Source organism: Streptomyces sp. NPDC000229 (assembly GCF_040300825.1).
Taxonomy (GTDB): Bacteria; Actinomycetota; Actinomycetes; order Streptomycetales; family Streptomycetaceae; genus Streptomyces.
Window position 1 is genome coordinate 1 of record NZ_JBEPEL010000039.1, and the last position, 56661, is coordinate 56661.

Genomic DNA, 56661 nt, shown 5'->3' on the forward strand with positions numbered 1-56661 from the left:
TTCGGCTGGAAGTGAATGTCCGCGATGACCGGGATCTGCGACTTCTTCGCGATGGTGGCCAGCGCGTCCGCGTCGTCCTGCGTCGGACACGCCACCCGCACGATCTGGCAGCCGGACGCGGTCAGCTCGGCGATCTGCTGGAGCGTGGCACCGATGTCCGACGTCCTCGTGGTGGTCATCGACTGCACCGACACGGGCGCGTCACCACCGACGGCCACCGAGCCGACCTGGATCTTGCGGCTGACGCGGCGGTCGGCCAGCTTGGTCGGAACGGACGGGATACCGAGAGAAATCGCGGTCATCTGCTGTGCAACCCCAAGGTGTGGATCGAGGTCCCGAGATCGGCGGGCTCCAGCTTCGAGATTACAGCCCTCCCATGACGCGGCCGGACACCGCGGGGTGTCCGGCCACTGTCGTTCACGCGTACGTACGCCGTGTGTCTACGAGATTTTCACCGGGTTGACGATGTCCGCGACGAGCACGAGCAGGGTGAAGCAGATGAAGATTCCCGCCACCACATAGGCGACCGGCATCAGCTTGGCCACGTCGAACGGTCCCGGGTCGGGGCGCCGGAAGACCTTCGCCACGTTCCGGCGTACGGACTCCCACAGCGCGCCCGCGATGTGCCCGCCGTCGAGGGGCAGCAGGGGCAGCATGTTGAACAGGAAGAGGGAGAGGTTGAAGCCGGCCAGGAGGGTCAGGAACGTCGCGATGATGTTCTGGGTGGGGATGTCGAGGTTCATCACCTCGCCGCTGATCCGGGCGGCACCGACGACGCCCACCGGGGAGTCCGCCTTGCGTTCGCCGTCGCTGAAGGCCGCGTTCCACAGGTCGGGGACCTTGGACGGGAGGGCGACGATGGACTCCACGCCGTTCTCGATCATGTCGCCCATGCGGTTCACGGACTGGCCGAAACTGAGCGGCAGGATCTCCGTCTTGGCGGCGAAGCCCAGGTAGCCGGCCGGTACGTACTTGCCCTCGACGACCTCGCCGTCCTCGTCCTTCTGGACGACTTCGTTCTTGATCAGCGTGGGGTGGAGGGTCAGTTCCTTGCCGTCGCGGACGACCGTGAGGTCGGCGGGACCGATGGTGTCGCGGATGCGCTCGGAGAGCGTCGCCCAGTCGTCGACGGGCCTGCCGTCGAAGGCGACGATCTTGTCGCCCGTCCTGAGCCCGGCGGCGTGGGCGGGAGACACCGGGTCGCCCTTGGCGCACGTGTCGCGCTTGTCGCTCTGCTCGATGACGCACTTCTGTACGCCGGCGACCTCGGTCGTCTGGGTCGCGAACCCGAACGTCATCGCGACGCCGAGGAAGATCGCGACGGCCAGGATCAGGTTCATGAACGGGCCGGCGAACATCACGATGACGCGTTTCCACGGCTTGCGCGTGTAGAACAGCCGCGTCTCGTCGCCCGGCTGGAGCTCCTCGTACGCCGCCGAGCGGGCGTCCTCGATCATGCCGCGGAACGGGGACGTGGAGCGGGCCTCTATGCGGCCGTCGTCGCCGGGCGGGAACATGCCGATCATGCGGATGTAGCCGCCGGCCGGGATGGCCTTGATGCCGTACTCCGTCTCGCCCTTCTTCCGCGACCAGATGGTGGGGCCGAAGCCGACCATGTACTGGGGCACGCGGATGCCGAAGAGCTTGGCCGTGGACAGGTGGCCGAGTTCGTGCCAGGCGATGGAGAAGAGCAGGCCGACAGCGAAGAGCCCGATGCCGAGGATCGTCAACAAGATGGTCATGCGCGAGCCTCCGCGGTTGCCTTCGCCGTCAGTTCCCGGGCCCGGGCGCGGGCCCAGGTCTCCGCCTCCAGGACGTCCGGCATGGTGAGGGAGGTTCCCTGGGCGGGCGTGCCGTGTTCGGTCACGACCGCCGTGACGGTGTCCATGATGCCGTTGAAGGGCAGCCGCCCGGCGAGGAACGCCTCGACGCACTCCTCGTTCGCGGCATTGAACACGGCCGGGGCCGTGCCGCCCAGCTCGCCGACGTGCCGGGCGAGGCCGACGGACGGGAAGGCCTCGGTGTCGAGCGGGAAGAACTCCCAGGTGGACGCCGTGGACCAGTCGAAGGCCGGGGCCGCGTCCGGGACGCGCTCGGGCCAGCCGATGCCGATGGCGATCGGCCCGCGCATGTCGGGCGGGGTGGCCTGGGCGAGGGTGGACCCGTCGGTGAACTCAACCATCGAGTGAACATACGACTGCGGGTGGACGACCACCTCAATGCGGTCGAAGGGAATGTCGTAGAGCAGGTGCGCCTCGATGACTTCCAGGCCCTTGTTGACGAGCGTCGCGCTGTTGACCGTGATCACCGGGCCCATGGCCCAGGTGGGGTGCGCCAGGGCGTCCTCGCGGGTGACGTGGGCCAGTTCCTCCCTCGTACGTCCGCGGAAGGGGCCGCCGGAAGCGGTGACGACCAGTTTGCGGACGTCGGCGCGGGTGCCGGCGGCCAGCGCCTGGAAGAGCGCGGCGTGCTCGGAGTCGACCGGGATGATCTGGCCCGGCTTGGCGACGGCCCTCACCAGCGGGCCGCCGACGATCAGCGACTCCTTGTTGGCGAGGGCGAGGGTGCGGCCCGCTTCGAGGGCGGCGAGGGTCGGCGCGAGGCCGATGGAGCCGGTGATGCCGTTGAGCACGGTGTGGCAGTCGGAGGCCGCGACCTGGGTGGCGGCGTCCGGTCCGGCGAGGATCTCGGGCAGCGGCTCGGTCCCGTACTGCTCCTCCAGTGCCTCCCGCAGCGCGGGCACCGCCTCCTCGCGCGCCACGGCCACCGTGCGCACCCGCAGCCGGCGCGCCTGCTCGGCCAGGAGCCCGGCCCGGCCGCCGGCGGCGGACAGGGCGGTGACGCGGAAGCGGTCGGGGTTGCGCAGCACCAGGTCGATGGCCTGGGTGCCGATGGACCCGGTGGAGCCGAGGACGACGATGTCCCGGCGGCCTTCGGACGGATCGAAGGCGATGTGCGGGTCTGCGAGGGGGGCTGGGCTGTCGCTCATGCCCCCATTCTTGCCGCATCCGTGCCGTGCCCGGACCCGGCATCCCCTAAGCCGGGGATGTGAACTTCTCCCAATGGGCGTGGAAGTCCGGGAAGGTCTTGCGTACGCAGCCGGGGTCGTCGAAGGAGATCCCGGGGGTGCAGAGGCCGGTGACGGCGAACGACATCACGATGCGGTGGTCGCCGTGCGTGGTGATCTCGGCGGGGCGCGGGGTGCCGGGGTGGATCTCGATCCAGTCGGGCCCGGTGGTGACCGTGATGCCGAGGCGCCGGAGGTTCTCGGCGCACGCCTCCAGCCGGTCGCACTCCTTGACCCGGGTGTTGGCGACGTCCTCGATGCGGACCGGGCCGTCCGCGTACGGCGCCAGGGCGGCGAGGGTGGGCATGGTGTCGGAGATGTCCCGCATGTTGACGGTGAGGCCGCTGAGGCGACCGGTGCCACGCACGGTGGTGCTGTCGGCGGTGATCCGGACGTCGGCTCCCATGCGGCGCAGGACGTCGACGAAGCCGAGGTCGCCCTGGAGAGCACCGGTGCCGAGGCCCTCGACGGTGACCGCACGGCCGGTGAGCGCGGCGGCGGCGAAGAAGTAGCTGGAGGTGGAGGCGTCGGGCTCGACGGCGTACGTGGTGGCGCGGTAGCCGGTCGGGGGGACGGTGAAGACGTTGCCCTCGCGGACGGGCTCGGCACCGAAGGAGCGCATCATCGCCAGGGTGATCTCGACGTACGGCTCCGAGACCAGGTCCGTGACGGTGATCGTGAGGCCCTCGGCGGTGAGCGGGCCGAGCATCAGCAGGGCGGTGAGGTACTGGGACGACTGGCCGGCGTCCAGGGTGAGTGCGCCGCCCTTGATGCCGGAGGCGGCGATCCGCAGCGGGTGGTGGCCCTCGGCCGCCTCGTGGCGCAGGTCGACGCCCAGGGCGCGCAGCGCTTCGGTGAGCGGGCCGAGCGGGCGGCGGCGCATCTGCTCGGAGGCGTCGAACCGGAAGTCGCCGTGCCCGGCGGCGGCGAGCGCGGGCAGGAACCGGGCGGTGGTGGCGCCGTCACGGCAGTAGACGTCGGCGGCGGGGGCGGCGGGTCCGGCGGGGCGGCCCTGGACGCGCCACGCGCCGGGCTCGCGCTCGACCTCGTACCCGAGGGCGACGAGGCCCTCGGCGAACCCTTCGGTGTCGTCGGAGACGAGCGGGCGGACGAGCGTGGTGGTGCCGTCGGCCGCGGCGGCGAGGAAGAGGGCGCGGGCGGTGACGGACTTGGAGCCGGGGATGTCGATGACGGTCACGGCGCCCATCCTGCCGTTCGGGGCGGGACGGGCGCCGTGCGTCTCAGGTACTGGTCAGCGGATGGGGCGGTGGACGTTCTCGCGGGTGGAGGGGCCGGGGGTGGCGTCGGCGATCCAGGGGGCGTCGCCGCTGGGGTCGAGGACGCCCTCCTCCAGCCAGGTGTACGTGCCGGACAGGACGCCCTTGACGACCTTGCGGTCGAGGTCGTCGGTGTTGGTCCAGAGCCGGCCGAACAGCTCCTCGACGCGGATGCGGGACTGACGGCAGAAGGCGTCGGCGAGCTGGTACGCCTCGCGGCCGTGGTCGCCGGTGGAGCGCAGCAGCTCCGCCCGTACACAGGCGGCGCTCATCGCGAAGAGTTCGGCGCCGATGTCGACGATCCGGCCGAGGAAGCCCTGCTTGGTCTCCATACGGCCCTGCCAGCGGGACATGGCGTAGAAGGTGGAGCGAGCGAGCTTGCGGGAGGTGCGCTCGACGTAGCGGAGGTGGGTGGACAGGTCGGTGTGGCCGGCGGGGTGGAAGTCCCCGTACGCGCGAGGCAACTGGCCGGGGCCGGCTACGAGTTTGGGCAGCCAGCGGGCGTAGAAGACACCGGCCTGGGCGCCTGCCTTCGCCTTGTCCCCGAGTGTCTTGTCGGGGTCGATGATGTCGCCGGCGACGGCGAGGTGGGCGTCGACGGCCTCGCGGGCGATCAGCAGGTGCATGATCTCGGTGGAGCCCTCGAAGATGCGGTTGATGCGCAGGTCGCGCAGGAGCTGTTCGGCGGGGACGGCCCGCTCGCCGCGGGCGGCGAGGGACTCGGCGGTCTCGTAGCCGCGGCCGCCGCGGATCTGGACGAGCTCGTCGGCGATGAGCCAGGCCATTTCGGAGCCGTAGAGCTTGGCGAGGGCGGCTTCGATACGGATGTCGTTGCGGTCCTCGTCGGCCATCTGGCTGGAGAGGTCGACGACGGCTTCGAGGGCGAAGGTGGTGGCGGCGATGAAGGAGATCTTCGCGCCGACGGCCTCGTGGTGGGCGACCGGCTTGCCCCACTGTTCGCGTACGGAGGACCATTCGCGGGCGATCTTCAGGCACCATTTACCCGCGCCCACGCACATGGCGGGCAGGGACAGCCGCCCGGTGTTGAGGGTGGTGAGCGCGATCTTCAGCCCGGCGCCCTCGGGGCCGATGCGGTTCGCTGCGGGGACGCGGACCTGGTGGAAGCGGGTGACGCCGTTCTCCAGGCCGCGCAGGCCCATGAAGGCGTTGCGGTTCTCGACGGTGACGCCGTCCGAGCCGGCCTCGACGATGAAGGCGGTGATGCCGCCCTTGTGGCCCTCGGACTTCGGTACGCGGGCCATGACGACCATCAGGTCGGCGACGACGCCGTTGGTGGTCCACAGCTTGACGCCGTCGATGACGTACTCGTCGCCGTCGGGTACGGCGGTGGTCGCCAGGCGGGCGGGGTCGGAGCCGACGTCGGGCTCGGTCAGGAGGAACGCGGAGATGTCGGTACGGGCCAGACGCGGGAGGTAGGTCTCCTTCTGCTCGGGCGTGCCGAACTGTTTGAGCGGCTGCGGTAGGCCGATCGACTGGTGGGCGGAGAGCAGGGCGCCGACGGCGGGGCTGACGGAGCCGACCAAGGCCAGGGCCTTGTTGTAGTACACCTGGGTGAGGCCGAGGCCGCCGTACTTGGTGTCGATCTTCATCCCGAGGGCGCCGATCTCCTTGAGGCCGTCGATCACGGCGTCGGGGATGCGGGCCTCGCGCTCGATCAGGGCGCCGTCGATCTTCGTCTCGCAGAAGTCGCGCAGTTTGGCGAGGAACTCCTCGCCCCGCTGGGCCTGTTCGGTGGCGGGCATGGGGTGCGGGTGGATCAGGTCGAGCCGGAAGCGGCCCAGGAACAGCTCCTTGGCGAAACTGGGCTTGCGCCAGTCCTGTTCGCGGGCGGCCTCGGCGACCTGGCGGGCTTCGCGCTCGGAGACTTTGGGCTTGTGGTGGGGGCCGGACATGGTGGGCTCACCTCGCCGCGTTCGGGGGCGGCCGGCCGGTGGTCCTACCGACCGGTGCTACCCGACCGTATTACCCGATTACGGCGCGTACGAAAAGGCGGCCGGAGCCCCCGCACAGTGCGTTTCTTAAACCGCCCCTGACCTGCGACTCTTCCCTGACCAGCGGATTCGCCCGGCGAATCCTCCCGCAAATCCCCTCATCCGCCCGCATCCAACCGCGTGATCCCATGGGATCACGGGGTGGGATCACGGTCCCGGGAGCGGCTGAGAACCCGCACCCGGGCGGTGAGCGACCCGACCCGACCACAGTGGTCCTCGGGCATGGGGATGATGCGGGAGCCCACCGCCGTGTAGTCCAGGCCAGTAGCGGCCAGGTCGCGGAGATGGTCGCCGGTCTGGCCGACGTCCTTCTGGTCGCCCAGCACCCGGGTGGGTCCGAGAATCTGCACGATGTGGCCTGGGTCGTCCGGCTCGAACCCGTCCTCGATCAGCCAGGCGGCGATGTCGACCAGATCCCGGTTCTCGTGCGGCAGCGTGCGGTGCGGTACGCGCCGGTCCAGCCAGCCCAGGACATCCACGGCGAAGACCCCATGCCTTCCGCCGTCCACTCCGGAGCGAGGATCGGCCCTTCCCACACTGGACGCGTGTGCCGCCACGACCGCACCCGTCCCAGGGACGCGCAGCAATCCCCGTCAGGCTGGACGAGGACTCGGGCGGTCGACGTGTCGTCCAGGACCGCGTCCACTCCACCTCCAGCAGCTGCTCCACGCGTGATACGAGCGCCCCGTCCCGGTCATAGATCGCCGCCGCGTGCCGCCCACAGCCGATAGCCGATAGCCACCGTGCCTCCGGGTCGTCAGTATTCGCGGCCAGACAGGGCCACGGAGATCGTCGCGTCAGGGGCCGGCGTGAGGGCTGCCCCCGCCACATCCCTCCCCCGTCTCTCCCTGGGAGCTGCATGAACCAGTCGACCACGTTTCTGGAAGCCGGTCGCCAGGGCGGAGCTGAGCTGCGTGAACAGCCCGGAGAAGAACTCGGCGATGGTCGACCCGAGCGTAGACAGCGCCGAGACGATCATGCCGGGAAGTCCGACGATGAAGTTCACCGCCGTTGTCAGGCCGTTCACCAGCCCGGTGAACACGGTGACCACGTCCTGGATGATCGGAACGACCACGTTGATCACGGTCCAGGAAGCGAACCCCGGCGGCGACTTGCACGAGCCAGCCGACGATCTGCGCGGCGAGAACCGCGACGGGCGCGAGAGCAACGATCAGCTCGGCGAGGGGCGGCAGGAGTGGCAGGAGGGCCTGAACGACGGCGGACAAGGCCACGGCGAGCTGCGGCAGGAACCGGCAGCACGGCCTCCGTCAGGGCGGCGGCCACTGGGACGATGGCGGTCATGGCCTGCCCCAGTACACCGGCCAGCGAGGCAAGCAGCGGCGCCAGGGCGGCGAAGATGCCGGCCAGCCCCTGGCCGATCCCGGCCGCGAGTGGCGCTACAGCGGTGACGAGCTGCGTGAACGCGGCGGCGATGGGCGGCAGCACCGGCAGCAGGGCGTCGGCCAGGGCGGACACGATCGGGGCGAACAAGGCCGCCAGGTTTTGCAGGACAGGTGCCAGTCCGGTCACGATGGTCGCTATTACCTGACCTGCAAGGGGCAGTAGAGGCGCCAAGGCGGTGACCACGGAAGCGACCGCGGCGCCGACCGGCCCCAGGGCGGGACCGATGGCGGCGAAGGCGCCCGACAGGGCCTCAGCCACTGTGGTCAGGCTGGGTGCGATCGCAGCCAGGGCGGGACCGACCGAGTTGATCAGTCCGACGATGGCCGGGCCGAAGGCCGTGAAGACGGGCGCGACTGCTGGAGCGATGGCGCCGAGCTGGGTGACCAGGGCGGCCAGGATTGGCCCGAGCTGGGCCGCGACGGTCGCCAGGGCGCGGAGATGCCGGAGATCGCCTCCTGGCCACTCGCCGAGTTCACAAACTCGGCGAAACTCCGAGTGATCGCCTAAAGGTTGGCGAGGAACCCCCCGCCAGAGACGTTCGCCGCGTTGAAGACGCCGGACAGGATACGTCCGACGTGCCGAGGATGTCGCCGAGCTGCGCGAACGTGTTCAGCGCCCTGGTCCACCCACACCAGCGCCCGACCGGACTGCGCGGCCTCCTGCAAGAAGGTGCCAGGCCGCTGGCCCAAGTTCGAGATACCGCCAGCCAGTTCCGCGCCGAACCGCTTCGCGACTACCCCCGCCAACTGCAAGAGGCCAGCCGTGAGCTTGTTGGTGGTCTCCCCCAGGCCCGAGACCACCGACTTGGTGGCCGTGAGGACCGACGTGATGTTGCTGACGCCCTGGGCGCCGCGGATGTACCCCCAGAGCGGAGTTGAAGTCCTGCCCCCACTGGGCAGCGATACCTGACAGGCCCTCGCTCAGCGGCCCGTTCAGAGCGTTGGCCGTCTCGATGATCTGCCCTTCAAGCTGGCTGAAGAAGGCGTCCTGCACCGTATTGCGCAGCAGCTCGAATGCGGGCTGGAGCGCCCGGACCTCCCGCGCGGCGGCCTCCGCCGCTGGCGACGGGGCGGCCACAGCCATCGACTCGTGTGACGCGAATGACGTCGGCGTTTGCGATCAAGGGGCAGGGCATCGGTGGGCCTCCAACAGTCCGGCGTGTTGGTCGGCCGGCCCACAACCAGCGGCGACGTCACCAGCTCGCCGCGCGGGTTCTTACCGCTCCGCCGTACGGCTGCATCCCGGATGCGAGAGGCCGAGAGGGAGCCCAGGCTGGCTCAGGACCCATGCGGGCTGACACCCACTCAACCGGAGGAGGGCTGGCTATTGACCCGGGAGACGGTTCTCCTCATTGGGAACATTCTGGGATTCGCGGGCACGGCCTTGGGCGCGGTGCTCCTCTTTTTCAATGGGAGGCGCACTGTCGACAGGCAGATTGCTGCGAACGAACGCGCACTCGACAGGCAGGTTGCTGCGAACGAACGCGCACTCGACAAGCAGATCGCTGCGAGCGAACGCGCACTTCAGAGGCAAGTCGAAGCGGAGACCGAACACCTCAAAATGCGGACCGAAGCAGAGAGACACAAAGAGGTCCTGGTCCCGTCGATTGCACGTAACGCTGCCTGGCAGATGCACAAGCGGGGCGTGTACAGCGATCTGCTGGAAGCGGCGCAGAGGATGTCTGACGGCCCGACGGACGACGCACGAAGAAGGTGGGCAAAGGAACGAGCGAGGGCCCTAATCGTCGCTGATGAGGGCCTGCGTACTTACCTCCTGCGGTCCCCCGATCCGGAGCCGGGTGGGCTCAGGAGACTTGTGACCCGCCTGCACAACGACGTGCACCCCCCGGCGAAGGGGGCCCCGGAGGACGAGCAGGCGGAGGACCAGGAGGAGACCGGCGCTCAGTCCGCCAGCGACGGTGGCGGCCAGGCTCAGCCGTCGGCGTCGGCGTCGGAGCCGGACGACGTCCAGTAGAGCCCCGGTCCCGGCGCATTCCGGGGGCCACTCACGGCGGTCACCATGGCCTTCACCCAAAACTTCAGCTCCCGGCAGGACTGGTCCGCGAGGAAGGCGCTGCGAGCGCGCGCCGCATCCACCATCCGGACCCGGGCGGGGCCGTCGCGGTACAGGGCTCGGATCGCGGCTGACCAGGCCCGCACGTCGCCGCGGTCCACGAAGGTGCCGGCGGGCCCCAGGGATTTGCGGAGCCGGCGGTGGGGTGGGCGATGACGGGGATGCCGGAGGCCAGGGCCTCCATAGCTGCCATGCCGTACGACTCGTAGATGCTGGGCGCGGTCAGGATCCGCGTCATCCCCCACACATCCCGCCGCATGTCGGAGGTCTGGGGGATGACCCGGATGTTCCCGCGTACTGGGCAGGTCACCTGCTGGCCGTGTGCGCCCGTTACCCCGAGGAACGGCAAGCCCCCGAGCATGGCGGCTGCCCCGCGCCAGGTGTCGACGCCCTTGTCGCGGCTGAGGTTCACGAGCGTGACGTGGGTGCCGGGCCTCGGCACACGGTGCTCCTCTGGGATCGCTGGAGGGTGGACCACCAGCGCGTCGGCCTGGTCGAGCCGCGGGTAGCGCGCCGCCAGCGACTTCATCACCCACTCGGCCTCGTAGACCGCGGAGAGGGCCCCATCGAGGGCGCCATCGTGACCGCTGTCCGGCGGCCAGTACCTTCTGGAAGAGCACCTGCCGCAACCGGATCTCGTGCGCCACCATCGAGTTCCTCAAGTACCAGCTCACGAGCTCCGGGAAGTGGCGCTGGGTGAGGATGCCAGCCTCCAGGCAGACGCCGACCGCGTCGCACCTCACCTCGGTCGGCGCCGGGCAGGGAATCTGGAAGCACGGCTTGGTGGCACCGCTGATGTCGTCGGCCTCGGTGTGGACCCACGTCATCGCGCCGACGTCCAGGGAGGGCGTGCGGTAGTAGCGCAGCGCGCCGCGGGCGAGTTGGATCTCCGGTGCGTCCCACAGCATGTCCGGACACGCCACGTCGCCCAGGTCGTACACCGTCTCGGACGGCGCGCACCAGCCGCCTGAAGCGACCAGGTCGCCCTTGGGCAGTCACCGTTGGCTCGCCGCCGTGATGGCGACGGCCGTGCCCTCCGGCGCCGAGCTGGAGTCGGTGACGATGAGCTCCTGCGGGTACGGGTGCCGGTAGGAGATGACCTGCCCCACCCCTCCCCCGCCGTCTTGAACGCGTTGGCGCGGGAGATGATGCCCGCGGTGATGCCGTCGAAGTCCAAGGTCTGGCCCGGGGTGTAGCCGGGGACGTCGACCGCCGCGGTGATGGTCGTACCCGGGGCCAGCGGCTCGGGGAGGACTCGAGGCTGCCGACGGCGGACGCTGGACAGGTCAAGCGCCGGTCGCTGAACCACGGAGGCGCTAGCCGTCGCCTTCGGGGCCGGATCGGGCTGAGGCTCCGCCTCCGCAGCAGCGGTCTCCTCGACAGGTTCGGAGTCACCGCCGCGCACCTGGGCGGCGAGGGCGTCGATCCCGGCGGCGGCCTGTTCGGCGGCCTCGCGGCGGGCGGCCTGCTCGGTACGGATCGAGTCCACGACGGTCGCGAGGGACCGAAGGGACTCAAGATCCTTGGTGGTGACGGTCGTCGACCGGGACTTGGCGTCGAACGCCTCGAGGGCGCCCGCCAGCGCCTCAGCGAGTTCGTCATCGGTGAGGGGCCTTGATGTCCTCGGGAATCTCGAAGTCAGCCATAGCGGGGCACTCCTGTGATCGGTCTCCGAGTGTCCAGGCCCATAACCATCAGACGCTGTCGACCAACATAGCCAGACGTCAGGGCCATGGCCGGAAGAGCGGCTCCCGCCCCGCAGCATCGGCGGTAGTAGATGAGGGTGAAACAACACCCTGGTGCCCTGCTCCCGACGCTGGCCATCGTGGGTCTGCCGACCCCGCCCCAGCTGGAACTCGTACCCGCTGAGGCGGAAGACGCTGGCGGCATGGACCTTGTGCCGCTGTTCTGACCGATGCCCGCTGCAGATGTCTATCTCCGGGGCTCGAAGCCATGGCCGGAGCTGCCCCTGTGGTACGGACGCGAGCTGACTCCACATGGCCAGATGCGATCACCGGCTCCGGGAGGTACCTATGGAGAAGCACCCGCAGCCGATCCCGGGAGCGAGCAGCCATGGGAAGAGGGCAGCAGTTCGTTGACTGGTGGCGCGGGTATCGGTGGCGTCGCCGGTGGACCGGGTTCCAGCGGTGGCGGCGCGGAGGCAACTGGACGACCTGGGGTAAAACGGTGGGCGCCACGATTGCTATCGGCACCCTAATCTTCACCGGCTGCTCAACCTATTATCAGGCACAAGTCGCGAGGGACCAGCTTGAACAGTCACGCAAAGCGGCTGAGCGTGATGAGAAGGACCACGCGTCGCGGATTACCTACTGGACGGAACCGGGTCCTGATCGACTCACCATGATCCACATTCTCAACACATCCCCCGACCCGGTCGCGTTTATGGAGTTTACCGTATCGATCTACTTGGGCGGCGGACTTCGAGACCTCGGCAAGCCGTGGGGTGTTTTTTCGTTGTCGTGGAGCAATATCGCTCCTTGTAGTGAGCTGGTGTTTTCATCGGCAGATATCCGAGTACCGCCTGACTCAGACGTTCCGACTAATTTTTGGGGCAAGCCTCTCAAGGAGATTAACAACCTGTTTTGGAAGCTCAACGACCTTGGCTTCCTCGACCGCAACGGCGAATGGTGGGCGCGTTCCAACTCCAAGTACAGCCTGCGCAAGGGCGATCCGGACCCGCCGGGCCCCTGGCGCGGGTTCCTCGATGTGTCGGCTCCGCCGCAGATCAACAGAGCACCTGCATGTGGCGGCATCGAGCAATAAACGTCATCGCATCAGGCGAGTCGGCGGTAGCAGAGGAGGGGATCCGCCCGGCCTTTGCTACCCAGGCCAGGTGGCCCCGTGCGGTCACCATCTTCATCCCAAGTGCGCAGGTAACCTCGCGGGCACCCACCGCGACGGGCGCACCCTTCACATTGTTCACGACCCGCATGTGCGCGGGGCTCGGGCCGCTGGCGGCCACCACTCTTCCTCGTCGTCTTCGGCCGGGGCGGGCTCGGGCTGGGTGTCCAGCACGATGCGGGTCGGTCGTAGGCGGGCATGGCCACGAGGGTCGCGCCGCGCAGCCGAGCCCGGGTGACGCGCATCAGTAGGTCGCCGAACGACTCGCGGTGCACGACGGTGCCTCGTCGTCGGGGTCGTCGGCGGCCGCGGTGAGCGTGCCGGTACGGCCGAGGGCGGCGCGGACGGCTGCGGCCGTCACGGCGCCGTCCTTGCCGGTGATGAGCTGCACGGCCGTCCCGGTGCGTGAGAGCGCCGCACCGGACGCGGTCCACGCGGTGGTCTCGGTGGCGGTCAGTGACCACGAGCCGTCGTCGAGGCGCAACAGCGACGCGGCGGGCAGGAAGGCGAGCAGTACAACCTCGTCGTCCTCGGCGGGGCGGCGGTTCACGAACTCCACGCTGACGTCATCCAGGTCGACACTGACGCCGAGAGGTGCGCCCTCTTCCAGCAGCATGAGGGCGTCGGCGCCGGCGGGCCGACCCGGGTAGAACACGCCGGTGCCGGTGATCCAGTCACCTTCGCGCCTGATCGTCTGGATGGCGCCCGCGAGTCGGCACCCTGGTGGCCCATCAGCATCTCATCGGCGTGCTGGAGGGGCCCGGGCCGGGGTCGCTCCAGTACAGCGCCCCGGTCCGGAACATCCTGCCGTCGCCGGTCTCGGTGTTCTCGAACGCCAGGGCCGTGTCGCCGGGCGTGGACCAGGCGCGCGGGACCAGCGGGCCGGTGGTCCGCTCGTTCTCGTCCATGGGTGCCTCCGCTTCCTGGCGAGTGGGATGTCGGCGACGTCGTTGGCGAACGCGACCCGCACCCGGTCGAACCTGATCGGCTCCAGGCGCTGGTTCGTCGCGGTCAGCAGGGACGGGCTGCGGGTGTAGGCGGCGCACACGTGCGGCTGCCACGGCGAGTGCTGCGTTGGCAGGTCAGCACCGAGATAAAGGAAGGCGGCCGGAGCCCCCGCACAGTGGGCTCCGGCCGCCGGTCTGGGCCGTACGAGTGACGCGCTGTTACAGGGCCAGGCCCGTGAGGACCAGCACGCGCTCGTAGGTGTAGTCGTCCATCGCGTACCGGACGCCCTCGCGGCCGACGCCGGACTGCTTGGCGCCGCCGTACGGCATCTGGTCGGCGCGGTAGGACGGGACGTCGCCGATGATCACGCCGCCGACCTCGAGGGCGCGGTGGGCGCGGAAGGCGGTCTGGAGGTCGTGGGTGAACACGCCCGCCTGAAGGCCGAACTTGGAGTCGTTGACCTTGGCGAACGCCTCGGCCTCGCCGTCGACCTTGTGGAGGGTGAGGACCGGGCCGAAGACCTCCTCGCAGGCGAGGGTGGTGTCGGCGGGCAGGTTCTCCAGCACGGTCGGGGCGTAGGTGGCACCGTCGCGCTTGCCGCCCGTGAGCAGCTTCGCGCCGGCCGCCACGGCCTCGTCGACCCAGGACTCGACGCGCTTGGCGGCGTCCTCGCTGACCAGCGGGCCGACGTCGGTGGTGTCGTCGGACGGGTCGCCGGTGCCCTGCGCCTCGACGGCGGCGGTGACCTTGGCGACCAGGCGGTCGTAGACGGAGGCGTCGGCGATCACGCGCTGCACGGAGATGCAGGACTGGCCGCCCTGGTAGTTGGAGAAGGTGGCGATGCGGGTCGCCGCCCAGTCCAGGTCCTCCTCCGAGGACCAGTCGCCGAGGACGACGGCGGCGGCGTTGCCGCCCAGCTCCAGGGTGCAGTGCTTGTGCGGCACGGACTCCTGGATGGCGTAGCCGACCTTGTCGGAGCCGGTGAAGGAGATGACCGGCAGGCGCTCGTCCTTGACCAGGGCGGGCATGCGGTCGTTGGTGACCGGGAGGATCGACCAGGAGCCGGCCGGGAGGTCGGTCTCGGCGAGCAGCTCGCCCAGGATGAGGCCGGAGAGCGGGGTGGCCGGGGCGGGCTTGAGGATGATGGGGGCGCCGACGGCGATGGCCGGGGCGACCTTGTGGGCGCACAGGTTGAGCGGGAAGTTGAACGGCGCGATGCCGAGGACGACGCCCTTGGGGAAGCGGCGGGTCAGGCCGAGGCGGCCGGTGCCGCCGGCGTCGGTGTCGAGGCGCTGGGCCTCGCCGCCGTTGAAGCGGCGGGCCTCCTCGGCGGCGAAGCGGAAGACGGAGACGGCACGGCCGACCTCGCCACGGGCCCACTTGATGGGCTTGCCGTTCTCGGCGGAGATCAGCTGGGCGATCTCCTCGGTGCGCTCGGCGAGCCGCTTCGACACGTGGTCGAGGGCGGCGGCGCGGACGTGGGCCGGGGTGGCGGCGAACTCGTCGACGACCGCGTGGGCGGCGGCCACGGCCTCTTCGACCTGGGCCTCGGTGGGCACGGACACCTGACCGACGGTGCGGCCGTCCCAGGGGGAGGTGACGTCGAAGGTGGTCTCGCCGGTGGCCTGGCGGCCGGCGAGCCAGAAGGCGGTGGCAGTCATGAGTGGATCCGGCCCTTTCGAAGCTGTGCGGGGTGGGGGGTTCCTCTGCTCACACGGTAGGGCCGGGAAGGCACGCGGTCGCTTGTCCGGGATGGAGTAGTGCCCGGCCTCAGTTGCGCCGTTCCGTACTGACGATGAGCCACACTCCGGCCACGACGACGGCGCCGCCCAGGGCGATCGGCCAGGTCAGGGCCTCGTCGAGGATCAGCGCGCCGAGGGCGACGGCGACGACGGGGTTGACGTAGGCGTAGGTCGCGACGAGGGAGAGCGGCGCGGCCTGGAGGAGCCAGGCGTACGCGGTGAAGCCGATCAGCGAGCCGAAGAGGACGAGGTAGGCGAAGGCGGTCCAGGAGCGGGTGGAGAAGGCGGCGACGTCCAGGCCGCGCTGTTCACCGCGGACGAGTCCGATGAGCAGGCAGCCGAGGCCGCCGGCGATCATCTCGTAGGCGCTCGCCGTGAAGGGGTTGGCGGGCATCGGTATGCGGGAGGCGGAGAACGACCCGGTCGACCACAGGAGGGACGCGACGATCACGGTGAGCACGCCGCCGATCCGGACGTCGCCGCTGAGGCCGGGGAGGGTGAGCACGGCGAGCCCGGCGAGGCCGAGCAGGACTCCGGTGTACGCGCCGGGGCCGGGCCGCTCGCCGAAGGCGGTGCGCAGCAGGACGACCCATGCCGGGACGACCGCGATGAGCAGGGCGGTGAGCCCGGAGGGGATGGAGGTCTCGGCGAGGACGACGAGCCCGTTGCCGCCGAGGAGCAGGAGCAGCCCGACGACGGCGGCGGAGGCGAGCTGCGGGCGGCTCACCTTCAGGACGCCGATCCCCTTCCGCCAGGCCAGCAGGGCGGCGAGGAGGACGCCGGCGACGACGAATCTGACGCCGGCGGAGAGGAAGGGCGGCATGGTCTCGACGACGACACGGATGCCGAGGTAGGTCGAGCCCCACACCACGTACACGATCGCCAGCGCGGCCCATACGGCGCCGGTGATACGGCGGGCGGGTCGTCCTCCGGGGCGGCCGGCGGGGGTGGAGGTCGCGGGGGCCGAGTCTGCGGCGCGGCTTGTCATGCTCCGGAGACTATGGATCTTCCGGGTGGAACATCAAGAAATTTGCCCGGATCCGGGCAGCACGGGAGTGATTGCCGACGGTTTTCGACATGGCACCCGCAGCGGCGGGGGTGCCGCCGTCGTACGGCACCCACCGCGGGCCCGCGGCCCGGGAAGGTCGCGCCTCCGCCACCCGTGGCGCACAGGGCGGCAAGCGTGGACAGGTCACCGGTCAGGACGACGGGGCGCCGCCCGTGGCCTTCAGGGCCAGCCAGAGCTCCATCCGGACGTCCGGGTCGTCCAGTGAGCGGCCCAGGATCTCCTCGACGCGGCGCATCCGGTACCGCAGGGTGTGGCGGTGGACGCCCAGATCCGCGGCCGCCGCGTCCCACTGTCCGTGGCGGGAGAGCCAGGCGCGCAGGGAGGCGACCAGGTCGCCGCGGCCGGTCGCGTCGTGCTCGTACAGGGCGCGGAGCATGCCGTCGGCGAAGGCGCGTACGGCGTCGTCGGCGAGGAGCGGCAGGACGGAGCCGGCCGCCAGCTCCTCGTGCTCGACCAGGGCCCGGCCGCGCCGGCGGGCCACCGACAGGGCCTGCTCGGCCTGCTTGTACGCGGCGGCGGCCGCGATGGGGCCGGTCGGGGCCGACAGACCGATGACGACCCCGGCCTCCTCGGCCTCCTTCTCGGCGTACGCCTCACAGGCAGCGGTCACCGCGCCGTTGTCTCCGGCCAGCACCACCAGCCGCTCGTCACCCTCCGGCACCGTCAGCACGGCCTCGCCGGTACGCGCCGCCGCCGCCTCCAGGGACTCGGCGAGCACGGGCAGCGGCGCCTCCGCGGCCGGATCCCGCTCCGCGGTCGCCGGCTCCGCGATCAGCAGCCGGAACGGGGCGTCGAGCAGCCCGCCGTACAGGTCGCCCGCCACCGCCCTGGCGTGGTCCGGCTGCCCGGACAGCATCATGCGCAGCACCGCCGCGCCGAGCCGCTGCTCGGCCGCCTGGAGCGAGCGCGACCGCTCGGTGGTGAGCGTCAGCAGGGCGATGGCCGAGTGGACGGCGTAACGTTCCGCCGTGCCGAGCGGCGCGCCCGTGCCGACCGCCAGCGCACCGCGCACCCGCCGCCCGCTGCCCAGCGACTGGAGCTCCACCCGGTCGTCGGTGCCGCCGACCACCGCGCTCGCGGGCGCCGACCGCTCCCGGAGCCGCTGCACGTCGGGGGTGAGCCGGGCGGCCCTGCGCGCCGCCCACTCGGGAGCGGCGGCCAGCACGGCGCCGGACGCGTCGTACAGGGCCGCCCAGCCGTCGACGTGGGTGGCCAGCCGTGCCACGACGGCGGCAGGGCCCTCGGCGAGGGCCGCACGGGTCATCTCCCGCTGGGCCTCGAACCCGGCCGTCACCGCCCGGTACTGGTCCGCCGCGATCGCGGCGGACACCGCCTTGGAGATGGCGAGGAACGGAGTGCGGCGCGGCACCTCCAGCAGCGGCAGGTCCTCGTCGCGGGCGGCGTCCACGAGCGCCTGCGGGATCTCGTCGTAGTTGACGCCGACGGCGAAGCCGAGTCCCACGACCCCGGCCTCGGACAGCCGCTTGACGTAGCGGCGCATGGCCTCGGGGTTCTCGGCGTCCAGCTTCATGGCGGTGACCATGAGCAGCTCGCCGCCCTCCATGTACGGGACGGGGTCGGCGAGCTCGCTGACGTGCGCCCAGCGGACGGGCATGTCGAGGCGGTCCTCCCCGGCGCGGACGGTGAGCTTCAGCGCCGAGTGCTGGACGAGCGAGGCGAGCGTGAGCGGCATGGCGATGACCGTCGGACTTTCGGGAGGGGAGCACGGAGGGTTTTTCGCCGTCCCGTATGAACGACTCTCTTCAATTCTGCCAGGTTGTCATGTCACATCAGGTCCGCAGGTCGACCAGAAGCGGAGGGACATGTTCCCCTCGGACGCCCGTCAGGGACAGTACGGCATGCCCGGGCGGCACGGCGTGGGCGAGGTCGGAGGCGGACCAGCGCTGCCGCTCGACCTCCCGTACCGTCACCGCCTCGGTGGTCGCCGCCTTGCCGGTGACCAGGCGGCGGAGGAAGTGCAGCGCCTTGGTCAGCGGCTCGTCGGAGACGATCTGCCGGTTGGTCACGTCCCTGGTCTGCACCCACTCGGTGCCCCATGTCTCGGCGAACCGCCCGCCGTCCCAGGACGCGATGCCGGCGAACGCCATCCTGCACCCCACCGCGCCGAGCAGCGGTCCGCGCAGCGCCTCCGGCACGTCCTCCAGGGTGCGCAGCGCCAGGACGACACCTGCGTGAGCCGAGCGCAGCCGCTGGATGGCCCGTACGGAGTCGGCGGTGACCGTGTACGTGGCGTCGTCCAGGACCAGACAGGCGAACAGGGACCGGTCCGCCCGGCCCAGCGCCGCCTCGGTGAACTGGGCCAGCAGCAGCCGCGCCACGATCCGGGACGCCTCGGCGTGCCCGCGCTCGGGCAGGTCGACGCGGACGCGCAGCGGGTGCTCGATGGCGCGCAGCGAGAAACGTCGCCCTTCGGTGTCGGTACGGAAGAACCGGGCGAACGCGGGCCGGTCGAGGAAGGCGACCCGCTCCGCCAGCAGCACCCCGACGTCGTCGCCCCGCTCGGCCTGCCGCTGCCGGGCGTCCAGCTCCCGCAGCTGCGCCGGGTCGCCCGCCACGGCCGCGCGCAGCTCGGCCAGCGCCTCGGGCGCCCCGCCGAGCAGCTCGCGCAGCTCCGGTACGGCGGGGAAGTGGCCGTGCGCGGCCCGGTAGGGGCCGATGAGCTGGGCCAGCGCGGTGGCGGCGCGGCGGCTGTCGGGGACGAGGTCGCCGACGAGGGCCTCGGCGAGCATCCGGGCGGCCTCGTCGGGGTCGTCGGCGCCGCCGTACAGGTCGAGGTCGTGCGTGGAGTCGGGGCGGCCCACGGAAACGACCACGTCGAAGGCCTGGTCGGGGGCGAGGGCGGTGCCGTGGGCGGTGACGGCGACGACGGCGGCGCGGTTGGCGAGGGCCTGGAGGCACAGGGACTCCACGACCGGGCGGACCAGCCGGACCGTCTTGCCCGACCCGGCCGGCCCGACGGCCAGCAGCGAGGTGCCGAGCACGGCGGGCTCCAGGGCGACCCCGGTGGTCCGCCGGGCGTACGGGTTGCGGGGGTGGTCGGCGGCGGTGCCGATCCGGACCTGGGAGGTGGCGAGGTCGTGCGCGGCGGTGCGGACGGGCAGGTCGCGCACGCCCGAGGGGTGCGCGCACGCGGCGGGCCCGTGGGCGCGCACGGCGTCGGCGAACGCGGCGAGCCGGTCGGGGTGGGTCCGTACGCCCTGCCAGGCGCGCCGGATGCGGGCGTAGTCCACATCGCGCAGCGCCCCGGACCGGGTGGCCTCGGCGAGCTTCCGGGCGGCCTCGGCCAGCCCGGCGTCCCGCAGGTCGGGCCAGTCGACGGGGTCCTCCTGCGGCTCGGCCCGTGCGGGCGTCGGGCCGGCCCGCCGGCGCGAGAACACCGGCCAGGTGCCGATCCTTCCGACCACCGCGACGACGGCGACCGCCAGGCAGACGTAGTAGAGGTTCGAGGTCCACTCCAGCCACCAGACGGTGCGCGGCATCTCCCGCCACACGCTCGGGAGCAGGATGAACAGTGGCCACAGCGGTACGCCGTACCGCTGCCAGATCTCACCCCAGCCGCCGACGCGGCCCATGCCGACCGCGAGCAGGCCCAGGCAGAGGCCGTAGTAGGTGTACGAGGCGAAGACCTGTGCCACGCCCCCCCGCCAGGAGGCGGGCGTGAACACGTCGAGCGGCCAGACCCAGTAGGAGCCCAGGTACCCGTTCCACAGCAGCGACCACAGGAGCCAGCCGCTGAGCAGGGCGATCAGCGCGCCGGCGAACAGCCGCCGCGCGGGCACCGTCTCCGGCTCCTCCTCCGGGCGCGGCCGGTGCCCGAACCGCCACACCCCCGGCTCGGCCGCCGGCCGGGGCGTCCGCAGCCACTGCACGGTGCCGCCCCCCGCCGGCGCCGGAGCATGCCGCGGCGGGGGCGGTACGGGTGGCTTCCCGACGTGGCTGCGCCGTGCCTCGTACGTACCGTCGGTGTCCATGAACCCCTGCCCCCTGACCAGCCGGGTCGCCGCCTGCCTGTGCACCCGTCAATCTAGTGCGTGGGCCACGCCGTTGCGCCGTCGCGACCCGTCCCGGGCAGCCGCGCCAGACGGGAGCAGGCGTACTGTTTGTAGCGAAAGTTGCCTACCTCGCGTTTCGAGCGAGGGGTCCGCCATGACTACTTCCCCCCAGTGGGAGCCGCGCCCCCAAGGTGAGCCGCACAGCGCGGACGCCGCCCGCAAGAGGCGTCGGCCCCGGGTCTTCCTTTGGATCTTCCTGACCGTGCAGGTGCTGTTCCTGATCTGGATCATCACTGGCGCGGCCAGTAGTGACGACGACTCCTGTGAAGGACTGACCGGTGACGCGCTGAGGCTCTGCCAGGACGCAGGAGACGTCGGAACGGCGATCGGGGTCGGCCTGATCATCGCCCTTTGGGCAGCCGTGGACATCATCCTCGGCATCAGCTACGGCGTGTACCGACTGAGCCGCAGGCCGCGATCGTAGGGGTCGGCCGCCCTCAGCTGCCCCGCGCCGCAACGGTTCACAGCAGTGCGTGGGGATCGGATGCATGCCATCGGCGGCTGGAGGGCGCACGGGTGGCCCTGCGCTGCTGGAGTGCTCTATGTCCGTCCCGGACAAGGAGACACCGCCGAACACTCCCGAACGGAGCATGCCGACCCCCCTCCCCCACGCCTAGCCTGCGGAAGAAAGAGAAGTAGCGTCCGAAAGACCCCACCCCAGGAGCCCCGCATGACCGATATCCCGCAGGAGCGCCGCGTCGTCACCGCCATTCCCGGCCCGAAGTCGCAGGAGCTTCAGGCCCGTCGTCTGTCCGCGGTCGCGGGTGGCGTGGGCTCCGTGCTGCCGGTCTTCACGACCCGCGCCGGTGGCGGCATCATCGAGGACGTCGACGGCAACCGCCTGATCGACTTCGGTTCCGGTATCGCCGTGACGTCCGTGGGCGCCTCCGCCGAGGCCGTCGTGCGCCGGGCGAGCGCCCAGCTGGAGCAGTTCACGCACACCTGTTTCATGGTCACGCCGTACGAGGGCTACGTCGAGGTCTGTGAGGCGCTCGCCGAGCTGACGCCGGGCGACCACGCCAAGAAGTCCGCGCTGTTCAACAGCGGTGCCGAGGCCGTCGAGAACGCGGTCAAGATCGCCCGCTCGTACACCAAGCGCCAGGCCGTCGTCGTCTTCGACCACGGCTACCACGGCCGTACGAACCTCACGATGGCGCTGACCGCCAAGAACATGCCGTACAAGCACGGCTTCGGCCCGTTCGCGCCCGAGGTCTACCGCGTGCCGGTGGCGTACGGCTACCGCTGGCCGACCGGCGCCGAGAACTGCGGCCCCGAGGCCGCCGCGCAGGCGATCGACCAGATCACCAAGCAGATCGGCGCCGAGAACGTCGCCGCGATCATCATCGAGCCGGTGCTGGGCGAGGGCGGCTTCATCGAGCCGGCCAAGGGCTTCCTGCCGGCGATCGTGAAGTTCGCCAACGACAACGGCATCGTCTTCGTCGCGGACGAGATCCAGTCCGGCTTCTGCCGCACCGGCCAGTGGTTCGCGTGCGAGGACGAGGGTGTCGTCCCGGACCTGATCACCACCGCCAAGGGCATCGCGGGCGGTCTGCCGCTCGCCGCCGTCACCGGCCGCGCCGAGATCATGGACTCCGTGCACGGCGGCGGCCTCGGCGGCACCTACGGCGGCAACCCGGTGGCCTGCGCCGGTGCGCTCGGCGCCATCGAGACGATGAAGGAGCTCGACCTCAACGGCAAGGCCAAGCGCATCGAGGAGGTCATGAAGGGCCGCCTCGCCGCCATGCAGGAGAAGTACGAGATCATCGGCGACATCCGTGGCCGCGGCGCCATGGTCGCGATCGAGCTGGTGAAGGACCCGGCGACCAAGGAGCCGAACCCGGAGGCCGCCGGCGCGCTCGCCAAGGCCTGCCACGCCGAGGGCCTGCTGGTCCTGACCTGTGGCACCTACGGCAACGTGCTGCGCTTCCTGCCGCCGCTGGTCATCGGCGAGGACCTGCTGAACGAGGGCCTCGACATCATCGAGAACGCGTTCGCGGGCGTGTGACGCACAGCGACCGGTTGTGAAGAAGCCGTGGGGGGCCGATGGCGGGATGGGGATCCGGCTGTCGGCCCCCCATTCTCTGCCGTACGGTTTCTGCAGATGAGAGAAACACCCCGTCCGCAGGGAACTGCGGGCGGCTCCGGGACGGAGCCTCCCCAGCCTCGTCCTGGTCGTGCCCTCGCGCACACCACCGGAGCCTCTGGCTCCGGATCTCCTCACCGATCGGACGGTCGCCCGCCCCACACCCCCCGGGGCGCGCGGCACACCGGTCCAGGCGGCCGCCCCGGAACCACCCCCCCTGTTCCGGGGCGGCCGGCTCTTCTCTCCCTCCTCGCCGCTGCCCTCTTCGCGGTCATCACCTGGCAGGTCGTCGCCCACGGCCCCCTCGCCCGTCTGGACGGGCGCGCGAGCCGCTCCCTGGCGGGCCGGGGCCCCGAACCGCTGACCGAACTCCTCGCCGACCTGGGCAACATGCAGGTCGCCCTCCCGGTCCTGGCCGTCGCCATGGCCTACGCGGTGTGGCGCGGCCGCCGCGCCCAGGCGCTGTACGCGGGGCTCGCCATGGCACTGGTACCGGCCCTGGTCGTACCACTGAAACTGCTCGTGGACCGGGTCGGCCCACTCACCTCCGAGACCGGCTACTACCCGTCCGGGCACACGGCGACCGCCCTGGTGGCGTACTGCGGTGCGGCTCTGCTGGTCCACCGGCGCCTGCTGCCCGTCGCCATCCTGCTGACGGTGGCGACGGGCGTCGGGCTGGTGCTGCGCGGCTACCACTGGCCGCTGGACGTGGTGGCCAGTGTGTGCCTGTGCCTGTGCGCGGCGCCGCTGCCGATGGTGCGCCGCTCCGGATAGGGCGCGGTTCCGGATGGGGCGCGTACGCGCTGGTGCACAGTACGCGATACGAACCTTCTGCATGAATTGTCCAGGTTTGGGCACTTCGTCGCGTACTGCCATCGAAAGGAGCCACCATGGTTATCCGGAAACTTCACCAGATGGGTGTGCGCAGCGAGCACGCGTATGTGGCGGCCTTTGCCTCCATCGGCCTCTCCGTCGCCACCTGGATGGCATCCCTCAGCATGGAACCCGGGACCGGACTGGCACGCGCCGACCGGTGGGGAATCTTCGTCGGGGAATGGGCCCCCACCTTCTTCGGCCTCGGGCTCGCCCTCTCCCACTACGAGCAGCACGACGGCACCCTCATCCTCGACACCCGCGAGGTCCGGAGGGAAGCCGCCTAGGCACGGCGGAAGCCCATCAGCGGTCCTCATGGGGCCGCCACCGCGCCAGGTACGCCGCCGCCTCGTGCATCGCCAGTTCCAGCAGCGCCGGGTCGTTCAGGGTGCCCCGCCCGTCCGGGAGCACCAGCCAGCGGGCCGCACCCGTCACCCGGCCCGGGTACGGAACGACGATCCAGGTGCCGCGGCCGGCGGCCCGCATACCGGTGCCGACCCAGCGCGCGGCGGTGCCCACGGGGACGAAGAAGCCCAGGCGCGCGTCGCCGAAGTCGGCGAGCACCGGGCCGGGGCGGTCGACGAGCCGGCACAGGACGTCGAGTGTGGCGTGGCCGAGCCCGGCCGGGGTGATCAGCACGTCCCAGCGCCGGCCGGCCGGCAGGAGCGCGACCCCGAGGGGGTTGCGCTCCCACTCCCACCGGCAGGCGTCGGGGTCCGGCGCCACCTCCGCCAGCCACTCCACCGCGGCCTTGGCCCCCGAACCAGTCATCGCCGCCTGCCTCCATGTCCGTGTCTGTGACTGCCCCGGCGGGCAGTGCGTTCACACGGGGAGAGAGGGGTCCGCGAGGATCATTACGCGGCTGGGACGCCGACATGGTGGTGAACCGGCTCGGCGGGGGCGCACACCCGGCGCAACCGGATGACGATCAGCTGTCGAAGCCGAGACCGAGCCGGTCCATCGCCTTCAGCCACAGGTTCCGCCGGCCCCCGTTGGCGTCGGCCCGCGCCAGCGACCACTTGGTGAGCCCGATGCCCGCCCAGGCGATCGGCTCCGGCGGGAACGGCAGTGGCTTGGTGCGCACCATCTCCAGCTCCGTACGCTCCGTCCGCTCACCCGACAGCAGGTCGAGCATCACGTCCGCCCCGAACCGCGTAGCGCCCACACCGAGCCCCGTGAAGCCCGCCGCGTACGCCACCCGCCCCCCGTGTGCCGTGCCGAAGAACGCCGAGAAGCGGGAGCAGGTGTCGATGGCGCCGCCCCAGGCGTGGCTGAACCGCACACCCTCCAGTTGCGGGAAGCAGCGGAAGAAGTGCTCGGCGAGCTTCAGGTACGTCTCGGGCCGGTGGTCGTGCTCGGGGCTGACCCGTCCGCCGAACGGATAGACGGCGTCGTAACCGCCCCACAGGATCCGGTTGTCGGCGGAGAGCCGGAAGTAGTGGAACTGGTTGGCGCTGTCCCCGAGGCCCTGGCGGTTCTTCCAGCCGATGGACGCCAGTTGGTCGTCCGTCAGCGGCTCGGTCATCAGGGCGTAGTCGTAGACGGGGACGGTGTAGGCGCGCACGCGCTTGACGAGTGACGGGAAGACGTTGGTGCCGAGCGCGACCTGCCGGGCGAAAACCCGCCCGTAGGGCGTGCGTACGGCCATCCCGGCGCCCGCGCGGGCGAGTTCCAGGCCGCGGGTGTTCTCGTAGACGCGTACGCCGAGGTCGGCACAGGCCCGCTTGAGGCCCCACGCGAGCTTGGCGGGGTGCAGCATGGCGACGCCTCGCCGGTCCCACAGCCCGCCCAGGAAGGTGGGCGAGTCGACCTGGCCGCGCACGCCGTCCCGGTCGAGGAGCTCCAGGTCGCCGGCGAGGCCGAGGCGGTCGGCCTCCTCGTACATGGCGGTCAGCTCCGCCAGCTGGTGGGGCTCGGTGGCGACGTCGATCTCGCCGGTGCGTTCGAAGTCGCAGTCGATGCCGTACGTGGAGACCGCCGCCTCGATCGCGTCGAGGTTCCGGATGCCCAGCTCTTCGAGGGTGTCCAGCTCGTCGGGCCAGCGGGCGAGGCCATTGCCGAAGCCATGGGTGAGGGAGGCGGCGCAGAAGCCGCCGTTGCGGCCGGAGGCGGCCCAGCCCGCCTCCCGGCCCTCGATGAGGACGACGTCCCGCGCGGGGTCCCGCTCCTTGGCGAGGAGCGCGGTCCACAGGCCGCTGTAGCCGCCGCCGACGACGAGCAGGTCGCAGTGCTCGGTGCCGGTGAGGGCGGGCAGCGCGGCGGGCTTGCCCGGGTCTTCCAGCCAGAAGGGGACGGGCTGGGCGTCCGAGAGTGATTGTGCAGCAGTACGCATGGCAGCTGGGGCCATGGTTTCCAACTCCTTCAGGGACTCACGAGAGGGTTGTGCGCTTGCGCCGGCCGGCCGCGAGCTGACCGGCGACGACCACCAGGACCGCGATGACGAACATCGCCGTGCCGATGACGTTGATCTGTACGGGCGTGCCGCGCTGCGCCGAGCCCCACACGAACATGGGGAAGGTCACGGTGGAGCCCGCGTTGAAGTTGGTGATGATGAAGTCGTCGAACGACAGGGCGAAGGCGAGCAGTGCGCCGGCCGCGATGCCGGGGGCGGCGATGGGCAGGGTGACCCGCAGGAAGGTCTGCACGGGACCCGCGTACAGGTCGCGGGCGGCCTCCTCCAGGCGCGGGTCCATGGACATCACGCGCGCCTTGACCGCCACCACGACGAAGCTCAGGCAGAACATGATGTGCGCGATGAGGACCGTCCAGAACCCCAGCTCGGCGCCCATGTTGAGGAACAGGGTGAGCAGGGAGGCGGCCATGACGACCTCGGGCATGGACATCGGCAGGAAGATCAGCGAGTTGATCGCGCCGCGGGCCCGGAAACGGTAGCGGACGAGCGCGAACGCGATCATGGTGCCGAGCAGGGTGGCGCCCAGCGTCGCCCAGGCGGCGATCTGGAGCGACAGCGCGAGCGAGCCGCACAGGTCGGCGACGCCGCACGGGTCGCGCCAGGCGTCGGTGGAGAACTCCCGCCAGGAGTAGTTGAAGCGCCCCGCCGGCTTGTTGAACGAGAACACCATCACGACGATGTTCGGCAGGATCATGTACGCGAGGGTCAGCAGACCCGCGATGACGACGAGGTTCTTGCGGAGCCAGCGCATCAGACCAGGTCCTCCGTTCCGGCCCGGCGGATGTAGACGGTGACCATGACCAGCACGATGGCCATCAGGATGAAGGACAGCGCGGCGGCCGTCGGATAGTCCAGCACCCGCAGGAACTGCGACTGGATGACGTTGCCGACCATCTTGGTGTCGGTCGAGCCGAGCAGCTCGGCGTTGACGTAGTCGCCGCTCGCCGGGATGAAGGTGAGCAGCGTGCCCGACACGACGCCCGGCATGGACAGCGGGAACGTCACCTTGCGGAAGGTGGTGGCGGGCGACGCGTACAGGTCCTTCGCCGCCTCGTGCAGCCGGCCGTCGATCCGCTCCAGGGACGTGTAGAGCGGCAGGATCATGAAGGGCAGGAAGTTGTACGTGAGGCCGCAGACCACCGCCATGGGCGTGGCCAGGACCCGGTCTCCCTGGGTCCAGCCCAGCCAGTTGGTGACGTCCAGGACGTGCAGCGCGTCCAGGGCGCCGACGACGGCGCCGCCGTCCGCGAGGATCGTCTTCCACGCCAGCGTACGGATGAGGAAGCTGGTGAAGAACGGCGCGATGACGAGGACCAGGAGGAGATGGCGCCAGCGGCCCGCCTTGAAGGCGATGAGGTACGCGAGCGGGTAGCCGAGCAGCAGGCACAGGAAGGTCGCGGTGCCGGCGTACATCAGGGACCGGACGAACTGCGGCCAGTACTCGGTGAAGGCCTCCCAGTAGGTCGGGAAGTGCCAGGTGACCTGGAAGCCCTGCTCCAGGGAGCCGGTCTGTACGGAGGTGGAGGCCTGGTAGACCATCGGCAGCGCGAAGAAGACGAGCAGCCAGAGGATGCCGGGCAGGAGCAGCCAGTACGGGACGAGCCGCGTGCGCGTGGCCGTCTTCCGTACGGCCGGCTTGTCCGATGCGGGCGGTGCGGGTGGTGCTTCGGTGATCGTCACGCGGCGTCCTCCACCTTTTCCACGCCCGCGTCGATGTCCTGGGCGGCGTCCAGGCCGAAGGTGTGCGCCGGGTTCCAGTGGAGTACGACCTCGGCACCCTGGACCAGCCGGGAGTCCCGCTCGACGTTCTGCTCGTACACCTGGAGGGCGGTGCCGGCGGGGCTGTCGACGACGTACTGGGTGGAGACACCGTTGAAGGAGGTGTCGACGATGCGGCCGGTGACCCTGTTGCGCCCGGTGCCGATCGCGCCCGCGTCGTCGGCGTGAGCGAGCGTGATCTTCTCCGGGCGGATGCCGACGAGCAGCTTGCCGCCGGTGCGGGTGTCGGCGCCGCACCGGTCGGCGGGCAGCCGCAGCTTGCCGCCGCCGGCCGTGACGGTGATGTCCGAACCCGCCTCCACCACCTCGGCCTCGATGAGGTTGGACGTACCGAGGAAGTTGGCGACGAAGGTGGTGCTCGGGTTCTCGTAGAGGTCGGCGGGCGCGCCGAGCTGTTCGACGCGGCCGCCGTTCATCACCGCGACCGTGTCGGCCATGGTCATGGCCTCCTCCTGGTCGTGGGTGACGTGGACGAAGGTGATGCCGACCTCGGTCTGGATGCGCTTGAGTTCCAGCTGCATCTGGCGGCGCAGCTTGAGGTCGAGGGCGCCGAGCGGCTCGTCGAGGAGCAGCACCTGGGGGTGGTTGATGAGCGCGCGGGCGACGGCGACGCGCTGCTGCTGGCCGCCGGAGAGCTGGTGCGGCTTGTGCCCCGCCTTGTCGCCGAGCTGTACGAGGTCGAGCATGTCGCCGACCTGCTTCTTGACCGACTTGATGCCGCGGCGGCGTAGGCCGAAGGCGATGTTCTCGTAGATGTTCAGGTGCGGGAAGAGGGCGTACGACTGGAAGACGGTGTTGACGGGCCGCTTGTAGGGGGGCAGGTCGGTGACGTCCTTGTCGCCGAGGAAGACGGTGCCCGTGGTGGGCTCCTCCAGGCCGGCGATCATGCGCAGGGTGGTGGTCTTGCCGCAGCCGGAGGCGCCGAGGAGGGCGAAGAAGGAGCCCTGCGGGACGGTCAGGTCGAGGGGGTGGACGGCGGTGAAGGAGCCGTACGTCTTGCTGATGCCGGAGAGGCGGACGTCGCCACCGGTGTTCGTGTCAGTCATGGGTTGCGATCCCAGGGGGTGTCGATGGGTGTACGGCGGCGGGGTCAGGCACCGATGAGCTTGGCGAACTTCTGCTCGTACGCCGTCTCTTCCTCACTGCTCAGGGAACGGAAGGCGCGGGACTTCGCGGCCATCGCCTTGTCCGGGAGGATCAGGGTGTTCGACGCCAGCGCGGGGTCGATCCTGCTGAGTTCGTCGCGTACGCCCTCGACCGGGCAGACGTAGTTGATGTACGCGGCGAGCCGGGCCGCGTTGGGGAGCTCGTAGTAGTAGTCGATGAGCTTCTCGGCGTTCGTCTTGTGCCGGGCCTTGGCGGGGACGAGGAGGTTGTCGCTGGAGGTGATGTAGCCGGCGTTGGGGATCGCGAACTGGATGTCGGGGTTGTCGGCCTGGAGCTGGATGACGTCACCGGCCCAGGCCAGGCAGGCGGCGAGGTCGCCCTTGGCGAGGTCGCCGGTGTAGTCGTTGCCGGTGAAGCGGCGGATCTGCTGGGTGTCGACGCCCTTCTGGAGGCGGCCGATCGCCGCGTCGAAGTCCGCGTCGGTGAACTTCCCCGGGTCCTTGCCCATGTCGATGAGCGTCATGCCAACCGAGTCGCGCATCTCCGACAGGAACGCGACCCGCCCCTTGAGCTTGGGGTCGTCCAGGAGCTGGGTGACGGAGTCGACCTTGCGGCCGCCGGTGGCCTTCTTGTTGTACGCGATGACCGTGGAGATGCCGGTCCAGGGGTACGAGTAGGCGCGGCCCGGATCCCAGTCGGGGCGGCGGAACTGCGAGGAGAGGTTCGCGTAGGCGTGGGGGAGGTTGGCCGGGTCGAGCTTCTGCGCCCAGCCGAGCCGGATGATGCGGGCGGCGAGCCAGTCGGTGACGCAGATCAGGTCGCGGCCGGTGTCCTGGCCGGCGGCGAGCTGCGGCTTGATCTTGCCGAAGAACTCGACGTTGTCGTTGATGTCCTCGGTGTACTTGACCTTGATCCCGGTGCGCTTGGTGAACGCCTCCAGGGTGGGGCGGTGCTTCTCGTCCTCACTGATGTCGATGTACTGGGTCCAGTTGGAGAAGCTGAGCCGCTTCTCCTTGGCCGAGAAGTCGGTGGAGGCGGGGCCGTCGCCCTCCCGCTTGGCGGGCGGGATCCCACAGGCGCTCAAGGAGGCGATGCCGCCGATCGTGAGCGCGCCGACGCCCGTGGCGCGCAGCATGGAACGGCGGGTGAGGGCTCCCCTGCCGTTGCTCAGGCTGCGCCGCATCGCGGCGACCTGGGCCGCTGACAGGCTGTCGGGCTCGTACTGCTCCATGCGCTGTGCCTTTCGGTGCGGGCCGTTACGGGCTATCGGTCCCCGAAGATCGTGCGGTGCCAGTCCTTCCGGGCGACCGCCGTGTTGTCGTACATCACATGCTTGACCTGCGTGTACTCCTCGAAGGAGTAGGTTGACATGTCCTTTCCAAAGCCGGACGCCTTGTAGCCGCCGTGCGGCATCTCGCTGATGATCGGGATGTGGTCGTTGACCCAGACACAGCCCGCCTTGATCTCGCGAGTGGCGCGGCCGGCGCGGTAGACGTCGCGGGTCCAGGCGGAGGCGGCGAGGCCGTAGGGGGTGTCGTTGGCGAGGGCCAGGCCCTCCTCGTCGCTGTCGAAGGGCAGGACGACGAGGACGGGGCCGAAGATCTCGGCCTGGACGATCTCGCTGTCCTGCGGCGCGCCGGTGATCAGGGTGGGGCGGTAGTAGGCGCCGTCGTTGTGGGGCGCCACACCGCCGGTGACGACGGTGGCGTACGCGCGGGCGCGGTCGACGAAGGCGGCGACGCGGTCGCGCTGGGCGTGGCTGATGAGCGGGCCGAGGTCGGTGTCCTCCTGGAAGGGGTCGCCGATGCGGACGCTCGCCATCAGGTCGGCGACGCCTGAGACGAAGGCGTCGTACAGCGGGCGCTGGACGTACGCCCGGGTGGCGGCGGTGCAGTCCTGGCCGGTGTTGATCAGGGCGCCGGCGACCGCGCCGTGGACGGCGGCCTCCAGGTCGGCGTCGTCGAAGACGACGAAGGGTGCCTTGCCGCCGAGTTCCAGGTGGAGGCGCTTGACGGTGGATGTGGCGATCCCCGCGACGCGCTTTCCTACGGCGGTGGAGCCGGTGAAGGACGTCATGGCGACGTCCGGGTGCCCGACGAGGTGCTCCCCGGCGTCCTTCCCGGCGCCGGTGACGATGTTGACGACACCGTCGGGAATGCCCGCGTCGGTCGCGGCCTGCGCGAACATCAGCGAGGTCAGCGGGGTGAGCTCCGCGGGCTTGAGGACGATCGTGTTCCCCGCGGCGATGGCCGGGAGGACCTTCCAGGCGGCCATCTGGAGGGGGTAGTTCCAGGGCGCGATGGAGCCGACGACGCCGATGGGTTCGCGGCGGACGTACGAGGTGTGGTCGCCGCTGTACTCGCCGGCCGACTGGCCCTGGAGGTGGCGGGCGGCCCCCGCGAAGAAGGCGGTGTTGTCGACGGTGCCGGGCACGTCGAACTCGCGCGTCAGCTTGATGGGTTTGCCGCACTGCAGGGATTCGGCGTGCGCGAAGTCCTCGGCGCGTTCCGCCAGTTGGGCGGCGAACCGGTGCATGGCGTCGGAGCGTTCGGCCGGTGTCGCGCCCGCCCAGCCGGGCAGCGCGTCGCGGGCGGCGGCGACGGCCGCGTCCACGTCGGCGGTTCCGGCGAGTGCGTACGTGAGGACGTCCTCGCCGGTCGCGGGGTCGACGACGGTGTGTCCGCGCCCCGAGGTACCGGGCCGCAGCCGCCCGCCGATGTACTGCGCCCCGGCCGCGAAGCGGTCGAGTCCCTGGAAGGAGTTGCCCATGTGACGCTCTCCGTTGTCCCGGCTCGAATTGAGTGCCGATCCTGACAGAGGAGATAGCAGGCAACAAGGGATTCCGTTGTTGCCTTTTGGTTACGCGACGGAATCGGTCGACCATGTGTCGGGTGGGCGCTGGTATCTCCGTACGGAGTGTCAGTGGCGACTGCCAGACTGGCGTGCATGGAGAAGATCCACGAGCTGATCGAGCAGGTCAGCAAGGGTGAGCGCGTCAAGTTTCTGCACTTCTGGGGACACACGCCGAGGCGGGACGGGACGGTCGGGGCGAGCTGTCTGAGCCAGTGGTGGCCGTCGCCGTTCACGGTCGACGGCGTGGAGTACGCGACGGCGGAGCACTGGATGATGGCGGCCAAGGCCCGGCTCTTCGGCGACGCGGACGCCGAGCGGCAGGCCATCGAGGCGCCGAACCCGGCGCTGGCGAAGAAGGCGGGCCGGCTGGTGCGCGGCTTCGACGAGGCGATATGGAAGCGGGAGCGGTTCGGCATCGTGGTGGCGGGCAGCGAGCACAAGTTCGCCGCGGACCCGCAGCTGCGGGCGTTCCTGCTGTCCACGGGCGACCGGGTCCTGGTGGAGGCCAGCCCCATGGACCGCGTCTGGGGCATCGGCCTCGCCGCCCACGACGAGCGCGCTCACGACCCGGCCCGCTGGCGGGGCCTGAACCTCCTGGGCTTCGCCCTGATGGAGGCGCGGGGCACGCTTCGGGGGGTGGCGGGGGGCTGAGGGGGCGGCGCGGGCCGGCTGAGGGGGTGGGGGCGGTTTTCCCTGGGTGGGTGTGCGGGTGCGGTGGTGGCGGGCTGCGGTTCTCGTGCTGCGAAGCCGTGCGGGTGCGGGTTCGAGGCGGCCGGGGTGGTGCACCGGGGCCGGGTGCGGGTGCGGGCGGCGTGGCCGGGGCGGCGCCCCAGGGCCCGGTGCGGTTGCCGCCGGTGGGGCCCGGTTCGCCCGGGGCCGGGGCGGTCACCGCCGATGGGTGGGGTGCCGGGCCCCTCCGGGCTCGTCTCCTCGAGGCCGGCGGCCTTGGGTTCGTCGGATGGGGAGCCCTTCCGACGCCTCCCCCAAGCTCTGCGGGGACGACCCTGCACGGCCCCACCCCCGGCCGGACGCCGGGTGCGGGCCGGTGCCGGGGTCGTCCCCGCCGGCGGGACGCCGGGTGCGCAGACGAAACGGGTTTCGGGCGGGGCCCCGGTGCGTCAGTGGTGGGGCGTGATCACCAGCGACGTGTCGAAGGGGTCGTGGCCGTACTCGTCCTCGTAGTTGGCCCGGCCTTCCTCGGTCGCGATCACCCAGATCATGAACGCCAGGAACGCGCCGCCGACCACGATGCCCACCGCGCCCAGGATGATCCCGGCGAGTGCCATGCCGTGGTTGTTCGCCTCACCGCGCTGGGCCTTCTTGCGGCCGATGATGCCGAAGATCAGCGCCAGGATGCCGAGGACGATGCCCAGGCCGTACAGGCAGAAGACGACCACCGAGATGATGCCGAGTACGAGGGCGGTGATGCCCATGCCGTTGGCCGGGGACTGCTGCCAGCCGAGCTGGCCGTAGGCGCTGTACCCGGGGTATCCGGGGTAGCCGTACGCCCCGGTCGGCGGGGTGGGGGCGGGGTAGCCGTACAGGCCCGGTGAGGGCTGTGCGGGGCCGCCCGGGGCTATCGGGGGCGGCGGCAGGTCGGCGCCCGGTACCGACGTCATCGTCGGCTGGTCGTGCACTCCCGGCGCCGGCGACGGCGGCGTGTAGGGCGACGGTTCGGCCGGGGCCTGGGGCGGCCTACTCTCCGGCGGAGCCCACGGATCGTTCGGATCGCTCTTGTCTGGCACGGGCCCTCCCCCATCGTGTCCACTCATGCTAACGGCCGCCCTACGATGATCCCTGACCAGCCCGGCGAGCGACCGCACACGGAGGACCGATGACCGATCTGCACCCCTTCATCGCGGGGCTTCCCAAGGCGGAACTGCACGTCCACCACGTCGGCTCGGCCTCGCCGCGGATCGTCGCCGAGCTGGCCGCCCGCCACCCCGACTCGAAGGTCCCCACCGATCCCGAGGCGCTGGTCGACTACTTCACCTTCACCGACTTCGCGCACTTCATCGAGGTGTACCTGTCGGTGGTGGATCTGATCAGGACGCCGGAGGACGTCCGGCTGCTGACGTACGAGGTCGCCCGCGACATGGCCCGGCAGAACATCCGGTACGCGGAACTGACCGTCACTCCGTTCAGCTCCACTCGGCGCGGCATCGACGAGAAGGCGTTCATGGCCGCCATCGAGGACGCCCGCCTCGCCGCCGAGACCGAACTCGGCGTCATCCTGCGCTGGTGCTTCGACATCCCCGGCGAGGCCGGGCTGGAGGCGGCGGAGGAGACCGCTCGGCTGGCGGTGGACCTGCGGCCCGAGGGACTGGTGTCGTTCGGGCTGGGCGGTCCGGAGATCGGCGTACCGCGCCCGCAGTTCAAGCCCTACTTCGACCGGGCGATCGCCGCCGGACTGCACTCCGTGCCGCACGCCGGCGAGACGACCGGCCCGCAGACCGTGTGGGACGCCCTGACCGACCTGCGCGCCGAGCGCATCGGCCACGGCACGAGCTCCACCAGGGACCCGAAGCTGCTGGCGCACCTCGCCGAGCACCGCATCGCCCTGGAGGTGTGCCCAACCTCCAACATCGCCACCCGGGCGGTCCTGGACATCGACGAGCACCCGGTCAAGGAGATGGTCGCCGCCGGGGTGCTGGTGACCATCAACTCCGACGACCCGCCGATGTTCGGCACCGACCTCAACAACGAGTACGGGGTCGCCGCCCGTCTGCTGGAGCTGGACGAGCGGGGCGTCGCCGAGCTGGCCAAGAACGCGGTGGAGGCGTCGTTCCTCGACCCGGCCGGCAAGGCCAGGATCGCCGCCGAGATCGACAGCTACACCACCGAGTGGCTCCGCCGCTGATGCGCCCCGTCACCGTGGTGGCGCACCGGGGCGACCCGTACCGCGTCCGCGAGAACACCTCGGCGTCGCTCCGTTCGGCGATCGCGCGCGGGGCGGACGCGGTCGAGATCGACGTACGGCTCACGCGGGACGGCGTCCCGGTGCTCCTCCACGACGAGTCGCTGAAGCGCCTGTGGGGCGTCGACCGGCCGGTCGCGCACGTCACGCTGGACGAGCTGCGGGCGCTGACCGGCGAGGAAGGCGTGCCGACTCTGGCCGAGGCGCTGGACGCGGTGGGCGGGCACCGGGTGATGATCGACCTGCCGGGCGCCACGGCGGCGTCGGTGCGCACCATCGTCGGCACCGTCCGCGAGTGCGGCGCGGGCGACCGCGTGTACTACTGCTCCAGCGCGGCCGCGATGCTGCTCGTCCGGGCCGCCGACCCCGGCGCCGAGATCGCCCTGACCTGGACGACCCTGGCCCCGCCCCGCCCGGTGCTGCTGGAGGCGGTCGCGCCGCGCTGGCTCAACTACCGCTTCGGGCTGGTCGGTCGGGCTCTGACGGATCGGGTCCACCGGGAAGGGCTGCTCGTCTCCGCGTGGACGGCCGACACGCGCAGGTCCATGCGCAGGCTGATCGCCGACGGGGTGGACTCGATCACCACCAATCGTGTGGACGCGCTGAGCGCCGTACTGAGGGGGACGGGGAGATGACCGACAGGATCCGCGCCGACATCGCGCACAACGCCCGCGTCTGGAACTACTGGCTCGGCGGCAAGGACAACTACCCCGTCGACCGCGCGGTCGGCGACCAGGTCGTCGCGATGTACCCGAGCATCGGCGAAGTCGCCCGCGCCGACCGGGCGTTCCTCGGCCGGGCCGTGACGTACCTGGCGGGCGAGGCGGGCGTACGGCAGTTCCTGGACATCGGCACGGGCCTGCCGACCGCCGACAACACCCACGAGGTCGCGCAGCGCATCGCGCCGGACGCGCGGATCGTGTACGTCGACAACGACCCGATCGTCCTCACCCACGCCCGCGCGCTGCTCACCGGTTCCCCGGAGGGCGTGACCGAGTACATCGACGCGGACGCGCACCGGCCGGAGCGGATCGTGGAGGCGGTCCGGCCCATCCTGGATCTCGATCGGCCGGTCGCGGTGATGATGCTGGGCATCCTCAACTTCGTCCTGGACACGGACGAGGCGCGTGCGATCGTACGGACGCTGATGGCGGCGGTTCCGTCCGGCAGCTACCTGGCGCTGACCCACCCGACCCTGGAGCTGGGCGGCGAGGGCAACGCGGAGGCGATGGAGTTCTGGAACAAGAACGCCACGCCGCCGATCACCGCGCGCAGCCGTGACGAGTTCGCGTCGTTCCTGGACGGCCTGGAGGTCCTGGAGCCGGGCATCGTGTCGTGCGCGGCCTGGCGGTTCGCGGCGGCCGCGGAGGTGGCCCAGTTCGGCGCGGTGGCCCGTAAGCCGTGATCGGCGCAGTCGGGCGCCCACGGGTTCGGTGGGCGGTCACGGGCTGGTCGGCCCGGGTGAGCGGGCGCGTCGACGGGCGTGGGGCTCCAGCGGTACGAGGCCGGGGACGGCCGCGTCCTGTGGTTGAGGACCGGCGGCCGCTGGGGCTGCAACACCGTGCTCGCGGCCACCGAAAACCTCTCCCGCACCCTGGTGCACTCGGTGAACTCCACCGACGCGAAGGGCAAGGGGATGAACCCGCCGGGCGGATCAGCGGATCATACGGGCAGCGTTCGCGCGCTGAGCACCGGCGCGGTCAGCGCCTCCAGGCGCTTGATCATGCGGCGTACGACGAGCAGCGGGATCACTCCGAAGACCCCGAAGGACATGTCGATCACCGACCACCAGAAGGGGATGCCCCGGATGGGGCCGCAGATCAGCGCGAGCGGGATGATCCCGGCGCAGGCGATCATGCCGAAGTCGATCACCCAGATGTTGCGTACGGGATCCCGGTACGGGCCGTAGAAGGCCACCGCGATGACGAGGTGCGCGAAGGCGAGCCAGTCGGTCCCGTACAGCAGGAACGGGTAGTGCTCGTCGGCGGTGTCGAGGCCGGTGCGTACGCGCGTGATCCACTCCTGGAGACCCGGGAAGGCATCGGCGACGGGGGACGCCCAGCCCTTCAGGGCGTCCTCGGCGAGGTGCAGTTCGGTGACGAGCGGGAAGGCCGTCGCCCCGCTCAGCACCAGACAGACGATGAAAACCACCAACCACACACGTATGCGCCGCAGTAGGGCGCGGGTCTCGCTCATATCCGCAGCGTACGCCCGGGTTTACGCGCGCTTTACCGGGCCCCCGGTAACGCGCTCCTCCGCCCTCCGCGCGGGTCCATGTCGACCGGGTGGACCGGGCGGACCGGCCGGAGGACGCCTGCCACAAGGATCTGAACGCTTACAGCCGTGACCGTTCGGGGCCTGGGCGCTACTGGGTGTCGTCCTCGTCGGCCTCCACTCCCTTGAGCGGTTCGCCGCCCTCGGTGCCCTCTCCGGGGCGGTAGCCCTCCGCGGCGCTCGCCGTGCCGGGAACGGTGCGGCGGCCGGCCTGGCGCTCGGCGCCCGAGTGGGCTCCGGGCTCTTCTTCGCTGCGCTTGCGGGCGCGTTCCTGGGGGGTCTTGTCGTTCATGGCCGTCGGGTACCCGTCGGCGAGGCCGTCATACGCCCCGGAAAAGGCGGCGGGCGGGCCGGGGCCGTGCCCCGGTCCGCCCGCCGCACGGCCGGTGTGTCAGCCCAGCGAGGTCATCACGTGCTTGACGCGCGTGTAGTCCTCGAAGCCGTACGCCGAGAGGTCCTTGCCGTAGCCGGACTTCTTGAAGCCACCGTGCGGCATCTCCGCGACCAGCGGGATGTGGGTGTTGATCCAGACGCAGCCGAAGTCCAGCGCCTTGGACATGCGCATCGCGCGGGCGTGGTCCTTGGTCCAGACGGAGGAGGCCAGGGCGTACTCGACGCCGTTGGCGTACTCCAGCGCCTGCTCCTCGTCGCGGAACGACTGGACGGTGATGACGGGGCCGAAGACCTCGTTCTGAACGATCTCGTCGTCCTGCTTGAGGCCGGAGACGACGGTCGGGGCGTAGAAGTAGCCCTTGTCGCCGACCCGGTGGCCGCCCGCCTCGACCTTGGCGTGGGCGGGGAGGCGGTCGATGAAGCCGCTGACCTGCCCCAGCTGGTTGGCGTTGTTGAGCGGGCCGTACAGCACGTCCGCGTCGTCCGGCTGACCGGTCTTGGTCTCGGACGCGGCCTTGGCCAGCGCGGCCACGAACTCGTCGTGGATGGACTCGTGGACGAGCACGCGCGTGGCGGCGGTGCAGTCCTGGCCGGCGTTGAAGAAGCCGGCGACCGAGATGTCCTCGACGGCCTTGGCGATGTCGGTGTCCTCGAAGACGACGACCGGCGCCTTGCCGCCCAGCTCCAGGTGGACGCGCTTGACGTCCTTGGCGGCGGACTCGGCGACCTGCATGCCGGCGCGTACGGAGCCGGTGATGGAGGCCATCGCGGGGGTCGGGTGCTCGACCATGGCGCGGCCGGTCTCACGGTCGCCGCAGATGACGTTGAAGACGCCCTTGGGGACGATCGAGCCGATGATCTCGGCGATCAGCACGGTGGAGGCCGGGGTGGTGTCCGAGGGCTTGAGGACAACCGTGTTGCCCGCGGCGAGCGCCGGGGCGAACTTCCACACGGCCATCATCATCGGGTAGTTCCACGGCGCGACCTGGGCGCAGACGCCGACCGGCTCACGGCGGATGATGGAGGTCAGACCCTCCATGTACTCACCGGCGGACTTGCCCTCCAGCATCCGCGCGGCGCCCGCGAAGAACCGGATCTGGTCCACCATCGGGGGGACCTCTTCGGTGCGGGTGAGCTCGATCGGCTTGCCGGTGTTCTCCGACTCGGCCGCGATGAGGTCCTCGGCCCGCTCCTCGAAGGCGTCGGCGATCTTCAGAAGCACCTTCTGGCGCTCGGCCGGCGTGGTGTCGCGCCAGGCGGGGAAGGCGGCCGCGGCGGCCTCCATGGCGGCGTCGACGTCGGCCTGGCCGGAGAGCGGAGAAGTGGCGTACACCTCGCCGGTGGCCGGGTTGACCACGTCGATGGTCCGTCCGTCGGCGGCGTCCCGGAACTCCCCGTTGATGTAGTTGCGCAGACGACGCAGCTCGGTGGTCACTTGCCACCCCTCCTGTCGGTCTCGTGGTGCTCGGTAACCCAGTGTCCAAGTACTGGACAGCCCCACCTTAATCGCTGAGGCGACGATTCCGACAGGCCTGACGCTCCAGAACTTCGGATTCAGTGGGATTCGATCTCCAGAACAACGAATTTCCTCGATCTGGGGTTGCGCGAGTGACGAGACTCGGTGCAGAGTGAAGACGTGGCCAGTCGAAGCGCAGACCCCAGGGCCGGGAACGGATCGTCACCGACGATCGACGCCGTCTCCCTGGCGATCATCGAACAGCTCCAGGAGGACGGACGCCGTCCGTACGCCGCCATCGGCAAGGCCGTGGGCCTGTCCGAAGCGGCCGTGCGCCAGCGCGTCCAGAAGCTCCTCGATCAGGGCGTCATGCAGATCGTCGCCGTCACCGACCCCCTCACCGTCGGCTTCCGCCGTCAGGCGATGGTCGGGATCAACGTCGAGGGCGACGTGGAGCAGGTGGCGGACGCGGTGACGGCCATGGCCGAATGCGAGTACGTCGTGATGACCGCCGGCTCCTTCGACCTGATGGTGGAGATCGTCTGCGAGGACGACGACCACCTCCTGGATGTGATCAACAAGCGCATCCGCACACTCCCCGGCGTGCGCTCCACCGAGAGCTTCGTCTACCTCAAGCTCAAGAAGCAGACCTATATGTGGGGAACCCGATAGCCGTGAGCAAGGACCTCTCCAAGACCGCCTACGACCACCTGTGGATGCACTTCACCCGCATGTCGTCGTACGAGAACAGCCCCGTCCCGACCATCGTTCGCGGCGAGGGCACCTACATCTTCGACGACAAGGGCAAGCGCTACCTCGACGGCCTCGCCGGCCTGTTCGTGGTCCAGGCCGGCCACGGCCGGACCGAGCTCGCCGAGACCGCCTACAAGCAGGCACAGGAGCTCGCCTTCTTCCCGGTGTGGTCCTACGCCCACCCGAAGGCCGTCGAGCTGGCCGAGCGCCTCGCGCACCACGCCCCCGGCGACCTGAACAAGGTCTTCTTCACCACCGGTGGCGGCGAGGCGGTCGAGACCGCCTGGAAGCTGGCCAAGCAGTACTTCAAGCTGGTGGGCAAGCCGACCAAGCACAAGGTCATCTCCCGCGCGGTCGCCTACCACGGCACCCCGCAGGGCGCGCTGTCCATCACCGGCCTGCCGGGCCTGAAGGCCCCCTTCGAGCCGCTGGTCCCCGGCGCGCACAAGGTGGTCAACACCAACATCTACCGCGCCCCGATCTTCGGCGACGACCCGGAGGCCTACGGCCGCTGGTGCGCCGACCAGATCGAGCAGCAGATCCTCATGGAGGGCCCGGAGACCGTCGCCGCGGTCTTCCTGGAGCCGGTCCAGAACGCCGGTGGCTGCTTCCCGCCGCCGCCCGGATACTTCCAGCGCGTGCGCGAGATCTGCGACCAGTACGACGTGCTGCTCGTCTCCGACGAGGTCATCTGCGCCTTCGGCCGCCTCGGCACGATGTTCGCGTGCGACAAGTTCGACTACGTACCGGACATGATCACCTGTGCCAAGGGCATGACCTCGGGCTACTCCCCGATCGGCGCGTGCATCATCTCCGACCGCCTGGCGGAGCCGTTCTACAAGGGTGACAACACCTTCCTGCACGGCTACACCTTCGGTGGCCACCCGGTCTCCGCGGCCGTGGGCCTCGCCAACCTCGACATCTTCGAGCGCGAGAACCTCAACCAGCACGTCCTGGACAACGAGGGCAACTTCCGCGCCACGCTGGAGAAGCTGCACGACCTCCCGATCGTCGGCGACGTCCGCGGCAACGGCTACTTCTACGGCATCGAGCTCGTCAAGGACAAGGTGACCAAGGAGTCGTTCAACGACGACGAGACCGAGCGCGTCCTGTACGGGTTCCTCTCCAAGGCGCTGTTCGACAACGGCCTGTACTGCCGTGCCGACGACCGCGGCGACCCGGTCGTCCAGCTGGCGCCGCCGCTGGTGTCCGACCAGTCCACGTTCGACGAGATCGAGCAGATCCTCCGGGCCACCCTCACCGAGGCCTGGACGAAGCTGTAACCCTCGACGTGATCGTCCGATCGTAGGCTGAACGCGGCCCGGGTCATGCCCCATCCGAGTGAGATGGGCGGACCCGGGCCGTGTGCTGTCCTGACACCCGGCTCGGCACTCCCTACGGTTCCTGTGACCGATCCGCCCTACCATCGTTCCGCCGTACGGGGGAACAACGTACGGGGAAACGACACATCAGAACCGATACCGAGGTGTACGCCATGGTGGCCCCGCCGGACAACGACGTGCTCTGGGCACGCGCCCTGCACCACTCCCACAACGGCTCCCCCGCGCTTCAAGGTGTCTCCCTCGGCGTGCGCGAGGGCGAGATCCTCGCGGTCAGCGGGCCGCGCGGAAGCGGCAAGACGACACTGCTGCGCTGCCTGTCCGGCCGGCTCGTCCCCCGCGAGGGTGAGGTCTGGTTCAACAGCGCCCCCGTCCACACCATGACCCCGCTCCAGCGCGAGCGGCTGCGCCGTGACCGGTTCGGCTGGATCGGCCCCGAGCCGGACCTCGTCCCCGAACTCACCGCCTGGGAGAACGTCGCCCTGCCGCTGATGCTGCGCGGCACTTCCCGCCGCGCCGCCAAGGCCGCCGCCCTCGACTGGCTGGAGCGGCTCGACGCCGGCGACTGCGCGCGCACCCGGCCGCGCGCCCTCCTCCAGGCCCAGCGCCAGCGCGTCGCCATCGCCCGCGCCCTGGTGACCATGCCGTCGCTGCTGTTCGCCGACGAACCGACCGCGCCCCTGCACCGCGCCGACGGCGCCCAGGTGCTGCGCACCCTGACGGCCGCCGCCCGCTCGCACCGCATCACCGTCCTGCTCGCCACGCACGACCCGGAGGTGGCGGCGCTCGCCGACCGCACGGCGCACCTGCTCGACGGGCGGCGCGTCAACTCCGTACAGCTCAACGGGGCGGAGGGCCGCGACGCGTGCTCGCTCTCCGTCTAGCCCGCGGCGCCCACCCCCTGGTGCTGCTGCGCCGGCTGCTCGTCGCGGCCGCGTCGGCCGGGGTCGGCTTCCTGCTGCTGTGCACCCTGGGGTACGCGGTCGGGCACCCCGGCGAGTCGCAGGCGGCCCTGGCCCGGCTGGCCTGGTGCGCGCTGCCGCTCGCCGCGACCGTGCACTTCGCGGTCGCCGTCGCCCGTACCGACCCGGCCACCCGGCCACGCCCCGGACTGTCGGCGATCGGCCTCGGCCCCGCCCGGCTCGCCGCCGTCGCCGCCGCGTCGACCGCCGTGTCCTGCACGCTCGGCTCCATGGTCGCGCTGCTGGTCTTCCTGCACCTGCGCGGTGACCTCACGGGCCTGCCGTTCGACGGGGCGTCCGCCGAGCTGCTCGGGGCCGGCCGGCCGCTACCGCTCGCGGCGGCGCTGACGCTGCTGGCGATCGTGCCGGTCGTCGCCTCCGCAGCCGCCGCCCTGACCCTGCGGCCGCGCCGCAAGGCGGTCCTGGACGACGACCCGGACACCGCCGAGTCCGCCCCGGCGACGGCGCCGACCGGGCTGCCGTGGGGCGTGGCCCTGATCGCGCTGGGCGTGGCGGTCGAGACGTACGCCTCCCGGGGCGGAGGCGGTGGTGCGGCGGCCCTGCCGCTGCCGGGCGGCTTCGGTGGCGGCCCGGCGGGCGTCCTCGCGGGCTGGGCGCTCACCGCGGTGGGTCTCGCCGTCGCCGGGCCGGGCCTCACGCACCTGACCGGACGGCTGCTCCAGACGTTCCGCCCGGGCGTGACCCGGCTGCTCGCGGGGCGCGCGCTGATGGACGAGGCGCGGCGCATCGGCCGCCCGCTGGGCGTGGCGTGCGCGGTGGCCTCGGCGACCATCGGGGTGACCACGCTGTACGAACGGGCCGGTGCCCATCCGTTCGGCCCGCTGACGGGGCTGGGCGCGGCGCTGGTCATGACGTGCACCACGGCGACGCTGCTGACCGCGGCGCTGGAGTCCCGGCAGACCCGCGTCACCACGAAGGACGCACTGCTGCGGCTGGGCGCCTCGGCCTCGATGCTCCGGGCCGCCGTGGCCCTGCGCGCCCTGGCGCTGCTGGTGGTGTTCGCCCCGCTGACGTGGGCGGTGGCGGAACTGGCGGCCCTGCCGCTGCGGCGGTAGGACCTCCGGCCGGGGGCCGGGCGGGTATGGCTATCGTGGCGGCATGGCGCACACACCCCGGCACGGCCACGACCGAGAGATCGAGACGCTCCAGGAGTTCGACGAGGTGGCCGCTCGCGGCAGTCTCGTCGGGTACCGCCTCCAGTCCGTCGACCTGACGGGGCGTTCGAGCTCGTTGCTCGCCCTTCCGGTGACGGGTGCCGTCTTCCTCGGCTGCCGGATGGAGCCCGACGCGGCCGCGAAGGTGCGCGCGGAGGGGGCGCTGGTCTTCCCGCCCGTACCGGACCTGCCGTTCGACCCGTACCGGGGACTGCTCTACTCCCCCGACGAGCTGTTCGCCGGCCTCGCCGAGCAGGGCTACGAGCGGACACCGGACGCCCTGGCGTACGCCTGGTTCCAGCGGACGAAGGCGGACGGCGACATCTTCGGGTCGATGCTGCGCGCCGTGCACGACGACGCCCTCTCCGACGCGCTGGACGAACACCTCGCCGGGGCGCGCGTGGTCGGCGTGATGGGCGGGCACGCCATGGCCCGCGGCACGGACGCGTACGCCGGTGCCGCCCGCCTCGGCCGGAGCCTCGCCCGCGCCGGGCTGACCGTCGCGACGGGCGGCGGGCCCGGCGCGATGGAGGCGGCCAATCTGGGCGCGTACGCCGCGCCCCATGACGACGCCATGCTGGAGGAGGCGCTGCTGCTGCTCGGCAAGGAGCCGTCGTTCGTGCCGTCGGTGGGCGACTGGGCGCGGGTGGCTTTCGAGGTGCGGTCCCGCTGGCCGGAGGGCGGCGACTCGGTGGGCATCCCCACCTGGTTCTACGGCCACGAGCCGCCGAACGCCTTCGCGTCCCACATAGCCAAGTACTTCGCGAACGCCACCCGCGAGGACGGTCTGCTGGCCCGCTGCGACGCGGGTGTGGTCTTCCTCCCCGGCGCCGCCGGCACCGTGCAGGAGATCTTCGACAACGCCACCCCCAACTACTACGAGTCCCGCGGCGAACCGACCCCCATGGTCCTGGTCAACCGCACCCACTGGACCGAGCACCTTCCCGCCTGGCCGCTGCTGAGGGCCCTCGCCGCGGGCCGCTCCATGGAACCGCGCATCGCGCTCGTCGACAGCGTGGAGGAAGCCCCGGAGGCGCTGCGCCGGCTCGGCGGGCGGTAGCGGACCCGCGTCACCGCCTCCCGAAGCCGGGCCGGACGGCCCACCGGACACGGCAGGGTCGGCCGGGCCACCGGCGGGATCGTGTCCACCCGAATCCGTCCCGAACCCAGCAGACGAAGTCCGCCCTCGAACCCCGGTGAGGTCCAGGGGGACTTCGTCCACCAGTTGCTCCGTCACTGAGGCCGTCCGCCGCCTGCCAGCAGTCCGCAGAGCGCGTCGTACGTCCGGTCCCACGTCCAGGTGTGAGCGACCCAGTGACGGCCCTTCTCCCCCATCAGCCGGGAGGCCCGGCGGTCCGTCAGCAGGTCCACCAGCCGGTCGGCGACCGCCCCGGCGTCCCGGCCGTCGACGACATGGCCGGTCTCGCCGTCCCGTACGGTGTCGGGCGCGCCGCCCGAGTCGCCCACGAGGACCGGCAGGCCGGTGGCGGCCGCCTCCAGGTACACGATGCCGAGGCCCTCCACCTCCAGACCCCGCTTCCGGGTTCGGCAGGGCATCGCGAAGACGTCGGCGGCGGCGTAGAACGACGGCAGCTCGGCGTGCGGGTGCCCGCCCGCGAAGACCACCGCGCCCGTCACGCCGTGTTCGGCGGCCAGGCGGCGCAGCCGCCCTTCGTACGGGCCCGAACCGACGAGCAGCAAGCGGGCGCCCGGCACCCTCCCCCGGAGCCTCGGCAGAGCCCGGATCAGTGTGTCCTGGCCCTTGCGGGCGACCAGGCGGGCGGCGCACAGGACGACGGGCGCGTCGCCGAGCCCGTAGCGGCGGCGTACGGGGCCGGGGTCGCCGCCCGGCCGGAACACCCCGGTGTCCACGCCGGGGACGAGCCGCGCGAGCGGGGCGTCCGGACCGAGCGCCGCCCCGATGGGCGCACGGGTGCTCGCGCCCAGGTACGTGACGACGTCCACCCCCGCGCCGATGCGCCGCAGCAGGGCTCGGGCACCGGGCGTGCGGGCCCACCACACCTCGTGGCCGTGCGTCGTGGCGACCAGCCGCCGCACCCCGGCGTCGCGCCGCAGCCGGCCGGCCATGAGCCCGAGCGGGGCGGCGGCCCCGAACCAGACGCTGTCGCAGCCGTGCTCCCGGGCGAGCGCGACGGCCCGGGCGGTCACCCGAGGCGTGGGCAGCAGCATCCGGGTGCGGTCGCGGACGACGCGGTACGGCAGGCCGGCGTCGTGCGCGGCGGCGCCCGCCTCCGCCGAGGTGTACACGACGACCCGGTGGGGCGGGAACCGGTCCGTCATGGCTTTCACGAACGTCTCTATGCCGCCCTGCCGGGGCGGGAAGTCGTTGGTGACGACGAGCGTGCGGTGCACGGGTTCTCCTTGAGGGACGAGGTGGCGCGGAGCCGGCCCGAGCGCCGGGCCACCGGGCGCACGGTCGGGACGGGCCGGGGCCGCTCACCGGCCGGAGCCGCCACCCCGCCGCCGAGCGCCGCGCGCCCCGCCCGTACGACGCTCGTCCCACTCCGCTCGATCATGCGGTCGAGGCTAGGAACGCCCGAACTCCTGGGCGTCACACGTGAGTCCGGTCCTGACGCTCAACCCGTGGCATGAGGGAGCGCCCGCGGATCAACCCGTGCTCCGACGCGCGCGCCGCCCCGCTCCCGCGAGAATCGGGGCCATGAACGTGCTCGTCGAAGCCGCGCGCCGCGCGGTGGCCTCCCCCGCCTACCCCTGGGTCACCGGGGCCGCCCTCACCGGGTGCACGGTTCTGGAACTGGCGCTGGTGCCGGGGACGCCATGGGTGGCGGGAGCGGTCCTGGTCTCCTCCGCGTCGCTGATGTGGCGCCGTGCACGGCCGGAGGTGGCCCTGCTCACGGTCGCCGCCGCGTTCATCGGCTTCGGCGCCGATACGAGCCTGTACCTCGTGACGGTGATCAGCGGCCTGACGGGCCTCTACACCCTGGGCCGGCACCGGGTGCAGCACCCGGCGCTGCTGGTGGGCGCGGGGGCCCTGGCGTCGCTGGGCGTGAACCTGGTGCACATCCGGAGGTGGGCGGACCTGGCCCCCAGTGTGGGTCCCTCCGTCATCGAGGGCCACCGGCTGGACCCGGGCCTGTACGCCGAGACGTTGCTGCTGACCGTGGTGATCCTGGCCGCGGTGAGCGCGGGTGACGCCGTACGCGCCCGCGAGGAGGCGCGTAACGAACGGGCCGCCGCTCAGGAGCGGTTGCTCGCGATGGAGCGGCGGCAAGCGGCCGAGGCCGAGCGCGCCGCGATCGCGCGGGAGCTGCACGATGTCGTCGCGCACTCGGTGTCGATGATCGCCGTACAGGCGGAGAGCGCGACGTACGCCACCCCCGGCCTGTCCCCCGAGGCACGCGACGCGCTCCAGCAGATCGCCGGCACGGCCCGCTCGTCGATGACCGAACTGCGCCGCCTGCTGGGCGTATTGCGCGCCCGCCCCGACGAGCGGGCGGTGACGGCACCGCAGCCGACGCTCGCGGGGCTGGACGAACTGGTGGAGCAGCACCGGGCGGTGGGCGGCGGCGCGGACCTGAAGGTGCGCGGCGAGCGGGTCGCGCTGCCGGCCGGGTGGGAGCTGTCCGCGTACCGCATCGTCCAGGAGGCGCTGACCAACGCGCGCAGGCACGCGCCCGGAGCGCACACGGTGGTGGACGTCGTGTACGGGCCGGACCGGCTGACGATACGCGTCATGGACGACGGCCCGGGCCCGGGCGCACACGACGGCACGGGCCACGGCCTGACCGGAATGAGTGAGCGCGCCGCACTGCTCGGCGGGAGCGTCACCACAGGCCCCGGCCCGAACGGCGGCTTCCTCGTAAAGGCGGACCTCCCGTGGTGATCAGGACGATCGTGGCCGACGACCAGGCGGTCGTCCGCACCGGCTTCGTGAACCTCCTCGCGACCCAGGACGACATCCAGGTGGTCGGCGAGGCCGAGGACGGGGCGCAGGCGGTCCTGGTGGCGGCCGAGCGGCGGCCGGACCTGGCGCTGCTCGACATCCGGATGCCGCACAAGAACGGCATCCAGGCCGCCCGCGAGATCCTCGCCGCGTCCGGCGGGGCGACGAGGGTGCTGATGCTGACGACCTTCGACCTGGACGAGTACGTGTACGACGCGCTGGCGGCGGGCGCGAGCGGGTTCCTGCTGAAGGACGCGACGTTTCCGGAACTGCTGCACGCGGTACGGGTGGTGGCGCGCGGGGACGCGCTGCTGGCGCCGGCCGTGACGCGGCGGCTGGTCGCCGAGTTCGCCCGGCAGCGGGCGGGGGTGCTGCCGCCGCGGCCGGTGGACGGACTGACCGCGCGTGAGGCGGAGGTGCTGGTGCTGATCGCCCGGGGCCTGTCGAACGCCGAGATCGCGCAGACGCTGACGATCACCGACCACACCGTGAAGACCCACATCAACCGGCTGTTCGCGAAGATGGGTCTCCGGGACCGGGCGCAGGCGGTGATCCTGGCGTACGAGCTGGGCCTGGTGCTGCCCGGCCGTGACTCGCCCACACATGCCCCACACGCGCACATGCCTGACAGAGGCAACGCCCGGGCCCGTTCTCCCGTCTGGCAGAGGTAAGTCACCCACCGATGAACGGAGCCGGACGTGCTCATAGGACTGTTGACGGCCGTCGCGGCCTCGATCTGCTACGGCACGGGCTCGGTCCTCCAGGCCGTCGGTTCCCGTAAGTCCGCCCGCCGCGAGGCGGCGGCCGGCCTGACGACGCAACACGGCGGCCCGTCCCTGTCGTCGACCGCCAAGGCGGCGATGACGTGGGAGTTCATGGTCGGTACGGTCCTCGACTTCGTCGGTTTCGGGCTGGGCGCGCTGGCCGCCCGGATGCTGCCGCTGTTCCTGTCCCAGACGGTGATCAGCGCGAACCTGGTGATCACGGCCGTGCTGAGTGTGCGGATGCTCGGGATCCGGCTGACGCGCGCCGAGTGGACCTCGATCGGTGTCGTCTGCTCGGCGCTGGTGCTGCTGGCCACGGCGGCGGGGCCGGAGGGCAGTGGGCACACGCCGATCGCCACGCACTGGTGGCTGCTCGCCGTGTCGCTGCTGCTGATGGTGGGCGGGACGGTCGTCGTGCGGTTGCTGGGCGCGCGGGCGGCGATCCTGGCCGGTCTGCTGTCCGGGCTGGGCTTCGGCGCGCTGGGGGTCGGCGTACGCGTACTGAACGGCATCGACCCGTTCGACCTGGGCGCGCTGCTGGCGGATCCGGCTCTGTACGCGATCCTCGTCGCCGGGGTGGGCGGGATGTACCTGCACACGGTCGCGCTCCAGATCGGCTCGGTGAACGGGGCGACGGCGGCGCTGGTGGTCGGCGAGACGGTGCTGCCGGGCATGATCGGCGTGTGGTGGCTGGGGGACGCGTCACGGCCGGGGTTCGCGTGGCTGGCGGTGGTCGGGTTCGTGCTGGCGGTGGCGGGCGCGGTCGCGGTGGCGTGGTTCGGCGAACCCGAGGGCGGCGAGCCCGGCCGGGCGGAGGAAGAGCCCAGGGAACTCGCCCGCATCGGCTGAGCGGCCCCCTCGTAGACTCCCGGCAGGGAGATGAGACATGGGGCTACGGCTCAAGATAGGCGCCACGATCACCGCGACCGCCGCGCTCGCCGTGCTCGTGACGAGTGTGCAGGTGCCGGCACTGATGGAGCAGCGGGCCAGGGACCAGGCGATGGAACGGCTCGGCATCGCCGAGCGCGGCTACCGGGCGGACGGACAGGCCCGGTTCGGCGTCCAGGTGAACCCGCCCAACATGCCCGAGGAGCTGCGCCGCGCCGTCCTCGACGGTCGCAGCGCCACCTATCTGCAGGCGTACGGGGAGCGCCGCCGACTCTGGGCGGCCACCAGCGTCGGCGGCGACATCCTGGCCCTCAAGCAGCTCGAGGATCCGCTGTCGGACAAGCTCCGGGCGTCCATCCTCCAGACCGGGGCGATCAGCACGGCGGTCGGCACCCTGCTCGGCCTGCTGCTCGCGACCCGGCTGGGCCGGCGGCTGCGGCTGTCGGCGCGGCGGGCGGAGCAGATCACCGGCGGTGACCTGGAGGCCCGGCTCCCGCAGTCGGGGCGGGACGAGATCGCCACGCTCACCCGGGCCGTGAACACCATGGCGGACGCCCTCGCGGAACGGCTCCGCGCGGAACGCGAGGTGACGGCGAACATCGCGCACGAGCTGCGTACGCCCGTGGCGGGGCTGGTCGCGGCGGCCGGGCTCCTCCCGGACGGCAAGGCCGAGTCGATGGTGAAGGAGCGGGTCGCGCGGATGCGGGACCTGATGGAGGACGTCCTGGAGGTCGCCCGCCTCGACAACGGCGGCGAGGAGGCAGAGACCCGGCTGGTGGAGCTGGGGACGCTCGCCCGCCGGGCGGTGGGCGCGGTCGAGAACACCGGCGTCCGGCTCGACATCGTTGCCGACGCGCTGGTGGAGACCGATTCCCGGCGCGTGGAGCGGGTCCTGACGAACCTGGTGAGCAACGCGCTGCGGCACGGCGCCGAGCCGGTCGTGGTGGAGGTCGAGGGCGGGGTCGTCCGGGTCCTCGACCGGGGCTCCGGCTTCCCCGAGCACCTGCTGGCGCACGGCCCGCGGCGGTTCCACACCAGCGCGGTCGGCAAGGGGCTGGGCCTCGGCCTGACGATCGCCGCCGGCCAGGCGCAGGTACTGGGCGCGCGCCTGACGTTCACCAACCCGGAGGGCGGCGGCGCCTGCGCCGTACTGGACCTGTCGCGAGCCGTCCGCGAGGAACCGGCCGCGGACTGACGCTCAGCCGAGGACCACGACCTCGTCCGCCGTGAACGTCACACCGACCACCGCCCCCTCCTCGGGCGCGTCACGCAGCGCGCAATCGGCCTCCAGGGCGGGGCCGGACTCCGGCCGGAGCCGTACCGCCACATGGTGGCCCCGGAACGTCCGCCCCTCGACCGTGCACCGCAGCCCGTCGGCCGGGTCGCCGAGCCGTACCCCGGCGGGCCGCACCAGCACCCGTACCGCCCCCTGCGCCGATCCGGCCGGCACGGGGACCTTGCCCCACACGGTGTCGGCCGCCTCGCCGGTCACCGTCGCCGCAACCACGTTGTCGAAGCCCAGGAACCGGGCGACGAACTCGGAGGCGGGGCGCTGCCACACCTCCAGCGGCGTACCGCTCTGGGCGATGCGGCCGTCGCGCATGACGACGACGCGGTCGGCGAGTGCGAACGCCTCGCCCTGGTCGTGGGTGACGGCGAGGACCGTCGTGCCGAGCCGCCCGAACAGCTGCCGCAGCTCGACCACGAGCCTCTCGCGCAGCCCCCGGTCGAGCTGGCCGAGCGGTTCGTCGAGCATCAGCAGCCGGGGGCGGGGTGCCAGCGCCCGGGCGAGCGCGACGCGCTGCTGCTCGCCGCCGGACAGGGCGGCGACGGCCCGCCGTTCGGCGCCCGGCAGCCCGACGAGGTCCAGCAACTCGGCCACCCGATGGGCCTGTTCCTTCCGCGACGCGCCACGCATGCGCAGCCCGAACGCGACGTTGCCGCCGACGTCCCGCTGCGGGAACAGCTGGTGGTCCTGGAACATCAGCCCGACGCCGCGCCGGTGCACGGGCACGCCGGCCTGGTCGGCGCCGTCGAGCAGCACGCGGCCCGCGTCGACCGGCTGGAGCCCGGCCACGACCCGCAGCAGGGTCGACTTGCCGCTGCCGCTCGGTCCGAGCACGCACACGATCTCGTGGTCGGCGACGTCCAGCGACACCGCGTCGACCGCGACGCGCGAGCCGAAGCGTACGGTCAGGTCCTGGAGAACGAGCATGGTCACAGCTCCCCGGCGCGGTCGACACGGACACGTTCGAGCAGCAGCAGGGCCACCGCGCACACCACCATCAGGATCGTCGAGAGGGCCATGGCCTGGCCGTAGTTGAGCTCGCCGGGCCGGCCGAGGAGGCGGGCGACGGCGACCGGGAGGGTCGGGTTGTCGGGCCGGGCGATGAACACGGTCGCCCCGAACTCGCCCAGCGACACGGCGAACGCGAACCCCGCCGCCACCAGCAGCGCCCGCCGCACCAGCGGGAGGTCCACCTCGCGCCACACCCGCCACGGCGACGCGCCGAGGACCGCCGCCGCCTCGCGCAGCCGCGCGTCCACGGCCCGCAGCACGGGCAGCATGGTGCGTACGACGAAGGGCACGCCGACCAGGGCCTGGGCGAGCGGCACCAGGATCCAGGAGGAGCGGAGGTCGAGCGGCGGCTCGTCCAGCGTGATCAGGAACCCGAATCCGACGGTCACGGCGGACACCCCGAGCGGCAGCATCAGCAGGGCGTCGAAGCCGCGCACCAGCCGCCCGGCACGCCGGGTGAGCGCTGCGGCGGCGAGCCCGCCGATGAGGAGCGCGATCGCGGTCGCGGCGAGGGCGTACTCCAGGGAGTTCCCGATGGCCTCGACCGGCGGGACGAGGAACGTCCCGCCGCCCGCGTCCACGTCCTGGAGCGCCCGGTAGTAGCCGAGCCCTCCGTCGAAGGACCGTTCCACCAGCATCGCGAGCGGCAGCAGGAGCAGCAGCACGATCGTCACGAGGACGGTGCCGAGCAGCGCCCACTGCCCGGCGCCGCGCGGCCGCCGGGCGGTCGACCTCGCGTCGACCAGCTTGAGCGCGGTCTCCCGCCTCCGTACCGTCCGGGCGTGGACGGCGAGGATGCCGCCGACGGCGGCGAACTGCACCAGCGTCAGGACGGCGGCCGTCGGCAGGTCGAGCAGCTGCGCGGTCTGCCGGTAGATCTCCGCCTCCAGCGTGCGGTACGCCGGACCGCCGAGGATCTGGACGATGCCGAAGGACGTGTACGTGAAGAGGAACACCATCAGCGCGGCGGCGGCCACGGCGGGCCCGAGCGCGGGCAGCGTCACCCGCCGCCACGCCCCGAAGCGGGAGGCGCCCAGCACCCGGGCGGCCTCTTCCTGGCGCGGGTCGAGCTGTGCCCAGAGGCCGCCGACGGTCCGGACGACGACGGCGTAGTTGAAGAAGACGTGGGCGAGGAGGATCGCCCACACGGTGGTGTCCAGCCGCACGCCCCACAGCTCGTCCAGCAGCCCGTCCCGTCCGAGGAGGGCGAGGAACGCGGTCCCGACCACGACGGTCGGCAGCACGAACGGCACGGTGACGACCGCCCGCAGCAGCTGTTTGCCGGGGAAGTCGAAGCGGGCGAAGACGTACGCGCCGGGCAGCGCGATCAGCAGGGTGAGCGCGGTGGAGGCGAGCGCCTGCCAGGTGGTGAACCAGAGCACGTCCAGGACGTCGGGGCGGCCCAGCACGTCACCGAGCCGCCCGAACTGCCAGACGCCGTCGTCCGTCCTCAGCCCTCGCCCGACGATCGCGGCGACGGGGTAGGCGAAGAAGACGGCGAAGAACACCGCGGGCAGGGCCATGAGCCCCGCCCGCAGCACACCACCTCTGCGGGTGGTCACTCCTTCGCGGGTGGTTACTTCAGGACGAGCGAGGACCACGACTGGATCCACCCGTCACGCTTCTCGGCGATCTTCCCGGGGGCGACGGTGTGCGGCTTGTCGACCTTGGCGCCGTGCTTCGTGAACAGCTCGGGCAGCTTCGCGTCCTTCGCCACCGGGTTCACGAACATCTGCAGCGGCATGTCCTCCTGGAACTTCTTGCCGATCAGGAAGTCGATGAGGGCCTTGCCGCCGTCGGGGTTCTTCGCACCGGTCAGCAGTCCGGCGAACTCGGTCTGCTGGAAGCAGGTCCCGGTGGAGACGCCGGTCGGCGCCTCGGCCGGCTGCGGCTCGGAGTACAGCACCTCCACGGGCGGGCTGGAGGCGTACGACACGACGAGCGGCCGGTCGCCCTTGGCCTTCTTGCCGCCGGCGGAGCCGGAGAACTCCTGGTTGTAGGCGATCTCCCAGCTGTCGACGACCTTGACGCCGTTGGCCTTCAGCTTCTTCCAGTAGTCCTGCCAGCCGTCGTCGCCGTACTGCGCGGCCGTCCCGAGCAGGAAGCCGAGGCCGGGCGAGGACCGCTCCGGATTCTCGACGACGAGGAGGTTCTTGTACGCGGGCTCGGCGAGGTCGTCGAAGGTCTGCGGCGGCGCCAGCTTCTTGTCCGCGAAGTACTTCTTGTCGTAGTTGACGCAGATCTCGCCGGTGTCGACGGGCGTGACGCGGTGCTTGTCCTTGTCGAGCTGTACGGCCTCGGGGACCCGGTCCAGACCCTTGGCCTCGTACGGCTCGAAGAGCCCGTTGTCGAGGGCGCGGGAGAGGAGGGTGTTGTCGACGCCGAAGAAGACGTCGCCCTGCGGGGCGCCCTTGGTGAGGATCGCCTTGTTGACGGCCTCGCCCGCGTCGCCGCTCTTGAGGACCTTGACCGTGTAGCCGGTCTGCTTGGTGAACTCCTTCAGGACGGCCGGGGAGGCGTTGAAGGAGTCGTGGCTGACGAGCGTCACGGTCTTCGGCTTCGTACCGCTGCCGGAAGCCTTTCCGGACTCGCCGCCGCAGGCGGTGAGCGTCGTGACGCCCAGCGCGGCGGCGAGGGTGCCGAGCGCGATCTTCTTGGTGGTGCTCACTGAGATTCCTCCTGGGTGTGACCAGGAAGAGACGCGGCCCTGCCCACCCGTCGGGCGGGTGGGCAGGGCGCAACAGCTTGAGTAACGACCGAACTTCCTACCCAGAATGACCTGGGCGAGGTTCAGAGGGTCTGCGGCCTGACGGTGCCGCACTCTCAGCGCTGTGGCGCTCCCCTGTCGGAATATGCAGGTGTGTTCGAGCCCAGACTACAAGCTCACCGCTCGGCGGCCGCGAGCTGTCCACAGGCCCCGTCGATTTCCTGCCCACGGGTGTCACGGACGGTGACCGGTACGCCGTGGGCGGCGATGGCCTCCACGAACGCCTTCTCGTCCTCGGGACGGGACGCGGTCCACTTGGAGCCGGGCGTCGGGTTGAGCGGGATGAGGTTGACGTGGACGCGCTTGCCCTTGAGCAGCCGGCCCAGGAGGTCGCCGCGCCAGGCCTGGTCGTTGATGTCGCGGATGAGGGCGTACTCGATCGAGACGCGGCGGCCGGACTTCTCCGCGTACTCCCAGGCGGCGTCCAGCACCTCGCGGACCTTCCAGCGCGTGTTGACGGGTACGAGGGTGTCGCGCAGCTCGTCGTCGGGGGCGTGCAGCGAGACGGCGAGGCGGCACTTGAAGCCCTCGTCGGCGAAACGGAGCATGGCCGGGACGAGGCCGACCGTCGAGACGGTGATGCCGCGCTGCGACAGCCCGAGCCCGTCCGGCTCGGGGTCGGTGAGGCGGCGGATGGCGCCGACGACCCGCTTGTAGTTCGCCAGCGGCTCGCCCATGCCCATGAAGACGATGTTGGAGAGCCGCGCGGGGCCGCCCGGCACCTCGCCGTCCCGCAGGGCGCGCATGCCGTCGACGATCTGGTGGACGATCTCGGCGGTCGACAGGTTCCGGTCGAGTCCTGCCTGTCCGGTGGCGCAGAACGGGCAGTTCATACCGCAGCCGGCCTGCGAGGAGATGCACATGGTGACGCGGTCGGGGTACCGCATCAGGACGGACTCGACGAGGGTGCCGTCGTGCAGTCGCCACAGGGTCTTACGGGTGGTGTCGTCGTCGCAGGAGATGTGCCGGACGACCGACATCAGGTCCGGCAGCAGCTCCGCGGCGAGCTTCTCGCGGGAGGCGGCGGGGATGTCGGTCCACTCGGCCGGGTCGTGCGCGTACCGCGCGAAGTAGTGCTGGGACAGCTGCTTGGCGCGGAACGGCTTCTCGCCGATCGCGGCGACGGCCTCCTTGCGCTCGGCGGGCGTCAGGTCGGCGAGGTGCCGCGGGGGCTTCTTGGCTCCGCGCGGGGCGACGAAGGTGAGCTCTCCCGGTGCGGGGCGTGGCATGACCTGGTACTCCTCAGTAAAGACGAGGCCGCGGTACGTGAGCCGGGAGACCTCACCGGATGATCCCCGCGCGGGTCGCGAGGCCGAAAGGGCCCGCCGCGACGATGCGGCGAGCCCTTCCAGGGTAACCGGACCGCGGTTCAGCCCGTTCCGACGAAGATCACCAGCAGCAACCACACCACCGGAGCCGTCGGCAGGAGCGAGTCGAGCCGGTCCATGATGCCCCCGTGGCCCGGGAGCAGCGAGCCCATGTCCTTGATGCCCAGGTCCCGCTTGATCATCGACTCGCCGAGGTCGCCCAGCGTGGCGCTGGCCGCGACGGCGAGGCCCAGCAGCAGGCCCTGCCACCAGGTGCCGCCGTCGATGGCGAACTCCATGCACAGCGCGCCCGCCGCCATCGCGAACGCCACCGCCCCCAGGAGCCCCTCGCGGGTCTTGCCGGGGCTGATGCGCGGGGCGAGCTTGTGCTTGCCGAACCGCCAGCCGACGGCGTACGCACCGGTGTCGCTGACCACGGTCAGGAGCAGGAAGGTCAGCACCCGCCACGGGCCGTCGTCCGCGGTGAGCATCAGTGCCACGAACGTCGCCAGGAACGGCACGTAGAACGCGGCGAAGACACCGGCCGTGACGTCCTTCAGGTAGCCCTCGGGCGGCTCGGTCATCCGCCACACGAGCACCGCGAGGGCGGTGAGCGCCATGGCGATCCAGGCGCCCTCGGCTCCACGGACATAACCGGCCACGACCATGGCCGCACCGCCGACGGCGAGCGGCACGAGCGGAGCCTTGATGGACTTGCGCTCCTGAAGGCGGGAGGTCAGCTCCCACAGCCCGACCACGACGGCGACGGCTATCACGCCGACGAACACGGCCTTGACGATGAAGAGCGACGCGACGATCACCGCACCGAGACCGATGCCGACCCCTATGGCCGCCCGCAGGTCCCGGCCGGCCCGCTTCTTCTGCTTCCGCTGCGAACCGGCCTGCTGACCGGAGAGCGAACCGGCATGCGGATCGGGCTGCTCCGGAGGCTGCGGCGCTCCCGACTGCGAGCTGGGCATGGGCTCCTGCGGATTCTCCGGCTGCGGCGGCTGGTACGGCTGCTGCTGCGGCATCTCGTCACGGAACGGGGGACCGCTCAGCGGAGCGGTCCCCCGGTCGCGGTCGTCCTGGTCTCCGCCGGTGTCTCCACCGGCGGGAACGTCGGGCACGATGGGCATGGGCCGAGTCTGCTGTGCCTCATGCCCGTCGTAGGCGGGACCCGCCGGGGCGGCCGGAGCGAACCCCGGGTGGTACCCCTGGTCGGGCGGACCCCATTGACCGCCTCTCGGCGGGGCCCCCCAGGAAGAGTCGTTCATCAGACCTCGAGCAGCTCGGCTTCCTTGTGCTTGAGCAGCTCGTCCACCTGCGTGACGTACTTCGCGGTGGTGTCGTCGAGCTCCTTCTCGGCGCGGCGCCCCTCGTCCTCGCCGATGTCGCCGTCCTTGATCGCCTTGTCGATGGTGTCCTTGGCCTTGCGGCGGACCGAGCGGATCGACACCTTGGCGTCCTCGGCCTTGCCCTTGGCGACCTTGATGTACTCGCGGCGGCGCTCCTCGGTGAGCTCGGGGAACACCACCCGGATGATGTTGCCGTCGTTGCTCGGGTTGACGCCGAGGTCCGAGTCGCGGATGGCCTGCTCGATGTTGCGCAGCGCGCTCTTGTCGAACGGGGTCACCACGGCCATGCGGGGCTCCGGCACGGAGAACGACGCCAGCTGGTTGATCGGCGTGATGGCACCGTAGTAGTCGGCCACGATCTTGTTGAACATGGCCGGGTGCGCACGCCCGGTACGGATCGCGGCGAAGTCCTCCTTGGCGACCAGGACGGCCTTCTCCATCTTCTCCT

At 71.3% G+C, this 56661-nt stretch carries 53 protein-coding genes and 2 pseudogenes (1 of these 55 only partly in view); 19 read left to right on the forward strand and 36 right to left on the reverse strand.

All coding sequences use genetic code 11. From position 1 onward, the window contains the following. From ABT360_RS19790 to ABT360_RS19825, 8 genes are all read right to left on the reverse strand, one after another. The coding region (locus ABT360_RS19790; RefSeq protein ID WP_351817777.1) for a flavodoxin-dependent (E)-4-hydroxy-3-methylbut-2-enyl-diphosphate synthase at positions 1-302 on the reverse strand (302 nt) is incomplete at its 3' end. Between the two features lie 138 nt (positions 303-440). Beyond that, positions 441-1742: a M50 family metallopeptidase gene (locus ABT360_RS19795; protein WP_351817780.1), complete on the reverse strand. Its 1302-nt coding sequence runs from the start codon at positions 1740-1742 to the stop codon at positions 441-443. Then, complete coding sequence (dxr, locus tag ABT360_RS19800; protein WP_351817783.1) at positions 1739-2989, reverse strand: 1-deoxy-D-xylulose-5-phosphate reductoisomerase; 1251 nt, start codon at positions 2987-2989, stop codon at positions 1739-1741. The genes ABT360_RS19795 and dxr overlap by 4 nt, the downstream gene beginning before the upstream one ends. 46 nt (positions 2990-3035) lie before the next feature. Beyond that, the gene (aroA, locus tag ABT360_RS19805; protein ID WP_351817786.1) at positions 3036-4265 is read right to left on the reverse strand and encodes a 3-phosphoshikimate 1-carboxyvinyltransferase; all 1230 of its coding nucleotides are present in this window, start codon (positions 4263-4265) and stop codon (positions 3036-3038) included. A 54-nt stretch (positions 4266-4319) separates the two neighbouring features. Next, the gene (locus tag ABT360_RS19810; RefSeq protein ID WP_351817789.1) at positions 4320-6257 is read right to left on the reverse strand and encodes an acyl-CoA dehydrogenase family protein; all 1938 of its coding nucleotides are present in this window, start codon (positions 6255-6257) and stop codon (positions 4320-4322) included. A gap of 233 nt (positions 6258-6490) precedes the next feature. After that, entirely contained in the window at positions 6491-6835 is a 345-nt protein-coding gene (locus ABT360_RS19815; protein ID WP_351817792.1) for a hypothetical protein, read from the reverse strand. Positions 6836-7113: 278 nt separating this feature from the next. Then, a complete protein-coding gene (locus tag ABT360_RS19820) occupies positions 7114-7440 on the reverse strand; it encodes a hypothetical protein (protein WP_351817795.1) in 327 nt (108 codons plus the stop codon). Further along, entirely contained in the window at positions 7437-8018 is a 582-nt protein-coding gene (locus ABT360_RS19825) for a hypothetical protein (RefSeq protein WP_351817797.1), read from the reverse strand. The genes ABT360_RS19820 and ABT360_RS19825 overlap by 4 nt, the downstream gene beginning before the upstream one ends. A 1068-nt stretch (positions 8019-9086) precedes the next feature. Here ABT360_RS19825 and ABT360_RS19830 point away from each other — a divergent pair. Beyond that, positions 9087-9734 carry a hypothetical protein gene (locus ABT360_RS19830; RefSeq protein ID WP_351817800.1) on the forward strand — a complete coding sequence of 216 codons (648 nt, stop codon included), beginning with the start codon at positions 9087-9089 and terminating at the stop codon, positions 9732-9734. A gap of 64 nt (positions 9735-9798) precedes the next feature. On the opposite strand, the gene ABT360_RS19835 is transcribed toward ABT360_RS19830, so the two are convergent. From ABT360_RS19835 to ABT360_RS19845, 3 genes and pseudogenes are all read right to left on the reverse strand, one after another. Then, positions 9799-10362, reverse strand: coding sequence for a glycosyltransferase (locus tag ABT360_RS19835; RefSeq protein WP_351817932.1), 564 nt, complete (start codon positions 10360-10362; stop codon positions 9799-9801). 124 nt (positions 10363-10486) lie between these two features. After that, positions 10487-10774 (reverse strand): annotated as a pseudogene (locus ABT360_RS19840) (major capsid protein); the annotation flags it as partial. A 221-nt stretch (positions 10775-10995) separates the two neighbouring features. Further along, positions 10996-11832: pseudogene (locus ABT360_RS19845) on the reverse strand (major capsid protein); the annotation flags it as partial. Positions 11833-12020: 188 nt separating this feature from the next. Between ABT360_RS19845 and ABT360_RS19850 the strand changes: the two are divergent. Beyond that, on the forward strand, positions 12021-12617 hold the full coding sequence (locus tag ABT360_RS19850) for a hypothetical protein (protein WP_351817803.1): 597 nt from the start codon (positions 12021-12023) through the stop codon (positions 12615-12617). Between the two features lie 322 nt (positions 12618-12939). On the opposite strand, the gene ABT360_RS19855 is transcribed toward ABT360_RS19850, so the two are convergent. The 6 genes from ABT360_RS19855 to ABT360_RS19880 form a co-directional block, all read right to left on the reverse strand. Beyond that, a complete protein-coding gene (locus ABT360_RS19855) occupies positions 12940-13350 on the reverse strand; it encodes a hypothetical protein (RefSeq protein ID WP_351817805.1) in 411 nt (136 codons plus the stop codon). 76 nt (positions 13351-13426) lie between these two features. Then, a complete protein-coding gene (locus ABT360_RS19860; RefSeq protein ID WP_351817808.1) occupies positions 13427-13603 on the reverse strand; it encodes a hypothetical protein in 177 nt (58 codons plus the stop codon). 258 nt (positions 13604-13861) lie between these two features. Further along, positions 13862-15304 (reverse strand): aldehyde dehydrogenase family protein, encoded by a 1443-nt coding sequence (locus ABT360_RS19865; protein ID WP_351817811.1) that lies wholly within the window; start codon positions 15302-15304, stop codon positions 13862-13864. Between the two features lie 109 nt (positions 15305-15413). Next, positions 15414-16373, reverse strand: a complete 960-nt coding sequence (locus ABT360_RS19870; protein ID WP_351817814.1) for an EamA family transporter — start codon at positions 16371-16373, stop codon at positions 15414-15416. A gap of 211 nt (positions 16374-16584) precedes the next feature. Further along, positions 16585-18147: a PucR family transcriptional regulator gene (locus ABT360_RS19875; protein WP_351817817.1), complete on the reverse strand. Its 1563-nt coding sequence runs from the start codon at positions 18145-18147 to the stop codon at positions 16585-16587. A 97-nt stretch (positions 18148-18244) separates the two neighbouring features. Further along, positions 18245-20446 carry an ATP/GTP-binding protein gene (locus tag ABT360_RS19880; RefSeq protein ID WP_351817819.1) on the reverse strand — a complete coding sequence of 734 codons (2202 nt, stop codon included), beginning with the start codon at positions 20444-20446 and terminating at the stop codon, positions 18245-18247. A 283-nt stretch (positions 20447-20729) separates the two neighbouring features. Here ABT360_RS19880 and ABT360_RS19885 point away from each other — a divergent pair, with 283 nt between their 5' ends. From ABT360_RS19885 to ABT360_RS19900, 4 genes are all read left to right on the forward strand, one after another. After that, positions 20730-20951: a hypothetical protein gene (locus ABT360_RS19885; RefSeq protein ID WP_351817821.1), complete on the forward strand. Its 222-nt coding sequence runs from the start codon at positions 20730-20732 to the stop codon at positions 20949-20951. A 246-nt stretch (positions 20952-21197) separates the two neighbouring features. Then, positions 21198-22532: a 4-aminobutyrate--2-oxoglutarate transaminase gene (gene gabT, locus ABT360_RS19890; protein WP_351817824.1), complete on the forward strand. Its 1335-nt coding sequence runs from the start codon at positions 21198-21200 to the stop codon at positions 22530-22532. A gap of 96 nt (positions 22533-22628) precedes the next feature. Beyond that, the gene (locus ABT360_RS19895; protein ID WP_351817827.1) at positions 22629-23384 is read left to right on the forward strand and encodes a phosphatase PAP2 family protein; all 756 of its coding nucleotides are present in this window, start codon (positions 22629-22631) and stop codon (positions 23382-23384) included. Positions 23385-23500: 116 nt separating this feature from the next. Further along, on the forward strand, positions 23501-23770 hold the full coding sequence (locus ABT360_RS19900; protein WP_351817830.1) for a hypothetical protein: 270 nt from the start codon (positions 23501-23503) through the stop codon (positions 23768-23770). A gap of 16 nt (positions 23771-23786) precedes the next feature. Here the strand turns inward: ABT360_RS19900 and ABT360_RS19905 are convergent, their stop codons facing one another. From ABT360_RS19905 to ABT360_RS19935, 7 genes are all read right to left on the reverse strand, one after another. After that, positions 23787-24254, reverse strand: coding sequence for a hypothetical protein (locus tag ABT360_RS19905; protein WP_351817833.1), 468 nt, complete (start codon positions 24252-24254; stop codon positions 23787-23789). Positions 24255-24411: 157 nt separating this feature from the next. Beyond that, positions 24412-25830 (reverse strand): NAD(P)/FAD-dependent oxidoreductase, encoded by a 1419-nt coding sequence (locus ABT360_RS19910; RefSeq protein WP_351817836.1) that lies wholly within the window; start codon positions 25828-25830, stop codon positions 24412-24414. 22 nt (positions 25831-25852) lie between these two features. After that, a complete protein-coding gene (locus tag ABT360_RS19915; protein WP_351817839.1) occupies positions 25853-26647 on the reverse strand; it encodes an ABC transporter permease in 795 nt (264 codons plus the stop codon). Further along, complete coding sequence (locus ABT360_RS19920; RefSeq protein ID WP_351817842.1) at positions 26647-27576, reverse strand: ABC transporter permease; 930 nt, start codon at positions 27574-27576, stop codon at positions 26647-26649. Before ABT360_RS19920 ends, ABT360_RS19915 begins: the two co-directional genes overlap by 1 nt. Then, positions 27573-28721 (reverse strand): ABC transporter ATP-binding protein, encoded by a 1149-nt coding sequence (locus ABT360_RS19925; protein WP_351817845.1) that lies wholly within the window; start codon positions 28719-28721, stop codon positions 27573-27575. The genes ABT360_RS19920 and ABT360_RS19925 overlap by 4 nt, the downstream gene beginning before the upstream one ends. Positions 28722-28765: 44 nt before the next feature. Further along, on the reverse strand, positions 28766-30013 hold the full coding sequence (locus tag ABT360_RS19930; RefSeq protein ID WP_351817848.1) for a polyamine ABC transporter substrate-binding protein: 1248 nt from the start codon (positions 30011-30013) through the stop codon (positions 28766-28768). 32 nt (positions 30014-30045) lie between these two features. Further along, complete coding sequence (locus ABT360_RS19935; protein ID WP_351817851.1) at positions 30046-31551, reverse strand: gamma-aminobutyraldehyde dehydrogenase; 1506 nt, start codon at positions 31549-31551, stop codon at positions 30046-30048. Positions 31552-31728: 177 nt separating this feature from the next. Here ABT360_RS19935 and ABT360_RS19940 point away from each other — a divergent pair, with 177 nt between their 5' ends. Beyond that, a complete protein-coding gene (locus tag ABT360_RS19940; RefSeq protein WP_351817854.1) occupies positions 31729-32286 on the forward strand; it encodes an NADAR family protein in 558 nt (185 codons plus the stop codon). Between the two features lie 467 nt (positions 32287-32753). Here the strand turns inward: ABT360_RS19940 and ABT360_RS19945 are convergent, their stop codons facing one another. Continuing rightward, complete coding sequence (locus tag ABT360_RS19945) at positions 32754-33254, reverse strand: DUF4190 domain-containing protein (protein WP_444852279.1); 501 nt, start codon at positions 33252-33254, stop codon at positions 32754-32756. A 215-nt stretch (positions 33255-33469) separates the two neighbouring features. Here ABT360_RS19945 and ABT360_RS19950 point away from each other — a divergent pair, with 215 nt between their 5' ends. From ABT360_RS19950 to ABT360_RS19960, 3 genes are read left to right on the forward strand one after another with little or no spacing between them, the layout of a single operon-like run. Then, positions 33470-34495: an adenosine deaminase gene (locus tag ABT360_RS19950; RefSeq protein WP_351817860.1), complete on the forward strand. Its 1026-nt coding sequence runs from the start codon at positions 33470-33472 to the stop codon at positions 34493-34495. Continuing rightward, positions 34495-35187 carry a glycerophosphodiester phosphodiesterase gene (locus ABT360_RS19955; protein WP_351817935.1) on the forward strand — a complete coding sequence of 231 codons (693 nt, stop codon included), beginning with the start codon at positions 34495-34497 and terminating at the stop codon, positions 35185-35187. Before ABT360_RS19950 ends, ABT360_RS19955 begins: the two co-directional genes overlap by 1 nt. Further along, entirely contained in the window at positions 35184-35957 is a 774-nt protein-coding gene (locus ABT360_RS19960; protein ID WP_351817863.1) for an SAM-dependent methyltransferase, read from the forward strand. The genes ABT360_RS19955 and ABT360_RS19960 overlap by 4 nt, the downstream gene beginning before the upstream one ends. A 257-nt stretch (positions 35958-36214) precedes the next feature. Here ABT360_RS19960 and ABT360_RS19965 read toward each other — a convergent pair whose 3' ends face one another. The 3 genes from ABT360_RS19965 to ABT360_RS19975 form a co-directional block, all read right to left on the reverse strand. Next, positions 36215-36748, reverse strand: coding sequence for a hypothetical protein (locus ABT360_RS19965; RefSeq protein ID WP_351817866.1), 534 nt, complete (start codon positions 36746-36748; stop codon positions 36215-36217). A 169-nt stretch (positions 36749-36917) separates the two neighbouring features. Next, complete coding sequence (locus tag ABT360_RS19970) at positions 36918-37118, reverse strand: hypothetical protein (protein ID WP_351817869.1); 201 nt, start codon at positions 37116-37118, stop codon at positions 36918-36920. Between the two features lie 99 nt (positions 37119-37217). Next, a complete protein-coding gene (locus ABT360_RS19975) occupies positions 37218-38654 on the reverse strand; it encodes a gamma-aminobutyraldehyde dehydrogenase (protein WP_351817872.1) in 1437 nt (478 codons plus the stop codon). A 186-nt stretch (positions 38655-38840) separates the two neighbouring features. Here ABT360_RS19975 and ABT360_RS19980 point away from each other — a divergent pair, with 186 nt between their 5' ends. The 5 genes from ABT360_RS19980 to ABT360_RS20000 all read left to right on the forward strand — a co-directional run bounded on the left by ABT360_RS19980 (position 38841) and on the right by ABT360_RS20000 (position 43965). Further along, on the forward strand, positions 38841-39347 hold the full coding sequence (locus tag ABT360_RS19980; protein ID WP_351817875.1) for an Lrp/AsnC family transcriptional regulator: 507 nt from the start codon (positions 38841-38843) through the stop codon (positions 39345-39347). Beyond that, positions 39332-40711, forward strand: a complete 1380-nt coding sequence (locus tag ABT360_RS19985; RefSeq protein WP_351817878.1) for an aspartate aminotransferase family protein — start codon at positions 39332-39334, stop codon at positions 40709-40711. Before ABT360_RS19980 ends, ABT360_RS19985 begins: the two co-directional genes overlap by 16 nt. Positions 40712-40923: 212 nt before the next feature. Further along, positions 40924-41652, forward strand: coding sequence for an ABC transporter ATP-binding protein (locus ABT360_RS19990; protein ID WP_351817881.1), 729 nt, complete (start codon positions 40924-40926; stop codon positions 41650-41652). Further along, positions 41634-42806, forward strand: a complete 1173-nt coding sequence (locus tag ABT360_RS19995; RefSeq protein ID WP_351817884.1) for a hypothetical protein — start codon at positions 41634-41636, stop codon at positions 42804-42806. Before ABT360_RS19990 ends, ABT360_RS19995 begins: the two co-directional genes overlap by 19 nt. 43 nt (positions 42807-42849) lie before the next feature. After that, positions 42850-43965, forward strand: a complete 1116-nt coding sequence (locus ABT360_RS20000; protein WP_351817887.1) for an LOG family protein — start codon at positions 42850-42852, stop codon at positions 43963-43965. Between the two features lie 173 nt (positions 43966-44138). Here ABT360_RS20000 and ABT360_RS20005 read toward each other — a convergent pair whose 3' ends face one another. Then, positions 44139-45278, reverse strand: a complete 1140-nt coding sequence (locus ABT360_RS20005; RefSeq protein WP_351817889.1) for a glycosyltransferase family 4 protein — start codon at positions 45276-45278, stop codon at positions 44139-44141. Next, on the reverse strand, positions 45224-45442 hold the full coding sequence (locus tag ABT360_RS20010; RefSeq protein WP_351817891.1) for a hypothetical protein: 219 nt from the start codon (positions 45440-45442) through the stop codon (positions 45224-45226). The genes ABT360_RS20005 and ABT360_RS20010 overlap by 55 nt, the downstream gene beginning before the upstream one ends. Positions 45443-45585: 143 nt before the next feature. Between ABT360_RS20010 and ABT360_RS20015 the strand changes: the two genes are divergently transcribed. Genes ABT360_RS20015 through ABT360_RS20030 form a run of 4 tightly spaced genes read left to right on the forward strand, consistent with a single transcriptional unit; the run spans position 45586 to position 49677 of the window. Further along, complete coding sequence (locus ABT360_RS20015) at positions 45586-46770, forward strand: sensor histidine kinase (protein WP_351817894.1); 1185 nt, start codon at positions 45586-45588, stop codon at positions 46768-46770. Next, entirely contained in the window at positions 46764-47501 is a 738-nt protein-coding gene (locus tag ABT360_RS20020; RefSeq protein ID WP_351817897.1) for a response regulator transcription factor, read from the forward strand. Before ABT360_RS20015 ends, ABT360_RS20020 begins: the two co-directional genes overlap by 7 nt. A 27-nt stretch (positions 47502-47528) precedes the next feature. Beyond that, positions 47529-48443, forward strand: coding sequence for a hypothetical protein (locus ABT360_RS20025; protein ID WP_351817899.1), 915 nt, complete (start codon positions 47529-47531; stop codon positions 48441-48443). Between the two features lie 37 nt (positions 48444-48480). Beyond that, on the forward strand, positions 48481-49677 hold the full coding sequence (locus ABT360_RS20030; protein WP_351817902.1) for a sensor histidine kinase: 1197 nt from the start codon (positions 48481-48483) through the stop codon (positions 49675-49677). Positions 49678-49680: 3 nt separating this feature from the next. On the opposite strand, the gene ABT360_RS20035 is transcribed toward ABT360_RS20030, so the two are convergent. The 6 genes from ABT360_RS20035 to frr form a co-directional block, all read right to left on the reverse strand. Further along, a complete protein-coding gene (locus ABT360_RS20035) occupies positions 49681-50697 on the reverse strand; it encodes an ABC transporter ATP-binding protein (protein ID WP_351817905.1) in 1017 nt (338 codons plus the stop codon). Between the two features lie 2 nt (positions 50698-50699). Further along, on the reverse strand, positions 50700-52304 hold the full coding sequence (locus tag ABT360_RS20040) for an ABC transporter permease (protein WP_351817939.1): 1605 nt from the start codon (positions 52302-52304) through the stop codon (positions 50700-50702). Positions 52305-52357: 53 nt separating this feature from the next. Next, positions 52358-53449 carry a thiamine ABC transporter substrate-binding protein gene (locus ABT360_RS20045; RefSeq protein ID WP_351817908.1) on the reverse strand — a complete coding sequence of 364 codons (1092 nt, stop codon included), beginning with the start codon at positions 53447-53449 and terminating at the stop codon, positions 52358-52360. Positions 53450-53664: 215 nt separating this feature from the next. Further along, positions 53665-54777: a 23S rRNA (adenine(2503)-C(2))-methyltransferase RlmN gene (rlmN, locus tag ABT360_RS20050; protein WP_351817911.1), complete on the reverse strand. Its 1113-nt coding sequence runs from the start codon at positions 54775-54777 to the stop codon at positions 53665-53667. Positions 54778-54917: 140 nt separating this feature from the next. Then, entirely contained in the window at positions 54918-56132 is a 1215-nt protein-coding gene (locus ABT360_RS20055; protein WP_351817914.1) for a phosphatidate cytidylyltransferase, read from the reverse strand. Continuing rightward, positions 56132-56661, reverse strand: partial view of a ribosome recycling factor gene (gene frr / locus ABT360_RS20060; RefSeq protein WP_351817917.1) — the 3' portion only. It continues 28 nt past the right edge of the window; the window shows 530 of its 558 coding nt (coding positions 29-558); the start codon falls outside the window, past its right edge; its stop codon occupies positions 56132-56134. The genes ABT360_RS20055 and frr overlap by 1 nt, the downstream gene beginning before the upstream one ends.

Bases quoted from the DNA above. Each gene is read 5' to 3' on its own strand.
- ABT360_RS19970 (WP_351817869.1), bottom strand. From the start codon at position 37,118: ATGAACGACAAGACCCCCCAGGAACGCGCCCGCAAGCGCAGCGAAGAA.
- ABT360_RS19965 (WP_351817866.1), bottom strand. From the start codon at position 36,748: ATGAGCGAGACCCGCGCCCTACTGCGGCGCATACGTGTGTGGTTGGTG.
- ABT360_RS19930 (WP_351817848.1), bottom strand. From the start codon at position 30,013: ATGGAGCAGTACGAGCCCGACAGCCTGTCAGCGGCCCAGGTCGCCGCG.
- ABT360_RS20035 (WP_351817905.1), bottom strand. From the start codon at position 50,697: ATGCTCGTTCTCCAGGACCTGACCGTACGCTTCGGCTCGCGCGTCGCG.
- ABT360_RS20030 (WP_351817902.1), top strand. From the start codon at position 48,481: ATGGGGCTACGGCTCAAGATAGGCGCCACGATCACCGCGACCGCCGCG.
- ABT360_RS19900 (WP_351817830.1), top strand. From the start codon at position 23,501: ATGGTTATCCGGAAACTTCACCAGATGGGTGTGCGCAGCGAGCACGCG.
- rlmN (WP_351817911.1), bottom strand. From the start codon at position 54,777: ATGCCACGCCCCGCACCGGGAGAGCTCACCTTCGTCGCCCCGCGCGGA.
- ABT360_RS19945 (WP_444852279.1), bottom strand. From the start codon at position 33,254: ATGACGTCGGTACCGGGCGCCGACCTGCCGCCGCCCCCGATAGCCCCG.
- ABT360_RS19905 (WP_351817833.1), bottom strand. From the start codon at position 24,254: ATGACTGGTTCGGGGGCCAAGGCCGCGGTGGAGTGGCTGGCGGAGGTG.
- ABT360_RS19835 (WP_351817932.1), bottom strand. From the start codon at position 10,362: ATGAAGTCGCTGGCGGCGCGCTACCCGCGGCTCGACCAGGCCGACGCG.
- ABT360_RS20055 (WP_351817914.1), bottom strand. From the start codon at position 56,132: ATGAACGACTCTTCCTGGGGGGCCCCGCCGAGAGGCGGTCAATGGGGT.
- ABT360_RS20010 (WP_351817891.1), bottom strand. From the start codon at position 45,442: ATGATCGAGCGGAGTGGGACGAGCGTCGTACGGGCGGGGCGCGCGGCG.
- ABT360_RS19935 (WP_351817851.1), bottom strand. From the start codon at position 31,551: ATGGGCAACTCCTTCCAGGGACTCGACCGCTTCGCGGCCGGGGCGCAG.
- ABT360_RS19940 (WP_351817854.1), top strand. From the start codon at position 31,729: ATGGAGAAGATCCACGAGCTGATCGAGCAGGTCAGCAAGGGTGAGCGC.
- ABT360_RS19875 (WP_351817817.1), bottom strand. From the start codon at position 18,147: ATGCCGCTCACGCTCGCCTCGCTCGTCCAGCACTCGGCGCTGAAGCTC.
- ABT360_RS19810 (WP_351817789.1), bottom strand. From the start codon at position 6,257: ATGTCCGGCCCCCACCACAAGCCCAAAGTCTCCGAGCGCGAAGCCCGC.
- dxr (WP_351817783.1), bottom strand. From the start codon at position 2,989: ATGAGCGACAGCCCAGCCCCCCTCGCAGACCCGCACATCGCCTTCGAT.
- ABT360_RS19910 (WP_351817836.1), bottom strand. From the start codon at position 25,830: ATGGCCCCAGCTGCCATGCGTACTGCTGCACAATCACTCTCGGACGCC.
- ABT360_RS19795 (WP_351817780.1), bottom strand. From the start codon at position 1,742: ATGACCATCTTGTTGACGATCCTCGGCATCGGGCTCTTCGCTGTCGGC.
- ABT360_RS20040 (WP_351817939.1), bottom strand. From the start codon at position 52,304: ATGGCCCTGCCCGCGGTGTTCTTCGCCGTCTTCTTCGCCTACCCCGTC.
- ABT360_RS19895 (WP_351817827.1), top strand. From the start codon at position 22,629: ATGAGAGAAACACCCCGTCCGCAGGGAACTGCGGGCGGCTCCGGGACG.
- ABT360_RS19950 (WP_351817860.1), top strand. From the start codon at position 33,470: ATGACCGATCTGCACCCCTTCATCGCGGGGCTTCCCAAGGCGGAACTG.
- gabT (WP_351817824.1), top strand. From the start codon at position 21,198: ATGACCGATATCCCGCAGGAGCGCCGCGTCGTCACCGCCATTCCCGGC.
- ABT360_RS19870 (WP_351817814.1), bottom strand. From the start codon at position 16,373: ATGACAAGCCGCGCCGCAGACTCGGCCCCCGCGACCTCCACCCCCGCC.
- ABT360_RS19860 (WP_351817808.1), bottom strand. From the start codon at position 13,603: ATGGACGAGAACGAGCGGACCACCGGCCCGCTGGTCCCGCGCGCCTGG.
- ABT360_RS19865 (WP_351817811.1), bottom strand. From the start codon at position 15,304: ATGACTGCCACCGCCTTCTGGCTCGCCGGCCGCCAGGCCACCGGCGAG.
- ABT360_RS19955 (WP_351817935.1), top strand. From the start codon at position 34,495: ATGCGCCCCGTCACCGTGGTGGCGCACCGGGGCGACCCGTACCGCGTC.
- ABT360_RS19960 (WP_351817863.1), top strand. From the start codon at position 35,184: ATGACCGACAGGATCCGCGCCGACATCGCGCACAACGCCCGCGTCTGG.
- ABT360_RS19880 (WP_351817819.1), bottom strand. From the start codon at position 20,446: ATGGACACCGACGGTACGTACGAGGCACGGCGCAGCCACGTCGGGAAG.
- ABT360_RS20015 (WP_351817894.1), top strand. From the start codon at position 45,586: ATGAACGTGCTCGTCGAAGCCGCGCGCCGCGCGGTGGCCTCCCCCGCC.
- ABT360_RS20000 (WP_351817887.1), top strand. From the start codon at position 42,850: ATGGCGCACACACCCCGGCACGGCCACGACCGAGAGATCGAGACGCTC.
- ABT360_RS19990 (WP_351817881.1), top strand. From the start codon at position 40,924: ATGGTGGCCCCGCCGGACAACGACGTGCTCTGGGCACGCGCCCTGCAC.
- ABT360_RS19925 (WP_351817845.1), bottom strand. From the start codon at position 28,721: ATGACTGACACGAACACCGGTGGCGACGTCCGCCTCTCCGGCATCAGC.
- ABT360_RS19915 (WP_351817839.1), bottom strand. From the start codon at position 26,647: ATGCGCTGGCTCCGCAAGAACCTCGTCGTCATCGCGGGTCTGCTGACC.